This is a genomic window from Micromonospora violae, assembly GCF_004217135.1.
GTDB classification, from domain to species: domain Bacteria; phylum Actinomycetota; class Actinomycetes; order Mycobacteriales; family Micromonosporaceae; genus Micromonospora; species Micromonospora violae.
The window spans coordinates 4,184,705-4,240,349 of record NZ_SHKK01000001.1 but is presented as its reverse complement, the minus strand read 5'-3'; the positions used below and the strand labels follow the sequence as shown (position 1 = coordinate 4,240,349).

Annotated in this window: 58 protein-coding genes and 1 riboswitch (2 of these 59 cut by a window edge); of the genes, 34 read left to right on the top strand and 24 right to left on the bottom strand. The window is 71.9% G+C overall.

Annotated elements, in window-relative coordinates; all coding sequences use genetic code 11:
* Window positions 1–561: the 5' portion of a phytanoyl-CoA dioxygenase family protein gene (locus EV382_RS18710; protein WP_165435827.1), read on the bottom strand. The gene continues 342 nt to the left of window position 1, outside the view; 561 of the gene's 903 nt are visible here — the first part of the coding sequence; its start codon is at window positions 559–561; its stop codon lies off the left edge, out of view.
* A gap of 221 nt (window positions 562–782) precedes the next feature.
* Complete coding sequence (locus EV382_RS18705; RefSeq protein WP_130403679.1) at window positions 783–1,643, bottom strand: hypothetical protein; 861 nt, start codon at window positions 1,641–1,643, stop codon at window positions 783–785.
* 320 nt (window positions 1,644–1,963) lie between these two features.
* On the opposite strand from EV382_RS18705, the gene EV382_RS18700 reads away from it, so the two are divergent.
* The gene (locus tag EV382_RS18700) at window positions 1,964–2,728 is read left to right on the top strand and encodes an SDR family NAD(P)-dependent oxidoreductase (protein ID WP_130403677.1); all 765 of its coding nucleotides are present in this window, start codon (window positions 1,964–1,966) and stop codon (window positions 2,726–2,728) included.
* Between the two features lie 37 nt (window positions 2,729–2,765).
* On the opposite strand, the gene EV382_RS18695 is transcribed toward EV382_RS18700, so the two are convergent.
* Window positions 2,766–3,554, bottom strand: coding sequence for an enoyl-CoA hydratase-related protein (locus EV382_RS18695; protein ID WP_130403675.1), 789 nt, complete (start codon window positions 3,552–3,554; stop codon window positions 2,766–2,768).
* Between the two features lie 19 nt (window positions 3,555–3,573).
* Between EV382_RS18695 and hemW the strand changes: the two genes are divergently transcribed.
* A complete protein-coding gene (hemW, locus tag EV382_RS18690) occupies window positions 3,574–4,797 on the top strand; it encodes a radical SAM family heme chaperone HemW (RefSeq protein WP_208758637.1) in 1,224 nt (407 codons plus the stop codon).
* Between the two features lie 66 nt (window positions 4,798–4,863).
* On the opposite strand, the gene EV382_RS18685 is transcribed toward hemW, so the two are convergent.
* Complete coding sequence (locus EV382_RS18685) at window positions 4,864–5,490, bottom strand: DUF4870 domain-containing protein (protein ID WP_208758444.1); 627 nt, start codon at window positions 5,488–5,490, stop codon at window positions 4,864–4,866.
* 226 nt (window positions 5,491–5,716) lie between these two features.
* Here EV382_RS18685 and hrcA point away from each other — a divergent pair, with 226 nt between their 5' ends.
* From hrcA to EV382_RS18670, 3 genes are all read left to right on the top strand, one after another.
* Window positions 5,717–6,739, top strand: coding sequence for a heat-inducible transcriptional repressor HrcA (gene hrcA / locus EV382_RS18680; RefSeq protein WP_130403671.1), 1,023 nt, complete (start codon window positions 5,717–5,719; stop codon window positions 6,737–6,739).
* 71 nt (window positions 6,740–6,810) lie between these two features.
* Window positions 6,811–7,956, top strand: coding sequence for a molecular chaperone DnaJ (gene dnaJ, locus EV382_RS18675; RefSeq protein WP_208758636.1), 1,146 nt, complete (start codon window positions 6,811–6,813; stop codon window positions 7,954–7,956).
* A gap of 1 nt (window position 7,957) precedes the next feature.
* On the top strand, window positions 7,958–8,692 hold the full coding sequence (locus EV382_RS18670) for a 16S rRNA (uracil(1498)-N(3))-methyltransferase (RefSeq protein WP_130403667.1): 735 nt from the start codon (window positions 7,958–7,960) through the stop codon (window positions 8,690–8,692).
* Window positions 8,693–8,990: 298 nt separating this feature from the next.
* Here the strand turns inward: EV382_RS18670 and EV382_RS18665 are convergent, their stop codons facing one another.
* The gene (locus EV382_RS18665) at window positions 8,991–9,752 is read right to left on the bottom strand and encodes an SDR family NAD(P)-dependent oxidoreductase (protein WP_130403665.1); all 762 of its coding nucleotides are present in this window, start codon (window positions 9,750–9,752) and stop codon (window positions 8,991–8,993) included.
* Between the two features lie 86 nt (window positions 9,753–9,838).
* On the opposite strand from EV382_RS18665, the gene EV382_RS18660 reads away from it, so the two are divergent.
* The 8 genes from EV382_RS18660 (at window position 9,839) to EV382_RS18625 (ending at window position 17,141) form a co-directional block, all read left to right on the top strand.
* Window positions 9,839–10,198, top strand: a complete 360-nt coding sequence (locus EV382_RS18660) for a histidine triad nucleotide-binding protein (RefSeq protein WP_130403663.1) — start codon at window positions 9,839–9,841, stop codon at window positions 10,196–10,198.
* Between the two features lie 14 nt (window positions 10,199–10,212).
* Window positions 10,213–11,580, top strand: coding sequence for a serine hydrolase domain-containing protein (locus EV382_RS18655; RefSeq protein WP_244236751.1), 1,368 nt, complete (start codon window positions 10,213–10,215; stop codon window positions 11,578–11,580).
* A 131-nt stretch (window positions 11,581–11,711) separates the two neighbouring features.
* Window positions 11,712–12,770 carry a PhoH family protein gene (locus EV382_RS18650; protein WP_130403659.1) on the top strand — a complete coding sequence of 353 codons (1,059 nt, stop codon included), beginning with the start codon at window positions 11,712–11,714 and terminating at the stop codon, window positions 12,768–12,770.
* Window positions 12,771–12,785: 15 nt separating this feature from the next.
* A complete protein-coding gene (ybeY, locus tag EV382_RS18645) occupies window positions 12,786–13,259 on the top strand; it encodes an rRNA maturation RNase YbeY (protein WP_130403657.1) in 474 nt (157 codons plus the stop codon).
* On the top strand, window positions 13,235–14,659 hold the full coding sequence (locus EV382_RS18640; RefSeq protein ID WP_130403655.1) for a hemolysin family protein: 1,425 nt from the start codon (window positions 13,235–13,237) through the stop codon (window positions 14,657–14,659). Before ybeY ends, EV382_RS18640 begins: the two co-directional genes overlap by 25 nt.
* Window positions 14,652–15,038 carry a cytidine deaminase gene (locus EV382_RS18635; RefSeq protein WP_130403652.1) on the top strand — a complete coding sequence of 129 codons (387 nt, stop codon included), beginning with the start codon at window positions 14,652–14,654 and terminating at the stop codon, window positions 15,036–15,038. Before EV382_RS18640 ends, EV382_RS18635 begins: the two co-directional genes overlap by 8 nt.
* Window positions 15,039–15,043: 5 nt before the next feature.
* Window positions 15,044–15,940, top strand: coding sequence for a GTPase Era (gene era, locus EV382_RS18630; RefSeq protein WP_130408972.1), 897 nt, complete (start codon window positions 15,044–15,046; stop codon window positions 15,938–15,940).
* Window positions 15,941–16,067: 127 nt separating this feature from the next.
* Entirely contained in the window at window positions 16,068–17,141 is a 1,074-nt protein-coding gene (locus tag EV382_RS18625) for an acyltransferase family protein (RefSeq protein WP_130403650.1), read from the top strand.
* Here the strand turns inward: EV382_RS18625 and EV382_RS18620 are convergent.
* A complete protein-coding gene (locus EV382_RS18620) occupies window positions 17,128–17,937 on the bottom strand; it encodes a DUF4097 family beta strand repeat-containing protein (RefSeq protein WP_130403648.1) in 810 nt (269 codons plus the stop codon). The two genes, EV382_RS18625 and EV382_RS18620, sit on opposite strands and share 14 nt — an antisense overlap.
* 102 nt (window positions 17,938–18,039) lie before the next feature.
* On the opposite strand from EV382_RS18620, the gene recO reads away from it, so the two are divergent.
* From recO to EV382_RS18590, 5 genes are all read left to right on the top strand, one after another.
* Complete coding sequence (recO, locus tag EV382_RS18615; protein WP_130403646.1) at window positions 18,040–18,906, top strand: DNA repair protein RecO; 867 nt, start codon at window positions 18,040–18,042, stop codon at window positions 18,904–18,906.
* A gap of 4 nt (window positions 18,907–18,910) precedes the next feature.
* Window positions 18,911–19,723: an isoprenyl transferase gene (locus EV382_RS18610; protein ID WP_130403644.1), complete on the top strand. Its 813-nt coding sequence runs from the start codon at window positions 18,911–18,913 to the stop codon at window positions 19,721–19,723.
* A gap of 71 nt (window positions 19,724–19,794) precedes the next feature.
* Window positions 19,795–19,980 carry a hypothetical protein gene (locus tag EV382_RS18605; RefSeq protein ID WP_124820420.1) on the top strand — a complete coding sequence of 62 codons (186 nt, stop codon included), beginning with the start codon at window positions 19,795–19,797 and terminating at the stop codon, window positions 19,978–19,980.
* A 574-nt stretch (window positions 19,981–20,554) separates the two neighbouring features.
* Window positions 20,555–20,782, top strand: a complete 228-nt coding sequence (locus EV382_RS18595; protein ID WP_130403642.1) for a thioredoxin reductase — start codon at window positions 20,555–20,557, stop codon at window positions 20,780–20,782.
* Window positions 20,779–21,540: a pirin family protein gene (locus EV382_RS18590; RefSeq protein ID WP_130403640.1), complete on the top strand. Its 762-nt coding sequence runs from the start codon at window positions 20,779–20,781 to the stop codon at window positions 21,538–21,540. Before EV382_RS18595 ends, EV382_RS18590 begins: the two co-directional genes overlap by 4 nt.
* A gap of 280 nt (window positions 21,541–21,820) precedes the next feature.
* Here the strand turns inward: EV382_RS18590 and gndA are convergent, their stop codons facing one another.
* Window positions 21,821–23,263 carry an NADP-dependent phosphogluconate dehydrogenase gene (gene gndA / locus EV382_RS18585; protein ID WP_130403638.1) on the bottom strand — a complete coding sequence of 481 codons (1,443 nt, stop codon included), beginning with the start codon at window positions 23,261–23,263 and terminating at the stop codon, window positions 21,821–21,823.
* A gap of 188 nt (window positions 23,264–23,451) precedes the next feature.
* Entirely contained in the window at window positions 23,452–23,748 is a 297-nt protein-coding gene (locus EV382_RS18580; protein WP_130403636.1) for a thiamine-binding protein, read from the bottom strand.
* A gap of 290 nt (window positions 23,749–24,038) precedes the next feature.
* Between EV382_RS18580 and EV382_RS18575 the strand changes: the two genes are divergently transcribed.
* Window positions 24,039–24,419 carry a hypothetical protein gene (locus tag EV382_RS18575; RefSeq protein ID WP_130403634.1) on the top strand — a complete coding sequence of 127 codons (381 nt, stop codon included), beginning with the start codon at window positions 24,039–24,041 and terminating at the stop codon, window positions 24,417–24,419.
* 159 nt (window positions 24,420–24,578) lie between these two features.
* Here EV382_RS18575 and EV382_RS18570 read toward each other — a convergent pair whose 3' ends face one another.
* The 3 genes from EV382_RS18570 to EV382_RS18560 form a co-directional block, all read right to left on the bottom strand.
* A complete protein-coding gene (locus tag EV382_RS18570) occupies window positions 24,579–25,379 on the bottom strand; it encodes an energy-coupling factor transporter transmembrane component T family protein (protein ID WP_130403632.1) in 801 nt (266 codons plus the stop codon).
* Complete coding sequence (locus EV382_RS18565) at window positions 25,379–26,806, bottom strand: ABC transporter ATP-binding protein (protein WP_130403630.1); 1,428 nt, start codon at window positions 26,804–26,806, stop codon at window positions 25,379–25,381. Before EV382_RS18565 ends, EV382_RS18570 begins: the two co-directional genes overlap by 1 nt.
* A 122-nt stretch (window positions 26,807–26,928) precedes the next feature.
* A complete protein-coding gene (locus tag EV382_RS18560) occupies window positions 26,929–27,516 on the bottom strand; it encodes an ECF transporter S component (RefSeq protein WP_130403628.1) in 588 nt (195 codons plus the stop codon).
* Between the two features lie 73 nt (window positions 27,517–27,589).
* Window positions 27,590–27,694, bottom strand: a riboswitch (TPP riboswitch).
* Window positions 27,695–27,800: 106 nt separating this feature from the next.
* Between EV382_RS18560 and EV382_RS18555 the strand changes: the two genes are divergently transcribed.
* From EV382_RS18555 to EV382_RS18535, 5 genes are all read left to right on the top strand, one after another.
* Window positions 27,801–28,649, top strand: coding sequence for an alpha/beta fold hydrolase (locus EV382_RS18555; RefSeq protein ID WP_130403626.1), 849 nt, complete (start codon window positions 27,801–27,803; stop codon window positions 28,647–28,649).
* A gap of 29 nt (window positions 28,650–28,678) precedes the next feature.
* Window positions 28,679–29,485: an AAC(3) family N-acetyltransferase gene (locus EV382_RS18550; protein ID WP_130403624.1), complete on the top strand. Its 807-nt coding sequence runs from the start codon at window positions 28,679–28,681 to the stop codon at window positions 29,483–29,485.
* Window positions 29,482–30,231: a sugar isomerase domain-containing protein gene (locus EV382_RS18545; RefSeq protein ID WP_130403622.1), complete on the top strand. Its 750-nt coding sequence runs from the start codon at window positions 29,482–29,484 to the stop codon at window positions 30,229–30,231. Before EV382_RS18550 ends, EV382_RS18545 begins: the two co-directional genes overlap by 4 nt.
* A gap of 119 nt (window positions 30,232–30,350) precedes the next feature.
* Window positions 30,351–30,854 (top strand): DUF6328 family protein, encoded by a 504-nt coding sequence (locus EV382_RS18540; RefSeq protein WP_130403620.1) that lies wholly within the window; start codon window positions 30,351–30,353, stop codon window positions 30,852–30,854.
* An 86-nt stretch (window positions 30,855–30,940) separates the two neighbouring features.
* A complete protein-coding gene (locus tag EV382_RS18535; RefSeq protein WP_130403618.1) occupies window positions 30,941–32,914 on the top strand; it encodes an acyl-CoA dehydrogenase family protein in 1,974 nt (657 codons plus the stop codon).
* A 30-nt stretch (window positions 32,915–32,944) separates the two neighbouring features.
* On the opposite strand, the gene EV382_RS32830 is transcribed toward EV382_RS18535, so the two are convergent.
* From EV382_RS32830 to EV382_RS18500, 8 genes are all read right to left on the bottom strand, one after another.
* Window positions 32,945–33,112: a hypothetical protein gene (locus EV382_RS32830; RefSeq protein WP_165435826.1), complete on the bottom strand. Its 168-nt coding sequence runs from the start codon at window positions 33,110–33,112 to the stop codon at window positions 32,945–32,947.
* 9 nt (window positions 33,113–33,121) lie between these two features.
* Complete coding sequence (locus EV382_RS18530) at window positions 33,122–33,730, bottom strand: hypothetical protein (RefSeq protein ID WP_130403616.1); 609 nt, start codon at window positions 33,728–33,730, stop codon at window positions 33,122–33,124.
* A gap of 62 nt (window positions 33,731–33,792) precedes the next feature.
* A complete protein-coding gene (locus EV382_RS18525) occupies window positions 33,793–34,191 on the bottom strand; it encodes a Fur family transcriptional regulator (RefSeq protein ID WP_130403614.1) in 399 nt (132 codons plus the stop codon).
* Window positions 34,188–34,487: an ArsR/SmtB family transcription factor gene (locus tag EV382_RS18520; RefSeq protein ID WP_030338189.1), complete on the bottom strand. Its 300-nt coding sequence runs from the start codon at window positions 34,485–34,487 to the stop codon at window positions 34,188–34,190. Before EV382_RS18520 ends, EV382_RS18525 begins: the two co-directional genes overlap by 4 nt.
* Window positions 34,488–34,530: 43 nt before the next feature.
* On the bottom strand, window positions 34,531–35,397 hold the full coding sequence (locus tag EV382_RS18515) for a metal ABC transporter permease (protein ID WP_130403612.1): 867 nt from the start codon (window positions 35,395–35,397) through the stop codon (window positions 34,531–34,533).
* 3 nt (window positions 35,398–35,400) lie between these two features.
* Window positions 35,401–36,162: a metal ABC transporter ATP-binding protein gene (locus EV382_RS18510; RefSeq protein WP_130403610.1), complete on the bottom strand. Its 762-nt coding sequence runs from the start codon at window positions 36,160–36,162 to the stop codon at window positions 35,401–35,403.
* Window positions 36,159–37,103: a metal ABC transporter substrate-binding protein gene (locus EV382_RS18505; protein WP_130403608.1), complete on the bottom strand. Its 945-nt coding sequence runs from the start codon at window positions 37,101–37,103 to the stop codon at window positions 36,159–36,161. The genes EV382_RS18510 and EV382_RS18505 overlap by 4 nt, the downstream gene beginning before the upstream one ends.
* Window positions 37,104–37,157: 54 nt before the next feature.
* Complete coding sequence (locus tag EV382_RS18500) at window positions 37,158–37,415, bottom strand: hypothetical protein (RefSeq protein WP_130403606.1); 258 nt, start codon at window positions 37,413–37,415, stop codon at window positions 37,158–37,160.
* 29 nt (window positions 37,416–37,444) lie between these two features.
* On the opposite strand from EV382_RS18500, the gene EV382_RS18495 reads away from it, so the two are divergent.
* From EV382_RS18495 to dusB, 4 genes are all read left to right on the top strand, one after another.
* Entirely contained in the window at window positions 37,445–37,786 is a 342-nt protein-coding gene (locus tag EV382_RS18495; RefSeq protein WP_130403604.1) for an antibiotic biosynthesis monooxygenase family protein, read from the top strand.
* 24 nt (window positions 37,787–37,810) lie between these two features.
* On the top strand, window positions 37,811–38,290 hold the full coding sequence (locus tag EV382_RS18490; protein ID WP_130403602.1) for a hypothetical protein: 480 nt from the start codon (window positions 37,811–37,813) through the stop codon (window positions 38,288–38,290).
* A gap of 113 nt (window positions 38,291–38,403) precedes the next feature.
* Window positions 38,404–39,783 carry a glycine--tRNA ligase gene (locus EV382_RS18485; RefSeq protein WP_130403600.1) on the top strand — a complete coding sequence of 460 codons (1,380 nt, stop codon included), beginning with the start codon at window positions 38,404–38,406 and terminating at the stop codon, window positions 39,781–39,783.
* A 64-nt stretch (window positions 39,784–39,847) separates the two neighbouring features.
* A complete protein-coding gene (gene dusB / locus EV382_RS18480) occupies window positions 39,848–41,020 on the top strand; it encodes a tRNA dihydrouridine synthase DusB (RefSeq protein WP_130403598.1) in 1,173 nt (390 codons plus the stop codon).
* Between the two features lie 611 nt (window positions 41,021–41,631).
* Here dusB and EV382_RS18475 read toward each other — a convergent pair.
* On the bottom strand, window positions 41,632–42,291 hold the full coding sequence (locus tag EV382_RS18475; protein WP_130403595.1) for a C39 family peptidase: 660 nt from the start codon (window positions 42,289–42,291) through the stop codon (window positions 41,632–41,634).
* A 727-nt stretch (window positions 42,292–43,018) separates the two neighbouring features.
* Window positions 43,019–44,686, bottom strand: a complete 1,668-nt coding sequence (locus EV382_RS18470; protein WP_244236750.1) for a beta-N-acetylhexosaminidase — start codon at window positions 44,684–44,686, stop codon at window positions 43,019–43,021.
* A gap of 316 nt (window positions 44,687–45,002) precedes the next feature.
* On the opposite strand from EV382_RS18470, the gene ppdK reads away from it, so the two are divergent.
* Window positions 45,003–47,711, top strand: a complete 2,709-nt coding sequence (gene ppdK / locus EV382_RS18465) for a pyruvate, phosphate dikinase (protein WP_130403591.1) — start codon at window positions 45,003–45,005, stop codon at window positions 47,709–47,711.
* A 41-nt stretch (window positions 47,712–47,752) separates the two neighbouring features.
* On the opposite strand, the gene EV382_RS18460 is transcribed toward ppdK, so the two are convergent.
* Entirely contained in the window at window positions 47,753–48,253 is a 501-nt protein-coding gene (locus tag EV382_RS18460; protein WP_130403589.1) for a roadblock/LC7 domain-containing protein, read from the bottom strand.
* A 253-nt stretch (window positions 48,254–48,506) separates the two neighbouring features.
* Here EV382_RS18460 and EV382_RS18455 point away from each other — a divergent pair, with 253 nt between their 5' ends.
* Genes EV382_RS18455 through EV382_RS18445 form a run of 3 tightly spaced genes read left to right on the top strand, consistent with a single transcriptional unit; the run spans window position 48,507 to window position 50,973 of the window.
* Window positions 48,507–48,860, top strand: a complete 354-nt coding sequence (locus EV382_RS18455) for a VOC family protein (RefSeq protein WP_130403587.1) — start codon at window positions 48,507–48,509, stop codon at window positions 48,858–48,860.
* Window positions 48,844–50,109, top strand: coding sequence for a deoxyguanosinetriphosphate triphosphohydrolase (locus tag EV382_RS18450; RefSeq protein ID WP_130403585.1), 1,266 nt, complete (start codon window positions 48,844–48,846; stop codon window positions 50,107–50,109). The genes EV382_RS18455 and EV382_RS18450 overlap by 17 nt, the downstream gene beginning before the upstream one ends.
* Before the next feature lie 15 nt (window positions 50,110–50,124).
* Window positions 50,125–50,973, top strand: a complete 849-nt coding sequence (locus EV382_RS18445) for a siderophore-interacting protein (RefSeq protein ID WP_130403583.1) — start codon at window positions 50,125–50,127, stop codon at window positions 50,971–50,973.
* Between the two features lie 7 nt (window positions 50,974–50,980).
* On the opposite strand, the gene EV382_RS18440 is transcribed toward EV382_RS18445, so the two are convergent.
* Window positions 50,981–52,186, bottom strand: a complete 1,206-nt coding sequence (locus EV382_RS18440; protein WP_130403581.1) for a low temperature requirement protein A — start codon at window positions 52,184–52,186, stop codon at window positions 50,981–50,983.
* Between the two features lie 135 nt (window positions 52,187–52,321).
* Between EV382_RS18440 and dnaG the strand changes: the two genes are divergently transcribed.
* Entirely contained in the window at window positions 52,322–54,202 is a 1,881-nt protein-coding gene (gene dnaG, locus EV382_RS18435; protein ID WP_130403579.1) for a DNA primase, read from the top strand.
* On the top strand, window positions 54,203–54,739 hold the full coding sequence (locus EV382_RS18430) for a hypothetical protein (RefSeq protein WP_130403577.1): 537 nt from the start codon (window positions 54,203–54,205) through the stop codon (window positions 54,737–54,739).
* A 9-nt stretch (window positions 54,740–54,748) separates the two neighbouring features.
* Here the strand turns inward: EV382_RS18430 and EV382_RS18425 are convergent, their stop codons facing one another.
* On the bottom strand, window positions 54,749–55,645 hold the 3' portion of the coding sequence (locus tag EV382_RS18425; protein ID WP_130403575.1) for a TAXI family TRAP transporter solute-binding subunit. 123 nt of this gene lie beyond the right edge of the window; only the last 897 of its 1,020 coding nucleotides appear in the window; its start codon lies beyond the right edge, outside the window; the stop codon is at window positions 54,749–54,751.

The following is a 55,645-nucleotide window of genomic DNA, read 5'->3' as shown; positions in this document are numbered from 1 at the left end:
CGGGTCCGGGTTGTGCACGCTGAGGTCCTTGGGGCGGTCCAGCGAGTTCCACAGGTGGCTGCCCGGGATGACCTTGGTGGCGCCGCGGCCGGTCTCGGAGAGGTCGGACAGCACGTACGCGACCTTGAGCGAGAACATCGGCCGGGGCAGGTTCGGGTCCATCGTCTCCGGGTCGGAGTTCTGCCGGTACCCGTCCTGGTGCCAACCCCAGTACGGCTTCTCCGGCTCGAGCGCCGGCGGGGTGACGTCCAGGTGGTTGTGGTGGGTGTAGATGTTCCAGCCGGCCAGCCCCCACATGTACGGGAAGGCGATCGGGTGGGTCAGCAGCTCACCGAAGAGCTCGTCGCGCTCCAGGAAGCCCAGCAGGTGCAGGGTGCCGTCCTTCTTGGTGGTGCCCTTCGCCTGCTCCTCCGCGTAGACGCGGTCGACCGCCGCCTCCAGCGCCGCCCGGTGGTCCTCCGTCAGGACGTTGCGCAGCAGGAGGAAGCCCTGCTCGTGGAACTCCTTGCGGTCAGTGTCGCTGATCGGTTCGTAACCGGTCCGGTCGCCGTAATCGAACACCGCGTCGTACCCCTCCCCATGAGGTGAAACCTTTTCTGGCACAGGCCGCCGATCGTAACGCGGTCGCCCGAGCATCGGGAGGGCGTGTTGTGGGGATTGGGCCGCAGCGGGACCGCGCGCAGCGAGAGAAACGCACAGAGTGAGATCTGCGTGATCAATAGAGCGATTTGCTGCTCGTTGCCCGATTGTGCGGTGACTGCCGGTTAAGAGATCCGGGTCGATCAGCCCTCGTTGAACACCTCGGCCACCACCTGGCCGGCGGGGTTCTGCTGGCCGTTCACCCGGCCCCACGAGCCGTCGCGGGCGGTCCACTCCAGGTCGCCGAAGCGGACCCGCTTCACCCCGTGGTCCTGGGCGTGCGACACCAGCCAGTGCGCGTACCGCCAGCCGTCGCGCTGGTCGCCCGGGGTCACCGCCAGGCCGGTCGGGTCGGTCGGGTCGGTGCCCTTCAGCCCCCAGTCCAGCACCAGGTTGCGGGTCAGCTGCGCGGCCGCCGCCGCTCCGCGCATCGCCGGGGTACGCCCCACCGTGCAGGCGACCGCGCCGCTGGCATCGCCGAGCAGGGCCCGGCTGAGCACCTCGGAGTCGTCAGCCCACTTCTGGTACGCCTCGGGGAACGCCGAGCGCTGCACCCGCTGGGCGGCGTCGGTGACCCGCATCTTCTCCCAGCCGCGCACCTTCTTGAGGGCGGCGTAGAACCGGTTGGCCGCGTAGCGCGGGTCGCGGATCTGCGCCGGGGTGCCCCAGCCCTGGCTCGGCCGCTGCTGGAACAGGCCGACCGAGTCACGGTCGCCGTCGGCGAGGTTGCGCAGACCGGACTCCTGGTACGCGGTGGCGAGCGCGACGACCACGGCCCGTTCGGGCATTCCGCGCTTCGCGCCGATCGCCGCGATGGTCGCCGCGTTGGCCATCTGGTCGGCGTCCAGCGCGACCCGTCCGTCGGCCTGCACTGTGCACTTCCGTGCCACCAGCGGCAACGTGAGGTTGTCGCCGACCTGCCGTACGACGAGCCAGATCGCGATCACGGCGACGAGGATGAGCACCACTCCACCCGCCACGGTTGCCCGAGTTCGCACCCACACCCCCAGATCGACAGTCCGCCAAGCGTACGTCCCCGCGGAGCCTCTCCGGGTCGTCCGAGCGGTTCGGGTCCAGCCGGGCCGACTCCGGCCGGTTCGGGGTCGGCTTCGCTGTCGTGTCCCGGTTGGCGACGTTCCCGCTTCGGCCGCGATCTCACCTGTCGCTTTGTGCTGTCACCCGACCCGGTGCCGCGCTGTCGTGCACGTCACCGGGTAGCCGGGAGCGGGAAGCGATTGACCGGTCCAGGACTTGAAGCGGTTGACATATCAATCCGACCTACCACCCATACCGGGCGCATAGGTCGCTTCAGGAGGAGGGTTCCATGGGAACGCTGGATGGCAAGGTCGTACTGATCACCGGCACCGGTGGCGGCCTGGGCCGCGTCGCGGCGCTCACCTTCGCCCGCGAGGGCGCGAAGGTCGTCGGGGCCGACCTCCAGGTCGCCGGCAACGACGAGACGGTCGCACTCGTCCGCCGCGCCGGCGGCGAGATGACCGGCATCGCCCCGGTCGACCTCACCGACCCCGAGCAGGTACGCAGGCTCGTCGACGACGCTGCCGCCGCCTACGGCGGGCTCGACGTGGTCTACAACAACGCGGCCGCGCTCCGCTTCGGGCCGATGCCCGACTACTCCGTGGCGGACTGGCGCTACACCATCACCGGAGAACTCGACATTCCATACTTCGTGTCGAAGTTCGCCTGGCCGCACCTGGTCCGGCGCGGTGGCGGTGTCATCATCAGCGCCGCCTCCATGGCCGGGATGATCGGCGGCCACGTCCCGCCGATGGTCGGTCACACCGCCGCGAACGCCGGCATCATCGGCATGACGCGACAACTCGCGCTCGAAGGCGCGCCCCACGGGATCCGCGCGGTGGCGGTCAGCCCCGGGCCCACCCTCACCCCGGCCAGCGAACGTGACCTCGGTGACAACCAGGAGGCGCGCGACGCGATCACGGCCAAGACGCTGCTCAAGCGCTTCGCGCGCCCCGAGGAGGTCGTCGAACTGGTCGTCTTCCTCGCGTCCGACCGGGCGTCGTACATCACCGGGGCGAACTACCCGGTCGACGGCGGCGCCACCGCCTGGTGACCCGACCTGGGGCGCCGCCGCGGCGGCGCCCCGACCGTCAGTCGTCGAGGGCGGGCACCCACCGTGCCGCTCGACGCTCGCGGAAGGCCATGACCCCCTCGCGCCCCTCGTCGGACAGGAAGTAGCCGGTCGAGACGGCGGAGAGCCGCGCCAGGTCAGCGCGGAGCTCAGCGGTGCCCGGTCGGCGCAGCAGCTCCTTCGCGCCGGCCAGCGCCCCGGGCGCGCCGCGCACCAGCGAGTCGCAGTAGCCGCGTACCGCGTCGTCCAGCCCGTCCGCCGGGACCGAGGCGGTGACCAGGCCGATCGCGGCGGCCCGGCGACCGTCGAACGTGTCCCCGGTCAGGTACAGCTCGGCGGCGGCGCGGGGATGCAGCCGGGGCAGCACGGTCGCCGAGATCACCGCCGGGATCACCCCGATCCGTACCTCGGTGAACGCGAACGTGGCCTCATCGGCGCAGACCGCGAGGTCGGCGGCGGCGATCAGGCCCAGCCCACCGGCGCGCGCCGGCCCGCCGACCCGGGCCAGCACTGGCTTCGGGCACTCCCAGAGCGCCTCCAGTACGTCGCCCAGCATGCCGGCCGGCACCGTCCCGCTGGCGTACGCCGCAGCGGTCTCCTTCAGGTCCGCGCCCGAGCAGAAGACCGGGCCGGTGTGGTCCAGCACGATCACCCGGACCGCCTCGTCGGCGACCGCGTCCGCCAGCCCGGCCAGCAGTTGGGTCATCAGGCCGGTGGAGAGCGCGTTGCGGTTGTGCGGGCTGTCCAGGGTGAGGGTGGTCACCCCACGGGCCGTGGCGACCCGCACGAGGACGTCGGGAGAGGTCATGCCGGGCACACTAGTGGCCATGCCCGGCGTCCTTCCAGATGGTGAGACCGTCCCCGTCGACGGTTCGTTGCCCGCCACCGCCACCGCGACGGTCGGCGCGCGCGGCTTCGGCGTGTACGTGCACGTGCCGTTCTGCGCCAGCCGGTGCGGCTACTGCGACTTCAACACCTACACCGCCGCCGAACTGGGCGGCGGCGCGAGCCGCGAGGGGTACGCCGACACCGTCCTGGCCGAGCTGACGCTCGCCGCCCGGGTGCTCGGCGACAACCCGCCGCCCCGGGTCGACACCGTCTTCGTCGGCGGCGGCACGCCCACCCTGCTCCCCGCCGACGACCTGGCCCGCATCCTCGACGGCATCGACCGCACCTGGGGGCTGGCCGCCGACGCCGAGGTGACCACCGAGGCCAACCCGGAGTCGGTCACCCCGGAATCGTTGAAGCAGCTGCGGGCCGCCGGCTACACCCGGATCTCGCTGGGCATGCAGTCGGCCTCCCCGGGGGTGCTGGCGATCCTGGACCGCAAACACAGCGCCGGCCGGGCCACCGCCGCCGCCCTGGAGGCGCGCGACGCCGGATTCGAGCACGTCAACCTGGACCTGATCTACGGCACCCCGGGGGAGCGGGCCGAGGACTTCGCCGCCTCGCTGGAGCAGGTCGTCGCCGCCGGGGTGGACCACGTCAGCGCGTACGCCCTGATCGTCGAGGACGGCACCCGGCTCGCCGCCCGGATGCGGCGCGGCGAGCTGGCGTACCCCAGCGACGACGTGGCCGCGGACCGCTACCTGGCCGCGGAGGCCGCGCTCGACGCGGCCGGGCTCTCCTGGTACGAGGTCTCCAACTGGGCCCGCACCGAGCAGGCCCGCTGCCGGCACAACCTGCTCTACTGGACCGGCGCGGACTGGTGGGGGCTCGGGCCGGGGGCGCACAGCCACGTCGGCGGGGTGCGCTGGTGGAACGTGAAACACCCCTCGGCGTACGCCCAGCGGTTGACTGCCGGCGCGTCTCCCGGCCTGGCCCGGGAGGTGCTCACGGTCGACGAGGCGCACATGGAGGACGTGATGCTCCGGCTCCGGCTGGCCAGTGGCCTCCCGCTCGCGGTGCTCGACGCCACCGGGCGGGCCGGGGCCGAGCGGGCGTTGGCCGACGGCCTGCTGGCCGCCGACGAGTACGCCGCCGGCCGGGCGGTGCTCACCCTGCGCGGGCGGCTGCTCGCCGACGCGGTCGTCCGCGATCTGCTGCCCTGACGAGACCCGCCGCCCCCGGTGCGGCCGGTGGTGAACCGGGCCGGCCGGGGGAGCGGCCGGCCCGGGTCACTTGATGAAGTTGGCCGACATCGGGTAGCGGTACGGGGTGCCCTCGTTGGCCTTGATGCCGGCGATGATCCCGAACAGGATCTGGATCACCACGACGGCGATGCTGGGCAGGAAGAGCAGGCACCAGCTCACGAAGAGCAGCACGAACGCGATGATCGACCAGAGGATCTGGAAGTTCAGCGCGGCGAGGGCGTGCGCCCGGACGGTCGGCGACTGCTGGCCGCGGGCCAGGTAGGCGACGAGCGGGGCGACGAAGCCCAGCGGGCCGAAGCTGATCAGTGCGCCGGCGGCGCCGCCGAAGTGCGCGACCAGCGCCCAGGTCTTGTCGTCGTTGTTGGCGTAGCCGCCGCCGGGGCCGCCGTAGGCCCCACCGGGCGGGTAGCCGCCGGGCGGGGGGTAGCCACCGGGCGGGGGATAACCGCCTGCCGGAGGGTAGCCACCTGACGGCGGTTGGTCACCGGTGGGCGGCGGATAGCCACCGGGCGGGGGATAGCCGGCCGGGCCGGGTGCCCCGGACAGTGGTGCGGTGGGCGGCTCGGTCGATGGGGACGGGCCCGGGGAGGTGGGCTCCGGCGGGTAGTTGCCGGGGTCGCCCGAGCCGGGAGGGCGAGGAGGTTCAGTCATGGTTGTCACGGTAGGGGCCCGGGGCAACGCCGCACCAGAGCGACACCGCCGGGCCGTGGGGGGCCGATCAGCCCAGCGGGGTGGCGCGGGCCGCACCGACGGGTGGCCGTTGATCATCGCGTCGGCGGGCCCGCCGACGTAGACTGGCACTCGCTACAGTCGAGTGCCAGGACGGCTCGACCGGCCCAGGGTGCCGGCGGCCGACGTGCGACAGGAGGTGCGGAGGATGGGTCTCGACGACCGGAAACTCGCCGTGCTCCGCGCCATCGTCGAAGACTACGTCTCCACCCAGGAGCCGGTCGGCAGCAAGGCGCTGGTCGAGCGGCACCAGCTCGGGGTCTCCCCGGCCACGGTCCGCAACGACATGGCCGTGTTGGAGGAGGAGGGCTACATCCGGCAGCCGCACACCAGTGCCGGCCGGGTGCCCACCGACCGTGGTTACCGCCTCTTCGTCGACCGGTTGTCCCGGGTCAAGCCGCTCAGCCCGGCCGAGCGTCGGGCCATCGAGCGCTTCCTGGTCGGCGCGGTCGACCTCGACGACGTGGTGCACCGCACAGTGCGGCTGCTCGCCCAGCTGACCCGGCAGGTCGCCGTCGTGCAGTACCCGTCGCTGGCCCGCTCCTCGGTCCGTCACCTGGAGCTGGTGCCGATCTCCACCACCCGGCTGATGCTCGTCATGATCGCCGACACCGGGCGGGTGGAGCAGCGGCTGGTGGAGCTGCCCGGCCCGGTGCCCGCCGACGACGTCACCGACCTGCGTCGGCTGGTCAACGAGAAGCTGGCCGGGGCCCGGCTGTCCGACACACCGCCACTGGTGCAGGCGCTGGTCGAGGAGGCACCGGCCCAGCTGCGGCCGATGATGACGATGCTCTCCACGGTGCTCCTGGAGACGCTCGTCGAGCGGCACGAGGAACGCATCGCGCTGGCCGGCACCGCGAACCTCACCCGGGGTGGCCTGCTCGACTTCCAGGGTTCCCTGCGGCCGATCCTCGAAGCGCTGGAGGAGGAGGTCGTGCTCCTCAAGCTCATCGGCGAGACCGAGCCGAGCACGACCCGGGTGCTGATCGGCGACGAGAACGAGTTCGACAACCTGCGGGCCGCCTCGGTGGTCAGCACCGGCTACGGTCCGGGCGCGACGATCGTCGGTGGTCTGGGGGTGCTGGGGCCCACCCGGATGGACTACCCCGGCAACATCGCCACGGTGCGCGCCGTGGCACGCTACGTGGGCGAGTTGCTGGCCCAGAACTGACCAGTCAGGGCCGACGGCCGGCGGCTGCCGGATCGGCGCAACGCGAGACGAACATGAGGACACGGAACGCAGTGGCCAGGGACTACTACGGCATTCTCGGTGTGAGCCGGGAAGCCTCCGATGACGAGATCAAGCGCGCCTACCGCAAGCTGGCACGCCAGTTCCACCCGGACGTCAATCCGGACCCGGAGGCTCAGGAGAAGTTCAAGGACATCAACGCCGCGTACGAGGTCCTCTCGGACGATCGCAAGCGGCAGATCGTCGACCTGGGTGGCGACCCGCTCGCCCCGGGTGGCGGCGGCGCCGGAGGCCCGGGCGGTCCTGGCGGCGCCGGCCCGTTCGTCGGTTTCCAGGACATCATGGACGCGTTCTTCGGCGGCGCCGGCGGTGGCGCCCGTGGCCCACGGCCGCGTACCCGGCCGGGCGCCGACGCGATCCTGCGGCTCGAACTCGACCTGCACGAGACCGCGTTCGGCGTCGAGGCGCCGATCACCGTCGACACCGCGGTGCTCTGCACCACCTGCTCCGGGGCCGGCACGGCCGCCGGCACGCACCTGGCGACCTGCGAGGCGTGCGCCGGTCGGGGCGAGGTGCAGTCGGTGCAGCGCACCTTCCTCGGCCAGGTGGTCTCCGCCCGGCCGTGCACCGTGTGCCAGGGCTACGGCACCACCATCCCGCACCCCTGCCCCACCTGCGCCGGTGACGGTCGGGTGCGTACCCGCCGCTCGCTGACCGTCAAGATCCCGGCCGGGGTCGAGGACGGCATGCGGATCCGGCTGGCCCAGCAGGGCGAGGTGGGCCCCGGTGGCGGCACCGCCGGTGACCTCTACGTGGAGATCCACGAGCGCCCGCACGACGTGTACTCCCGCAAGGGCGACGACCTGCACTGCCGGGTCACCGTGCCGATGACGGCCGCGGCGCTGGGCACCCGGTTGACCATCAAGACGCTGGACAGCGAGGAGACCGTCGACGTCAAGGCCGGCACCCAGCCGGCCAGCACACTGCGCCTGCGCGCCCGGGGGGTGCCGCACCTACGCGGCACCGGCCGAGGCGACCTCTACGTGCACCTGGACGTGCGGACGCCGACCAAGCTCGACCCGGACCAGGAGAAGATGCTGCGCGACTTCGCCAAGACTCGTGGTGAAGAGGTCGCCGAGCTGTCCAAGCAGGGCGGCTTCTTCTCCCGGATGCGCGACGCGTTCAACGGGCACGCCTGAGGTGTCCGCACCGCTGTTCCTGGTCGAGGCGCTGCCCACCGGCGACGCGTTGACCCTGGACGGCCCGGAGGGGCACCACGCCGCCACCGTGCAGCGGCTGCGCGTCGGCGAGGAGCTGCTGCTCGCCGACGGGCGAGGCGGCACGGCCGCCGCCGTGGTCACGGCCGTCGGCCGGGGCAGCCTGGAGGCCGCCATCACCTCCCGGGGGTACGCGGACGCTCCGGTACCCCGCCTGGTGACCGTGCAGGGCATCGCCAAGGGCGACCGGGGCGAACTGGCCGTGCAGGCGATGACCGAGGTCGGGGTCGACGAGATCGTGCCCTGGGCGGCTTCGCGCTCGGTGACCCAGTGGCGCGGCGACCGGGGCGTACGCGCCCGGGAGAAGTGGGTGGCCACCGCCCGGGAGGCGGCCAAGCAGGCCCGCCGGCCGTGGCTGCCGGTGGTGGCCGGTGCGCCGGACGAGTCCACCGCCACGGTGGCCCGCCGGATCGCCGGTGCCGCCGCCGGGTTCGTGCTGCACGAGGAGGCCGAGGACCGGCTCACCACCGCCGAACTGCCCACCACCGGGGAGATCGTCCTGGTGGTCGGCCCGGAGGGCGGGATCGCCCCGGCCGAGCTGACCGCCTTCGCCGAGGCCGGCGGGCGACCCGTACGCCTCGGGCCGGCCGTGCTGCGCACCTCGACCGCCGGGGTGGCGGCGCTGAGCGTGCTCGCCACCCGCCTCGGCCGCTGGTAGCCGGCCACCGCCGACCCGACGCCACCCTGGGCCGCTGCTCGCTTCGGCCGCCAGCCTGGCCGGCCGCTCGTTTCGGCCGCCAGCCTGGGCCCGCGTGCGCTTCGGCCGCTGTGGCGCGGCTCGCGGGCCGGTGGTTCGGGCGGATCGGAGCCGCCCACGCCTGTGAGCGTGATGCCTGTCAGTCATCAAGATGACTGACAGGCATCACGCTCAACGTGGTATCCGCCGTCCGCCCGCAGGAGGCGCAGCGCACCGCCCGGACCGTCGGTGAACGCCGCACCGGGCCTGGGTCGCGAGGTCAGCTGCGCAGGTACGAGGCGCCGTTGAGGTCGACGATCGTGCCGGAGGCCCACTCGGCCTGCGGCGAGGCCAACCAGTGCACGGCGGCGGCGATCTCCTCCGGTTTACCCACCCGGTCGAACGGGCTCTGCGCCCGGATCGCCGCGCCCTCCTCGCCGCGCAGGTACTCGGTGACCATGTCGGTCGCCACGAAGCCCGGCGCGACGGTGGCGACCGCGATGCCGTACGGCGCGAGCGCCACGGCGAGGGACTGGCCCAGCGCGTTCAGCCCGGCCTTGCTGGCGCCGTACGCCGGTTGGTGCGGCTCGCCGCGGAACGCGCCGCGGGACGAGATGTTGACGATCCGTCCGCCGCGTTCGCGCATGTGCTGGGCGGCGCACCAGATGACGTTGCCGGCACCGGTCAGGTTGGTCTCCAGCACCTGCCGCCAGCGCTGCTGCCACTCCTCGTACGAGGCACCGAAGATCGGATGCGGGTCGTCGCGGTCGCCGTACGTCCCGGCGTTGTTGACCAGCACGTCCAACCCGCCGAGCAGTTCGGCGGCCCGGTCGACCATGACCCGGACCGCGTCCGGATCGGTGAGGTCGGCGCGGACCACCATGTGCCCGGTGCCGGGTAGCTGCGCGCGCAGGTGCTCAGCCGCGTCGGCCGAGTCGCGGTGGTGGATGGCCACCCGGTCGCCGCTGGCCGCGAACGCCTCCGCCACCGCGCGGCCGATCCCACGCGAGGCCCCGGTCACGAGTACCGCCCGATCCGTCATGCCGGCCATCCTGCCTCAGCCGTCCTCCGTGCGAACAGGCCGGCCGCGCACGCCGCGCCGCCACGCACCCTCCTTACACTGCCCGGATGGGATCCGACTGCCTGTTCTGCCGCATCGTCGCCGGGGAGATCCCGGCCACCGTGGTCCGGGAGACCGAGACCACGCTCGCCTTCCGCGACATCGACCCGAAGGCGCCGGTGCACGTCCTGGTCATTCCGAAGGAGCACTACGCCGACGTCGCCACGCTCGCCCAGGGTGACCCGGCGCTGGCCGCCGACGTGCTGGCCACGTCCGCCGCCGTGGCCGAGGACGAGGGCCTGCTCGGCGACGGTTTCCGGCTGATGTTCAACACCGGTGCGTACGGCGGGCAGGAGGTGTTCCACGTGCACGCCCACCTGCTCGGTGGCGCGCCGCTCGGCCCGATGCTCGCCCGGGACCTGACGTGACGGCAGGCGACGCTGTGGATGAGCGCCTGGGCCGGTTGGTCCGCCGGGTGCAGGCTGAAGCCCGGGTGCCGGCGGTGTCGGTGGCGCTGCACCGGGCCGACCGGCCGCTCTGGAGCTGCACCGTCGGCGAGACCGGCACCGACAGCCCGTTGGGGCCGGGCACCCAGTTCCGGATCGGCTCGGTGACCAAGACGTTCACCGCGGTGCTGGTCCTGCAGTGTCGCGACGACGGGCTGCTGGACCTGGACGACCCGGTGGGCCGGCACCTGGACCTGCCGGCGCACGGCGAGCTGACCGTACGCCGATTGCTGTCACACACCGGTGGCCTGCAACGCGAGCCGTTCGGCGACGTCTGGGACACCCTGCGCGCACCGGACACCGACCAACTGGTCGCCGAGCTGGACCGGGCCGAGCGGGTACTGCCGACCGGCCGGCGGTTCCACTACTCCAACCTCGGGCTGGCCGTCCTCGGTCACCTCGTCGCCCGGCTGCGGGGCGGGAGCTGGGCGCAGGCGCTCACCGAGCGGATCCTGACGCCGCTGGGGCTGACCGACACCACCGTGACCCCACGGCCGACGGCGGCCACCGGCTTCCTGGTCGACGCGTACTCCGACGAGGCGCACCCGGAACCGCCGACCGACTTCGGCGCGGTGGGGCCGGCCGCCCAGCTCTGGAGCACCGCGACCGACATGGCCCGGTGGGCGGCGTTCCTGGCCGACCCGGCGGCGCTGGACCCGGCCGGCGCGGTCCTCGCCCCGGCCACTCTGGACGAGATGCGCTGGCCGCTGACCACCACCGACGAGACGCTCTGGGGCGCGGGCTTCGGGCTCGGGCTGATCCTGATCCCGCAGGGGGAGCGGGTGCTGCACGTGGGGCACGACGGGGCGATGCCCGGCTTCCTCGCCGGGGTGTACGGCCGCCGGGGAGGTGACGGCACGGCCGGCGCGATGGGCGCGGCGGTGCTCGGCTCGTCCGGCACCGCGTCCGACCTGCTCGACCTGCCGCACCGGCTGCTCGCCGCGGCGGTCGAGCACGACCCGGCCGAGATCGAGCCCTGGCGACCCGGCGCACCCGCGCCGGCGGCCCTGCGGGGTGTGCTCGGCCGCTGGTGGGGCGAGGGCAGCGAGTACGTCTTCTCCTGGCACGACGGCGCCCTGCGGGCGCGCGGGGCCGGTGACCCGGCCGGACGTCCACCGGCGATCTTCACCCCGTTGCCGGACCAGCCGGACGTGTTCCGGGTGGTCTCCGGTCGGGAGGCCGGCGAGCTGCTGCGGCTGACCCGGGACGAGGCCGGCGTGGTGGTCCGGATGCACTGGGCGACGTACCGGTTCACCCGTCACCAGGAGACCTTCGACCGGTACGACTTCCGGGCCGGGAGTTGATCGCGGCCAGCGGAAATGGGCGCGATACGGCCCGCGTTGAACGGATACGATGGGGGTAACGTCCGCACGCCAGGCCAGCAGGCCGGCGCCGAGATCGAGAGCAGGTGGCGCAGGGCCCTTCGGCCCGACCTATGACCGGCACCCCACCTCCCGGCCCGCCCCGGGTGCAGACCAGGATCACCGTGCCCGACCCGAAGATCATGGTCAATCTGCTCGGCGCAGGCGACGAGATCCTCCGACTCGTCGAACGCTCGGTCAACAGTGATGTGCACGTCCGTGGCAACGAGATCACCATCACCGGTGACCCTGCGGACAACGCCCTGGCCGAGCGGGTCTTCAGCGAGCTCCTCGAACTCATCGAGAAAGGCGAGACCCTGACCACTGACGCCGTCCGGCGTACCGTCGGCATGCTCGAGCAGGGCAGCGCCGAGCGGCCCGCTGAGGTCCTGACACTCAACATCCTCTCTCGGCGTGGGCGCACCATCCGTCCCAAGACACTCGGGCAGAAGAAGTACGTCGACGCGATCGACACCCACACCATCGTCTTCGGCATCGGCCCGGCCGGCACCGGAAAGACCTACCTGGCGATGGCGAAGGCCGTCCAGGCGTTGCAGGCCAAGCAGGTCAACCGGATCATTCTCACCCGGCCGGCGGTCGAGGCGGGTGAGCGACTGGGCTTCCTGCCCGGCACGCTCAACGAGAAGATCGACCCGTACCTGCGCCCGCTCTACGACGCGCTGCACGAGATGCTCGACCCGGAGACCATCCCGAAGCTGATGGCCCAGGGGACGATCGAGGTCGCCCCGCTGGCGTACATGCGGGGCCGTACGCTCTCCGACGCGTTCATCATCCTGGACGAGGCGCAGAACACGACGCCCGAGCAGATGAAGATGTTCCTCACCCGGCTCGGCTTCAACTCCAAGATCGTCGTGACCGGTGACATCACCCAGGTGGACCTTCCCGGCGGGACGAGCAGCGGCCTGCGGGTAGTCCGGGAGATCCTGGAAAACGTCGAGGACGTGCACTTCTCCCAGTTGTCCAGCTCCGACGTGGTCCGCCACCGGCTGGTCGGGGAGATCGTCGACGCGTACGCCCGCTGGGACGCCGAGCGGGAGAATCAGCAGGCGCAGGGCGTTCACGCCGTGCCCGGGCGACCCGCCCAGGGCGGCCGGGCCGGCCGCCGCCGCTAAAGCAGAGGAAAGCAGTTGTCCATCGAGATCGCCAACGAGTCCGGTATCGACGTCGACACCGACGCCGTGCTCGCCGTCGCCCGCCACGCCCTCGACGAGATGGGGGTCAACCCCCTCGCCGAGCTGTCCGTGCTGCTGGTCGACATCGACTACATGACCGAGCTGAACCACCGCTGGATGGGTGGCGACGGCCCGACCGACGTGCTCGCCTTCCCCATGGACGAGGGCAGCGTCGACCACGGCCCGGGTGAGTCGGCTCCGGCCGGCGGCGAGCCCGCCCTGCTCGGCGACATCGTGCTCTGCCCGGAGGTGGCGGCGAAGCAGGCGGCCACCGCCGGGCACACGCCCGCCGACGAGCTGCACCTGCTCACCGTGCACGGCGTGCTGCACCTGCTCGGCTACGACCACGCCGAGCCGGAGGAGGAGCGGGAGATGTTCGCCCTTCAGGCTCGACTGTTGGCGAGCTGGCGGTCGACCCGCACCCAGTGATGTCCACTTCTCCGTTACTGGCGGCCGGCCCTACCGCCGGCCTTCCCGACTTCCAGCTGATCGTCTTCGCGGCCGGCCTGGTGGTGTTGGCCGGCCTGATCGCCATGACCGAGGCGGCCCTCGCCGCGGTCTCACCGGCCCGGGCCGCCGAGCTCGCCCGCGACGGTGTGCGCGGCGCCCGTACCCTCCAGGTCGTCGCCGGCGACGTCGTCCGGCACCTCAACCTGCTCCTGCTGTTGCGGCTGCTCGCCGAGCTGACCGCCACCACGCTGGTGGCGCTCGTCGCGGTGGACAGCTTCGGCGCCGGTTGGCGGGCCGCGCTGGTGACCGCCGGCGCGATGACCGTCGTCAGCTTCGTGGTGGTAGGCGTCGCCCCGCGCACCATCGGCCGGCAGCACGCCTACGCCGTGGGTCGTGCGGTGGCGCCGCTGGTCCGCTGGCTGGGCCGGGCGCTCAACCCGCTCGCGTCGTTGCTGATCCTGATCGGCAACGCGGTCACCCCGGGGCGCGGCTTCCGGGAAGGGCCGTTCGCCAGCCAGGTGGAGCTGCGGGAGCTGGTCGACCTGGCCGAGCAGCGCGGCGTGGTCGAGCACGGCGAGCGCCAGATGATCCACTCCGTCTTCGCGCTCGGCGACACCATCGCCCGTGAGGTGATGGTGCCCCGTACGGAGATGGTGTGGATCGAGGAGGGCAAGACGCTGGCGCAGGCGCTGGCGCTCTTCCTGCGGTCCGGTTTCTCCCGCATCCCGGTGATCGGCGAGAGCGTCGACGACGTGCTGGGTGTGCTCTACCTCAAGGACCTGATCCGGCGCTCCCGTGGCGGGGACCCGAGGGCCGAGCAGTTGCCGGTGGCCGAGCTGATGCGCCCGGCGACCTTCGTCCCGGAATCCAAGCCGGTCGACGACCTGCTGTCCGAGATGCAGGCGGCCCGCAACCACCTGGTCATCGTCGTCGACGAGTACGGCGGCACCGGCGGTCTGGTCACCATCGAGGACATCCTGGAGGAAATCGTCGGTGAGATCACCGACGAGTACGATGTCGAGCGCCCGCCGGTCGAATGGCTGGCGGACTCCTCGGTGCGGGTGACCGCTCGCCTGCCGGTGGAGAACCTCGGCGAGATGTTCGACACCGACCTGCCCACCGACGAGGTGGAGACGGTCGGCGGCCTGCTCGCGCAGTCGCTGGGGCGGGTGCCGATCCCGGGCGCCGAGGCCGAGGTCGCCGGTCTGCGCCTGGTCGCCGAGGGCACCACCGGCCGACGCAACCGGATCGACACGGTCCTGGTCAGCCGGGTGGAACCGGGCCATGAGCAGGACACCGCGGGGCGCGGCGAGCAGGCCGGCCCCGGGGACGACACAGACAACTTTCGAGACGACGAGAGGCAACCCGCCGATGCCTGACACACCCGCCGCGCCTGCCGCCCGGCCCACCCCCACCGCGTCGGGCGCGTTGAGCGCCGAGGACGGCAAGCTCGTCGTCCTGGCCCGGGGAGCCCGCGCGCGCGTCGGCGCTGTGGAGGGCGCCGCGGTCCGTGACCAGGACGGCCGGACGTACGCGGCGGCGAATGTCGCGCTGCCGTCGCTGACGCTCACCGCGTTGCAGTTGGCGGTCGCCTCGGCCGTGGCGGCCGGGGCGAGTCGGCTGGAGGCCGCGGTGGTGGTGACCGAGGCGTCGACACTGGACGGTGCCGGGCACGCGGCGGTGCGGGACCTCGCGGCGGACGCCCCCGTCCACGTGGCCGCTCCGGATGGCACGGTCCTCGGCACGGTGACCCAGTGAGCCCGGTGCAGGATCCGCAGGCGCGACCGTACCGGGCCGGGTTCGGCTGCTTCGTCGGCCGTCCCAACGCCGGCAAGTCGACGTTGACCAACGCCATCGTCGGCACCAAGATCGCCATCACCTCGAACAAGCCGCAGACCACCCGGCACGTCATCCGGGCGGTGCTGCACCGACCGGAGTCGCAGCTGGTCCTCGTCGACACGCCGGGTCTGCACCGCCCCCGGACGCTGCTAGGCGAACGCCTCAACGACCTGGTCCGGTCCACCTGGACCGAGGTCGACGTGATCGGCCTCTGCATCCCCGCGAACGAGCCGGTCGGGCGCGGTGACAAGTTCATCACCGGTGAGCTGGCCGGGCTGAAGGCGACCGTGCTGGCGGTGGTCACCAAGACCGACCTGGTGGACAAGCGCCAACTGGCTGAGCAACTGCTCGCGGTCAGCAAGATGGGGGAGTTCGCCGAGATCGTGCCGGTGAGCGCGGTGGCCGGGCATCAGGTGGACACGCTCGTCGACGTGATGACCAGTTACCTGCCGCCGTCGCCGCAGCTCTACCCGGACGACATGCTCACCGATGATCCCGAGCAGGTGCTGGTCGCCGAGCTGATCCGCGAGGCCGCCCTGGAGGGGGTCCGCGACGAACTGCCGCACTCCATCGCCGTGGTGGTGGAGGAGATGATCCCCGAGGGTCAGGTCATGAAGATCTACGCCGACCTGTACGTGGAGCGGCCCAGCCAGAAGGCCATCGTGCTCGGGCACAAGGCGAGTCGGCTCAAGGAGGTCGGCACCACCGCCCGTAAGCAGATCGAGGAACTGCTCGGGGGTCGCGTCTACCTCGACCTGCACGTGCGGGTTGCGAAGGATTGGCAGCGCGACCCGAGGCAACTGCGCAAGCTGGGCTTCTGACCCAGCTCATCGGGGTGCCGACCGGCGGTATGTCCACCTTTGGTCGGTTGAGGTCGGGGTCGTTTGGTGGCCGCCCCACACCGGGTAGGTAGGTTGTACCCGGCGTCCCCGACCCAGATGCAGGCTGATGCGCAACAGGTACCTCGATCTTCTCCGTTCCCTGGCCATCGTTCGAGTGGTGGTCTACCACGTCACCGGATGGGCGACCCTCACCCTCGTCTTCCCTGCCATGTCGGTGATGTTCGCGCTGGCGGGCTCACTGATGGCCGCGTCGCTGACCCGCGCCGGACCGGCGGCGGTGGGGCGTCGGCTGCGGCGGCTGCTGCCGTCGCTGTGGGTGGTCGCGGTGGTCTTCGTACCGGCCATGCTGTTCACCGGGCTGCCGGTGAGCCCTCGGGTGCTGCTGTGGCTGTTCCCGGTCGCCGACCCGCCGGCCAACCACTGGGGGGCGCTGGCGTTGAGCGTCATCTGGTATTTGCGCGACTACCTGTGGTTCGTGTTCGCCTCGCCGGTCGCGTGGTGGCTGTTCCGGCGTGCCCCGCTGCCGACCCTGCTCGCCCCGTACCTGCTGCTGGTGACGATCGAGGTGGGGATCTACCCGGCGCCGTCGGTGCTGCGCGAGTTCGGGCTCTACTTCGGAGCCTGGCTGCTCGGCTTCGCCCACCACGCCGGGATGCTGCGTCGGCTCTCCAACCGGCTGCTGTACCCCGTGGCCGCCGCCCTCGCCGTGGCCGGCGGCGCCTGGATCATCGCGCACCCCGGCCCGCGCGGGTACGACCTCAACGACAACCACCTGGGCAACGCCCTCTGGTCGGCCGCGTTCATCCTGATCGTGCTGGGTCGGGCACCGGCCGGGATCGCCTGGCTGAGCCGGAGCCGACTGGCCGACCGGGCGGTGACCGTGCTCAACCGGCGGGCGCTCACCGTCTACCTCTGGCACATGCCGTTCGTGGTGGCGCTCACCCCACTGGTCGACGTGGTGGGCTGGTCCCACCAGGACCCGGTGGGCCTGGCCATCCGGGTGCTGCTGGTCTTCGCCCTGGTCGGGCTGGTCACCCTGGCCGTCGGCTGGGTCGAGGACGTCGCCGCCCGCCGCCGCCCGGAGCTGATCCCCGGAGGCGGGACGACCGGCGGACCAGCGGTGGTGCCGGCGCAGCGGGTGGCCGGGGAAGCGGCCAGCGTCGAGATCAACGCTCGCTGATCGTGAGGTTGCCGCTCTTGGCCGAACCGTCGAGCACCAGGGACGCGGCAGGGTTGTCCACGACGGTGACGGTCTCGTCACCGGAGTCGGCGTTGGACCGGACCCGGTAGCTGCCCCGCGGCACCAGCAGCGTGACGTCGCCGCTGGAGGCGTGGACCCGGGCCGAGGCGGGCTGGTCCAGTTCGACGTTGACATTGCCGGAGCGGGCTTCGGCGTCGACAGTGCCGCCCAGCCGGCGTGCGGTGATATCTCCGGACGAGGCGCGCAGCCGAACCGCCGCGGCAGCCTCGTTCACCTCGATGTTGCCGGAGCGGGTCTCCACCCCGAGCGCGCCCGACGCGCCGGAGATCCGTACGTCACCCGAGGTCACCTGAAGCTCCACGGTGCCGACCCGGGTCAGCTCGACGTTGCCGGAGGTGGTCTCGCCCTGCACCGACACCCCCTCCGGCACCGTCACCTCGTAGGAGACGCTGCACCGCGAGCCGCAGTCGGTGTCCAGCACCAGCTCGCTGCCCTTGATCTCGTACCGGGTGTTGTCCGGTTCACCGCCCTGGTAGCGCACCACCCGCTTGATCCGCACCTCGGACGCCGGGCCGGTGCCGCGGACCACCACGTCGCCCGAGCTCCCGGAGAGCCGGATCGTGGTGATCTGGACCGCCTCGGTGTTGTCGTAGTCGAGGCGGCGGAACGACAGGTTGTCGCACCCAGCGAGCACGATGAGGGTGGTGGCGAGCCCAAGCGCGACGGGAGTGACGACGCGACGACGGCGCGGGGTGGTGGTCAGGTGCAGTGCCATGGCCAGCACGCTACGGCCGAGCACGAGCCGGCCGCATCGGGGTTCAACCGCGCTTGCACCCCGAACCAACCCTGATTTCACACCCCGAGGGAGAATGACCCGATGGCCGGGTACCGCCGACAGCTCTACCGCGACGACGCGGTGGTGCTGCGTGTGCAGAAACTCGGCGAGTCCGACCGGATCATCACGCTGCTCACCCGCCGGCACGGCCGGCTGCGTGCGGTGGCCCGCGGGATCCGCCGCACCACCAGCAAGTTCGGCGCCCGGCTGGAGCCGTTCGGCCACGTCGACCTCCAGCTCGCCGGTGACCCGAAGGGCAATCACGGCAGCTCCCTGCACACCATCAGCCAGGTCGAGGGCATCGACCTGTACGGCAAACGGTTCCTGGGTGACTACCCGCGCTACACGGCGGCCAGCGCGATCGCCGAGACCGCCGAGCGGCTGACCCCGGTGGAACGGGAACCGTCGCTGCGGCTGTTCCAGCTCACCGTCGGCGCGCTGAAGGCGCTGTCCCGGGGCGAGCACGCCACCACCCTGGTGCTCGACGCGTACCTGCTGCGCGGGATGTCCCTGGCCGGCTGGGCGCCCGCGCTGGTCGCCTGCGCGGTCTGCGGCACGACCGGGCGACACCGGGCGTTCTCGGTGCCGGCCGGCGGCACCGTCTGCCCGGATTGTCGGCCACCCGGTGCGGCTCATCCCGCGCCGGCCACCATCGATCTGATGTCCGCGCTCACCACCGGCGACTGGGTGATCGCCGACGCCACCGACACCGCCGTACGTCGGGAATGCAGTGGGCTGGTCGCCGCGCACCTGCAGTGGCACCTGGAGCGCGCGCTACGCTCGCTGCCGCTGGTCGACCGGGGTCCCTCGGCGGCCGGCACCGCCTCGCCGCCGGAAGGCACCGGGGCGGTGGTGCTCCGGCCACACGACGGCGTCGAGGCCGGGGCGGACGGCGCGAACAGGGAGTGACCGAGTGATCCGATCGAAGAAGGCCGGCCGACGCGAGCCGACCCCGCCCACACCACACCCGTCCGGGGCCCGCCCTCCGGCGCTGCCCACCGAGGCGGTGCCGAAGCACGTGGCGGTGGTGATGGACGGCAACGGCCGCTGGGCCAAGGACCGCGGGCTGCCCCGCACCAAGGGGCACGAGGCGGGGGAGCACAGCCTCTTCGACACCATCGAGGGTGCCATCGAGATGGGCATCCCGTACCTGTCGGCGTACGCGTTCTCCACCGAGAACTGGCGGCGCTCGCCCGACGAGGTCCGGTTCCTGATGGGTTTCAACCGGGACGTGATCCGTCGCCGCCGGGACCAACTGGTCGACCTCGGGGTCCGGGTGGTGTGGTCGGGCCGGTCCGGTCGGCTGTGGAAGAGCGTCATCTCCGAGTTGCAGACCGCCGAGGAGATGTCCCGCGACAACACGACGCTGACCCTGCAGTTCTGCGTCAACTACGGCGGGCAGGCCGAGATCGGTGACGCCGCCGCCGCGATCGCGCGGGATGTGGCGGCCGGCCGGTTGGATCCGGCGAAGGTCACCGAGAAGACCGTGGCGAAGTACCTCTACCACCCGGAGATCCCGGAGGTCGACCTGTTCCTGCGCCCCTCCGGGGAGGAGCGGATCTCCAACTTCCTGCTCTGGCAGACCGCGTACGCCGAGCTGGTCTTCCTGGACACGCTCTGGCCCGACTTTGACCGCCGTCACCTCTGGTACGCCTGCGAGTTGTACGCGCAGCGCGACCGACGCTTCGGCGGCGCGCTGCCCAACCCGGTCGCACCGGTTATCTGAGCCCACGCGCTTACCCGCACGTCACTCTGGGTATCAGAGACGTCAGAAGCCACTGACGGAGGTGAACCCACATGATCCAGAAGCGCATTGCCCAGTGGGCGGTGATGGCGGTCGCGGTGCCGTTGGCCGCAGCCGGTGCCCGACGACTCAGCCATACCCTGGAGGCCCGGCGTGGTCCCTCCGGGGCGACCCGGTTGCTGACCAAGGGTGCGGACCTGATGCGTCCGCAGAAGGCCAAGCGCCGCCGCTTCTTCTGACCATCCCCCCCACCCGTCCCCGACGCCGCCCGCACCCCTTGCGGGCGGCGTCGCCGCATCCCCGCCCCCGCCCCCACCCGCGCCCCCACCCCCACCCGCGCCCCCGCGCCCCCGCGCCCCCGCGCCCCCGCGCCCTCGCGCCCTCGCCCCCCGCCCCCGCGCTCGCCGTTCACCCCGCCCGCCATGCCCCGGTCGATCATGGAGTTGTGGTGGGAAGATTCGGTGCTTTTGCGACTTGCATCCCCCACCACAACTCCATGATCGACCCAGTCGGGGTCGGGTGGGTCGGGGTGGGTCAGGAGCGAGGACGGCGGGGCGGGGCAGGGCGACAGGCGAGGCGAACGGGCGGGTGAGAGCGGACGGGTGGGGCGGGGCTAGGGCGTGGCGGACGGGTGGGGCGGGGCGGGGCGGGGTGAGCGAAGGGGTGGGGCGGATGGGCAGGGTGGGCTGCGCGGTTGGGGCAGCTCCTGATCGGGGGCGGTATACGCGCGGGTGGGTGCGGTCGTTTCGGGGTCCTGTGCAAGGGCGGCGGGTAGGGTCCGGAGGTGGTGGGACGACGGCGGTTGGGGGAGATATGCGGGATCTCCGATTCAAGATGATCATGGCGTTGAACGCCGCCGATCTGGGCGATCCGATCTGCGAGCAGGTGGCCGAGATCTGCGCCGAGATCGCCGAGCAGCACTGCGCCGAGTTCGGCCACACACCGCAGCTGCGCACCGGCGAGATCGCCGAACTGGCCATCGGTGAGCCGGCAATGAGTTGGGCACCGTCGACCCCCGACGCCGGGCAGCGTGCCTGGTGACCGCGCCCGCACCCGCTGTCGACATCCGTCGGGCCGATGATCGCTTCGCCACCCGGATCTCCTGGCTGGACTCCAAGCACTCCTTCTCGTTCTCCCGGCACTACGACCCGGCCAACACCCACCACGGTCTGCTGCTGGTCAACAACGACGACGTGGTCCGACCGGGGGCCGGCTTCGAGACCCACCCGCACCAGGACATGGAAATTGTGACCTGGGTGCTGCGCGGTTCGCTGGTGCACCAGGACTCGACCGGGCACTCCGGGGTGATCTACCCGGGGCTGGCCCAGCGGATGAGCGCCGGCACCGGCATTCTGCACTCGGAGAAGAACGACGCCTGGCGGCTCAACAACCAGGAGCCGCACAGCGACCCGGTGCACTTCGTGCAGATGTGGGTGCTCCCCGACGAGGAGGGCATCGACCCCGGCTACGAGCAGTTGGAGATCGAGGACGAGCTGCTCCGCGGGGGTCTGGTGCCGGTCGCCTCCGGGATGGAGCGCTACGACGGGGCGTCCGCGATCCGAATCCGCAACCGGTACGCGACGCTGCACGCCGCCCGGCTCGCCCCCGGCGACGAGGTCACCATCCCCGACGCGCCCTACGTGCACCTCTACGTGCCCAACGGCACGGTGACCCTGGAGGGCAGCGGCCCGCTCGGCAGTGGCGACGCGGCCCGGCTCACCATGACCGGTGGCCGGCGGGTCACCGCCGACGAACCGGCCGAGATCCTCGTCTGGGAGATGCACGCCACGGTCGCCTGACCCGCCCCCACCCGCCCCACCCCACCCCGCCCCACCCCACCCCGCCCCAACCCGCCCCGCCCCACCCCGCCCCGCCCCACCCCGCCCCGTCGATCATGGGGTTGTGGTGGGTGACAAATCGCCCTCCCGGCCCCAAGCCGGGCACCACAACTCCTTGATCGACGGAGCCGGGCTGTCTCCGCTCTGGGATCTTGCGCCAAATGGCCGTGGTGGCCTCCCTGCGTGGGAGGCCACCACGGCCAGAATCGAGCCCGGTGCGGGCGCGGGGGCGCCGGGCCGGCTACGCCGGGGACTCGGTGCGGTCGGCGGCCCAGGTGGTGTGGAACGAGCCGTCGCGGTCCACCCGCTGGTAGGTGTGCGCGCCGAAGTTGTCCCGCAGACCCTGGATCAGCGCGGCGGGCAGCCGCTCCGCGCGCAGCGCGTCGAAGTACGCCAGCGACGACGAGAAGGCGGGCGTCGGTACACCCGCCCGGGTCGCGTCGGCCACCACCCGTCGCCAACTCGGTACGCCAGCGCTGACCGCCTCGGCGAAGTACGGCGCCACCAGCAGCGTCGGCAGGTCGGGCTGCTCGTCGTACGCCTCGCGGATCCGGTTGAGGAAGCGGGCCCGGATGATGCAGCCGCCCCGCCAGATCGTCGCGGTGCCGCCGAGGTCGATGTCCCAGTTGTATTCCTGGCTGCCCGCGCGGATGTGGTCGAAGCCCTGCGCGTACGCGACGATCTTGGAAGCGAGCAGCGCCCGGCGGACGTCCTCGACGAAGGTCTCCCGGTCGCTGACCTGCCACTTCTCACCCGCGTCGGGGAATGCCCGACGGGCCGCCTCGCGCTGGTCGACGTGCCCGGAGAGCGAGCGCGCGAACGTCGCCTCGGCGATCCCGGTGATCGGAATGCCCAGGTCCAGTGCGCTCTGCACGGTCCACCGACCGGTGCCCTTCTGCTCGGCCCGGTCCTGCACGATGTCCACGAAGGACCGGCCGGTCGCCGCGTCGGTGTGCGCGAGCACGTCGGCGGTGATCTCGATGAGGAACGACTCCAGCTCGCCGTTGTTCCAGTCGCGGAAGATCTCCGCGATCTCGGCCGGCGTCGCGTCCAGGCCGGCCCGAAGCAGGTCGTACGCCTCGGCGATGAGCTGCATGTCGGCGTACTCGATGCCGTTGTGCACCATCTTGACGAAGTGCCCGGCGCCGTCCGGCCCGACGTGCATGCAGCACGGCACGCCGTCCACCTGGGCGGCGATCTTCTCGAACATCGGCCCGAGCTTGGCGTACGACTCGGCGGAACCGCCCGGCATGATGCTCGGCCCGCGCAGTGCGCCCTCCTCGCCGCCGGAGACGCCGGTGCCGCTGAAGTGCAGCCCCTGGGCCCGCAGCGCCTCCTCCCGACGGCGGGTGTCGGCGAAGTGGGCGTTGCCACAGTCGACGATGATGTCGCCCTCGTCGAGCAGCGGCACCAACTCGTCGATCACCGCGTCGGTGGGCGCGCCGGCCTTGACCATGACGATGACCGCGCGGGGGCGCTCCAGCGACGCCACGAAGTCGGCCATCGTCTCGCCCGGCACGAACGTGCCCTCGTCGCCGTGCTCGGCGACCAGGCTGCGGGTGCGCTCCGGCGAGCGGTTGTGGATCGCCACCGTGAAGCCGTTGCGGGCCAGGTTGCGGGCCACATTGCGACCCATCACCGCCAGCCCGGTCACACCGATTTGTGCCCTCGCCTGATCAGCCATTCGTGCCGCCACCTCTCGTCACACCACTATCAGCGGTTGAAAACTTACCGTGATGTGGGCCGATACGGACCAGTGATCGGCGTCCCGCTACTGCCCGTAACCTGGCAGTTGTCGATGGCGGCTCGGGCTTTCGGCGGTGGTGGACGGGCCCGCGCAGGGAAACGTGTCGTCATCGCGCCCGGTGGGAGTCAGCCTTCGGCGAGACGGGCTTCGATTCGGGCGATCTTCCCGGTGAGCGCGTCGGTGACCCCGGGCCGAATGTCGGCCTTGAGCACCACACTCACCCGGGGCGCCTGCGCGGCGACCACGTCGACCGCCCGCTTCACCACCGCCATCACCTCGTCCCATTCGCCCTCGACGGTGGTGAACATGGCATCGGTCCGGTTGGGCAGGCCGGACGCCCGGACCACCCGTACCGCCTCGGCGACCAGATCGCCCACGGAATCGTCACCGCCGAGCGGGGTGATCGAGAACGCGATCAGCATGTGCCGATCGTGCCAGCAAAACCGGATGCGCGTCGGTCGGGCGGTGGCCTAGGGTACGGACATGCGTAACTGACGCCCCCTTTCCGAGCCGGCCCGCCGTCCCGCGTCGCGGTCCGTGCGCTCCCGGGCGTCCCGCATCCCCTCCCCGCCGTTCGGCGGCGATGGCCCTGCCTGGCCCCGGTGAGCAGTCCCTTCCCACTCGACCGTCGCGCGACGGCGGTCACCAGCCGATCCGACCGACCGCCGCAGCGCGGGACCGGCCGTTCCGGTCGGCATTGAAGGAGGCCCGGATGCCTACCAGGCGCAATCCGAAGAAGTTCCGTACCCCGTCGGCGACGCCCCTCGGCGTCGACCCGGCGGCCGGCCACGGACCGTTCCGACCCACCCTCCCCGCCCTCGACCGCACGGCCGAGCCGGTCCTGCCGGCGGTGCTGGCTGAGCCGGTCCTGCCGGCGGTGGTCCCGGACGAGGTGGCGCTGCCGGTGGACGTTCCGCCGACGGTCGACGTGCCGGCGGTGGCCGACGCGCCGGCGGTGGGGGAGCTGCCGAAGTCGGCCGTGCGCCGATCGGCACCGACGGCCGGTCCGCCCCAGGGCGGCGGCAACCGTTCCGGCGGCGGCCGCAGCCAGCACGCCGGACAGGCCCGCCGCTACGCCTTCCGCCGCAGCTGATCGGGCCCGCTGGCTGATCGAGCCGCCCGCTGGCTGATCGGGCCGCGGGCTGATCGGGCCGCCCGCCGGGTGACGACAACGACAGCAGGGACGCGGTGGCGACGGAGGTCACCGCGTCCCTGACGTCGTGCGGATTCCGCCGACGCGCGGCGGGCAGACTCAGCTGATCAGAGGGCGGAAGGTGCCCAGGGCGACGCTTGTGCCCAGTGCGGCGGCGGCGAGCACGACGGCCCCGAGGATGAGGAGCGTGTCGGCGCGGGTGAAGCGCTGCCTGCGGGCGACGGTACGGGGGGTGCCGGCATCGAAGCCACGCGCGTCCATCGCCACCGCCAACCGGGTGCCTCGACGGATCGCCCCCACCAGCAGCGCGAACGCGGTGGAGGCGAAGAGCCGGAGCTTCGCCAGCGGGTTGCGTCCCGCGTCGACGCCCCGCGCACGCCGAGCCATGCTGATCATCTGCCACTCCTGACCGAGCAGCGGCACCAGCCGGAACGCGGCCAGCGCCCCGATGGCGAACCGGGCCGGCGCCTTCGCGTTCTGGATCAACGCGTCGGCTAGGTCGGTGGGGTCGGTGGTCGCGAAGACGATCACGCCGGGCAGCGCCACCGCGAAAACCCGCAGCACCAGGCCGAGCGCGGTGAGCAGCACGCCGGTGCTCACCAGCACCGGCCCCGCGTCCAGAAGGACCCGGCCGGACCGGTCGGCGGCGAACAGCACCAGGGTGACCAGGATGCCGGCGGCGCTGAGCAGCAGTGGCCAGGCCCGCCGGGCCAGTACCCGGTAGCGGATGCCGAACAGCGGCAGGACGGCCAGTTCGATGGCGATGGCGATCGCCGGGGCCACCGGGTCCAGAGTCGCCAGCAGGGTGAACGAGAAGGCGAGTGCGGCGGCCACCTTCGCCACCGGGTTGCGGCGGGCCAACGGCGCGTCCGGCGCGGCGACCGGTTCGATGCTGATCATCAGTTGTGGTCCGAGGCGGGTCGCAGGGTGACGGTACGGTCGGCGAGCGCGGCGACGAAGTCCGCGTCGTGGGTGACCGTGACCACGCCGTGCCCGGCGTCGCGCAGGTCGGCGAAGAGGTCGACCAGCTCCCGCCAGGTCCGTCGGTCCTGGCCGAAGGTGGGTTCGTCGCAGATCAGCAGGCGTGGCGCGGTGGCCAGGGCGGTCGCCACGCTCAGCCGCCGCGCCTCGCCACCGGAGAGGGTGTACGGGTTGGCAGCGGCGAGCCGGGTCAGCCGCAGCCGGTCCAGCAGCCCGGCCACGGTCTCCGTGACGGTCGCCTCGGGTTGCCCGGTGCGGCGCGGGCCGAGCGCCAGCTCGTCGAAGACCGTGCTGGTGACGAACTGGTGCTCCGGATCCTGGAAGACCGACCCGATCCGCCGGGCCAACACGGGGGCCCGCCACCGGTGCGGGGGAGTGCGGTGGTGCGCGTCGGCCAGCTCGGGGGACGCGGTGACCCGCCCGCTGCCCGGCCGCAGCAGACCGCCGAGCAGCAACGCCAGGGTGGACTTCCCGGCACCGTTCGGTCCGCGTACGGCGAGTGCCTCACCGGCGCGTACCGTCAGGTCGATGTGGCCCAGCCGGGGCGGCAGGCCGAGCCGGTCGGCGGTGAGCAGCAGCTCCCCGGGGCTGGTGGTGGCCGTCCGGCGCGCGATGGGGTGACCGGGCACCCAGACCCCCTCGGCGGCCAGGGCGGCGCCGTGGGCGGCGAAGACCGCCTCGGGGGTGCCGTCCGCGCGGACGCCGCCACCCGGTTCCAGGACGACCACCCGGTCGACCAGCGGTAGTGCCTCGGCGACCCGGTGTTCGACCAGGATCAGCGTGGTGTCGGCGTCCAGCGCGCTGGCCACCGCGTGCCGGACCAGGTCCGCCCCGGCCGGGTCGAGGTTGGCGGTCGGCTCGTCGAGCAGCAGCAGTGCGGGGCGCAGGGCCAGCGCGCCGGCCAGGGCGAGGCGTTGCTGTTCGCCGCCGGAGAGCGCCGCGGTGTGGCGGTCCCGGGGGTACGGGAAGCCGACCCGGTGCAGCGCCTCGTCCACCCGGGGCCAGATCTCGTCGGCCGGCACGCCCCGGTTCTCCAGCCCGAACGCGACGTCGTCGCCGCAGCGCGCCATGACCAGTTGGGTCTCCGGGTCCTGGAAGACCACGCCGACCCGTTCCCGCCCTTTGCGGGGGTCGAGCCCGTCGATCTCGACGGTGCCCTCCTGCTCGCCGGAGTCCTCGGGAAGTAGCCCCGCCAGCGCGCTGAGCAGGGTGCTCTTACCCGCCCCGGACGGTCCGAGCAGCAGAACCCGCTCCCCGGCCTCGATCTGCAGGTCCACCCCGCGCACCGCCCAGGCCCGTCGCCCGGCGTGCCGCCACCCGAACCCCCGCAGCAGTACCCCGCCCACGACCCCACCCCCTCCCAGCCCCGCCCTGCCCCTCTTGCCCCCCGTTGATCAAGAGGTTTGCGTCACCGGAAGCCGATTTGCTGACGCAAACCTCTTGATCAACGCCAATGAGTGGGGGTGGGTTAGATCAGGGCTCGGTTTCGGCCGGCGGGGAAGCGGTCCAGGACGCCGGTGTTGGCCAGGGCCTTGGTGAGCAGCCAGCCGCCGAAACCGGCGATCACGGTGGCGCTGACGATGGTGAGCAGCGCGTACGGAATGCGGTAGTCGGTCAGCGCGTAGTCGACGTTCCAGACGAAGAAGTCGAACAGCGCGGCGCTGAGGCCGGTCAGCGCACCGGCGAACACCGCGGTCGGCAGCCGGAACGACCGGTACCGGAAGGCGGCGAAGGCCAGCTCGGCGCCGATGCCCTGCACGATGCCCTGCGGGATCACCGTGCCGGCCCACTGGCTGCCCAGCAGCGCGGACAGGACCGCGGCCACGGTCTCGCAGTAGAGCGCGGCGCCAGGCTTACGGATGACCAGCCCACCGATCACCGCCGGCATCAGCCAGACGCCGTACAGCAGCGTCTGCGCCGGCGGGAAGAACGCGAAGGCACCCTCGGTGGCGCTCCAGACCAGGCCCCAGGCCCAGAAGATGACGCCGAAGGCGACAGCGATCACCGAGGCGACCACGATGTCGATGGTGCGCCAACGATTGGTGGTGTTGTCCATGGTTGCTCCCAGTTCTAGGAAGAGAACCAGGAGAAGACGCACGCCGCGCCCGGTGGCACCGGACTGCGGCGCGGCTGGAGGTCGACCGAACTCCCTGCGCTGGCATTACCCAGATCAGGTTCGAGGGTCTGCGGGCGTGCCCGCACTCTCAGCGCTGTGCGCTCCCCTGTCGGATATGAAGTTGTCTCGCTGACGCTAACACCGACCCTGGTCGCCAGCCCAGCTGGGCACCGCCTGACCTGCGGGAGCGGCCGTCCGGCCCGAGCCTGGGTACGCTTCCGATCATGCGGGTTGACGCGCGAGGCTTCACGTTCGACGTGACCGTCGACGGTCCACCGGACGGCGTACCCGTCCTGCTGCTGCACGGTTTCCCGCAACACAGCGGTGAGTGGGACGACGTGACGCCGAGGCTGCACCCGGGTGGGCTGCGCACGTACGCGCTGGACCAGCGCGGCTACTCGCCCGGCGCCCGACCCTCGGCGGTGGCCGACTACCGGATCCCCGAACTCGTCACCGACGTGGTGGCGGTGCTCGACGCGCTCGGGCTGGACGCCGTCCACCTGGTCGGCCACGACTGGGGCGCGGTCGTGGCCTGGGCGGTCGCCGCCCGGCAGCCCGAGCGGGTCCACACGTTGACCGCGGTGTCCGTACCGCATCCGGCAGCCATGGCACACGCCCTCGCCAGCGATGGGCAACAGAAGGCCCGCTCGTCGTACATGGCGCTGTTCCGCAAGCCGGACAAGGCGGAGAAGGTGCTGCTGGCGTGGCACGCGACGGCGCTTCGCAAGCTGCTCGGCGGGGTGGGCGACTCCTCCCGGGTGAACCGGTACGCCGACCCGATGCGCGAGCCGGGGGCGCTCACGGCCGCGCTGAACTGGTACCGGGCGATGTCCCGCGCCGACCTGGCCAACGTCGGCCCGGTCGCGGTGCCCACCACGTACGTCTGGAGTGACCGGGACGTCGCGATCGGCCGGACCGCCGCTGAGGCGTGCGCGGCGAACGTCACCGGTGACTACCGCTTCGTGCAGCTCGCCGGGGTGAGTCACTGGATCCCGGACACCGCCCCGGCCCCGCTCGCCGAGGCGATCCTGGCCCGCACCGGCGGAACGGCCCAAGCCGGCGGAACGGCCTGAGCGGTGCGGGCCAACGAGGGAGAGTCGTGGTGACGACGGGCGCCAACGGGCCGGGCAGCCGTCGCTCGATCGCCGCGCAGCTGCGCGTGCTGGGCGTACGCCCCGGCTCGACGCTGCTGGTGCACGCCGCGCTGCGTCCGTTGGGCTTCGTCAGCGGCGGTCCGCACGCGGTGGTGCTCGCCCTGCGCGACGCGCTCGGCCCGGACGGCACGATCGTCGTGCCCACCCACACACCCGACAACAGCGACCCCGCGCGGTGGAGCAACCCGCCGGTGCCGGCGGGTTGGTGGCCGCTGATCCGCGCGGAGATGCCAGGCTTCGACCCGGCGGTCACACCCAGCCGGTTCATGGGGGCGGTCGCCGAGACGGTCCGCGGCTGGCCCGGGGCGCTGCGCAGCTCCCATCCGCAGGTGTCGTTCGCCGCGCTCGGCCCCGCCGCCGAGCAGGTGGTCGCCGGGCACACCCGGGCGGACATGCTCGGCGAGGGCTCCCCGCTGGCCCGCCTCCACGACCTGGACGCCGACGTGTTGCTGCTCGGTGTGGACCACTCGGTGAGCACCTCGCTGCACCTGGCCGAGTACCGCTGCCCCGGCTCGCCCCGGGAACGGGTCGGTGCCGCTGTGCGTACCGCCGACGGTGGTCGGGAGTGGGTGTGGTGGCAGGACGTACGGCTCGACGCGGACGACTTCGCGGCGTTGGGCAGGGACCTGGAGGCCACCGGGGCGGTCCGCACCGCACCGGTCGGCACCGGGACCGGCAGGTTGATGCGCCAGCGGGCGGCGGTCGACTTCGCGGTTCGCTGGCTGGCCCGCAACCGAACGACGGAGGACGTATGACGGTGAGCGCCGAGGATTACCTGGCCGTGGTGACCGAGACGATCGGCCGGGTGGCCACCACTCAGCGGGAGGCGGTCGGGCGGGCCGCCGACCTGATCGCCGAGGCCGTCCGAGCCGACGGCGTGGTGCACGCGTTCGGCACCGGGCACTCGGAGGCCCTCGCGATGGAGATCGCCGGACGGGCGGGCGGACTGGTGCCGACCAACCGGATCGCGCTCCGCGACCTGGTGCTGCTCGGCGGCGAACCGGCCGAACGGCTCGGCCCGCTGCTGGAACGGGACCCGGCCGTCGCGCACCGCCTCTACGAGCTGGCCCCGGTGCGCCCCACCGACGTCTTCGTGCTCGCCTCGAACTCCGGGGTCAACGGCGCGATGGTGGAGTTCGCCACGCTGGTGAAGGAGCGCGGTCACGGGCTGGTGGCGATCACCTCGGCGCAGCACTCCGGCCGGATGACCTCCCGGCACCCGTCCGGGCGCAAGCTGAGCGACCTCGCCGACGTGGTGCTCGACAACGGCGCGCCGTACGGCGATGCGACGCTGCCCCTGCCCGGCGGTGGCGCGGTCGGCGCGGTCTCCTCGATCACCGCGGCGCTGCTGGCTCAGCAGGTGACCGTTGAGGTGGTGGCGCGGTTGCTGGCGGCGGGGGAGCGGCCCCCGGTCTACCTGTCGGCGAACATCCCGGACGGGGACGCGCACAACAACGAGCTGGAGGCGCGGTACGCGGGCCGCATCCGACGCGGAGCCTGACGCCGCCAGCACGATAACGGCGGATGTCGTGAACCTGTTTCGCGCCCGGCCGGGTGGGGCATTGGCGTTGCTGCCGGCGGCCGGGACCGCCGGCAGTAGCGTCTCACCGGAGGTAGCACGTGTCCAAGGAGACCGAGAAGCAGCGCTGGCAGCGCAACTTCGCTGACCTGCTGCAAGAGTTGCGGGTTGCCCAGACCGGCGTGCAGATCCTCTTCGCCTTCCTGCTCACCCTGCCGTTCAGCAACGGGTTCACCGAGACCACCGAGTTCCAGCGGGACGTCTACATCGTGGCGTTGCTCGCGGCGGCCGCCGCCACCGCGCTGATCATCTCGCCGGTGGCGTTCCACCGGGCGCTGTTCCGGCAGGGTCGCAAGCCGGAGCTGGTCCGCTTCGCGCACCGGATGGCCACCGGCGGCCTCGCCTTCATGCTGATCGCGATGGTCAGCGCGGTACTGCTGATCACCGACTTCGTGCTGGACCGGCCCATCGCGTTCGTGCTCAGCGCGCTGGCCGGCATCTGGTTCCTCGCCTTCTGGGTGGTCCTGCCGTTCGCCCGGCGTAACTGGGGTGAGGACGACATCGACGACGATGACGACGACCCGGACACGACCATCGGACGCTGACCGCGTTGATCTTCACGCAGCGCTACCCCTGGGTAACAACCGGGGGTAGCGTGGCGGTAGCCGCATCGAGCTTCGAGGGGGCAGCCGTGACCACGACGCAGAACGGCCGACCGGCACCGGACGGCCCCGACTCCGACACCACCGCGGCCGCCGGGCAGGTCTCCGAGAAGGAGGCCCGGCAGGTCGCCGAGGCCGCCCGCGAGTCCACCTGGGACCGGCCCAGCTTCGGCAAGGAGTTGTTCCTCGGCCGGCTCCGGCTCGACCTGATCGATCCGTGGCCCCGATCCGATCCGGACGACGTGGCTCGCGCGGAGGAGTTCCTTGGTCGGTTCCGCGCCTTCCTGACCTCCGAGGTGGACGGTGCCGCCATCGAACGGGACGCATCCATACCCGACTCGGTGTTCCACGGCCTGGCCGACCTCGGCGCGTTCGGCATGAAGATCGACCGGAAGTACGGCGGTCTCGGGCTGAGCAACCTGCACTACTGCCGGGCGCTCATGCTGGCCGGTTCGGTCAGCCCGGCCATCGGCGCGCTGCTCTCGGCCCACCAGTCGATCGGCGTGCCGCAGCCACTGAAGATGTTCGGCACCGCCGAGCAGAAGCAACGCTTCCTGCCCCGGCTCGCCGCCGGTGAGGTGTCCGCGTTCCTGCTCACCGAGCCGGATGTCGGCTCCGACCCGGCCCGCCTGGGCACCGTCGCCGAGCCGACCGAGGACGGCACGGGTTACCGGCTCAACGGGGTGAAGCTCTGGGCCACCAACGGCATCGTGGCCACCCTGCTGGTGGTGATGGCCCGGGTGCCGGCCAGCGAGGGGCGTCGCGGCGGGATCACCGCGTTCGTGGTGGACGGCGACAGCGCCGGCATCACCGTCGAACGGCGCAACGAGTTCATCGGCCTGCGCGGCCTGGAGAACAGCCTGACCCGGTTCCACGACGTGTTCGTCCCCGCCGAGAACGTCATCGGCGGCGAGGGCAAGGGGCTGAAGATCGCCCTGACCACGCTGAACACCGGCCGGCTCTCGCTACCGGCGATGTGCGTGGGCGCCGGCAAGTGGGCGTTGAACGTGGCCCGCGGGTGGGCCGCCGACCGGGTCCAGTGGGGACGACCGGTGGGCGAGCACGAGGCGGTCGCGCAGAAGCTCTCCTTCATCGCCGCCACCACGTACGGCATGGAGACCATGCTCGACCTCTGCTGCCTGCTCGCCGACGACGACCGCAACGACATCCGGATCGAAGCCGCGCTGGTCAAGCTGTACGCCAGCGAGATGGCCTGGAAGATCGCCGACGAGCTGATCCAGATCCGGGGCGGGCGCGGCTACGAGACGGCCGACTCGCTGGCCGCCCGGGGCGAACGCGCCGCCGCCGTCGAACAGATGATGCGCGACCTGCGCATCAACCGGATCTTCGAGGGCTCGACCGAGATCATGCACCTGCTGATCGCGCGGGAGGCGGTCGACGCCCACCTGTCGGTGGCCGGCGACATCATCGACCCGGACGCGGGGTTGGGCCGCAAGGCCCGAGCCGGCGCGCGAGCGGGCGCCTTCTACGCGAAGTGGCTGCCCACGCTCGCCGTGGGCCGGGGGCAGCGCCCCACGGCGTACGCCGAGTTCGGCCGGCTCGCCGCGCACCTGCGCCAGGTGGAGCGGTCGTCGCGCAAGCTGGCCCGGTCGACGTTCTACGCGATGTCGCGCTGGCAGGGAAAGATGGAGCGCAAGCAGGCGTTCCTCGGCCGGGTGGTGGACATCGGCGCGGAGTTGTTCGCGATGTCCGCGGTCTGCGTCCGGGCCGCCGCCGAACGGGACAGCCGCCCGGAGAACGTCGAGCTGGCCGATCTGTTCTGCCGGCAGGCACGGGTACGGGTGGATGCCCTGTTCGCCGCACTGTGGGACAACACCGACTCGGTCGACACCGCCGCCGCGAGGCGCATCCTCGCCGGCCGGTACGCGGGCCTGGAGGAGGGCGTGCTCACCCCGTCCGACGAGCTGCCCTGGGTGGCCCGCTGGTCGCCCGGCCCGTCCACCGCCGAGGACGTCCGCCGTCGCATCCCCCCGAAGCCGTGAACCGGGCCGGCGTGGGCCGCCGGCGCTCGGTCAGCGGGAGATTCCCCAGGCCAGCACGCCCGCCAGGATCAGACCATTGAGCCCGGCCAGGGCCAGGTACGCCGCGGGTGGGATCTTCTTGCCCCGACGGACGAAGGAGACCAGGACGGCGGCGTAGCCGAGCAGCAGGACGGCGATGACGACGAGGAAGTAGAACACCCGACGACTTTAGCGGCCCCGGCCGCGTAGCCCCAGTTGGCGCAGCTCCAACGCGGCCAGCGCGTCGACTGTCGCGTCGTCGCCGCGCCGCCACGCCTCGGCCACGTCCGGCGCGATCCGGGTCAGTTGGCCCAGTGGCTGGGTGGCCAGCGCGCGCAGGGCGAGCAGGTCCCGGCCGGCCGGCCCGGCGGCCAACTTCGCCGCTGAGCCGGCCCGGCGCATCCAGCGGACCCGTAGCGGGAGCCAACCGAAGAGCACCAGGCCGAGCGGGAAGATCAGCACCGCGACGGCCAGCGCGAGCGCGAGTTGGTCGACCAGGTGCTGCTGGTCGCGGCCGGCGTCGGCGAGCGATCGGGCGGCGTCGGCGGCGCGCTGGAACGGTGCGGTGAGTTCGTCGCCGACCAGCGGCACCCGGCGGACCTTCCCGCCGGCGTCGGCCAGGTTGTCGGCGAGGCCACTGCCGGCGCCCTCCAACTTCTGCCCCGGTACGGCGAGCTTCTGCACCAGGTCGTGCAGCCACAGCGCGCCCCGGATCGCCACGTACACCCAGGCGACGACGAGGAGGTCGGTGAGCAACTGACGGGCGGCGGTCGGAAACCGATCGGCATAGATTTTCACGGCGGACAGCGTGCCACGAACCGGCCAAGACCGGCACCCGCCGGATCACCGCACGAGACCGGTCAGCGGGGGCAGGTCGGGCAGGTGCCGAAGATCTCCAGGGTGTGGCTGACATCGGCGTAACCATGTTGCGCGGCGACCCGGTCGGCCCAGCTCTCCACGGCCGGGCCGGCCACCTCGACCGTTCGCCCACACGCCCGGCAGACCAGGTGATGGTGGTGCCCCTCGCTGCACCGGCGGTAGAGGTGCTCGCCGCCCGGCGGGCGCATCACGTCGATCTCACCGGCGTCGGCCAACCCCTGGAGGGTGCGGTAGACGGTGGTCAGGCCGACCCGCTCGCCGCGCTGCCGCAGCATCGCGTGCAGGTCCTGGGCGCTGTGGAAGCCCTCCATCTCGCCCAGCAGCGCGCTCACCGCCGAACGCTGCCGGGTGTTGCGCACCGCGGCGCTGCTCTCGCTCATGATCCCTCCCCGGCGTGGCTCACCGCGTCCGCCACGATGTGCGCCACGTGCTCGTCGACCAGGCTGTAGGCGATCTCCCGGCCCCGGCGGGAGCCGCGCACCACGCCCGCTCCGCGCAACACCCGCAGGTGCTGGGAGACCAGGGGTTGCGCCGCGCCGAGCTTCTCCACCAGTTCGTGTACGCACCGTTCGCCGCCGGCCAGCTCACTGACGATGGCCAGCCGGATGGGGGCGGACAGGGCGCGGAGCAACTCGCTGGCCCCATCGAACCCGTCGTAACCCGTCGCGCTGGTCATCCTGCAACGGTAACCAATACCACCGATGTCCCGCTGATCAGGCTCAACCCAGCACGACCTCGTGCGGTTCCGGTGCCGGCGCGGCGGTCGGCGTCGCCCGGCGGCGGACAACCCGCCAGACCGCACCGGCCACGGCCACCACCAGGAACGACGCGATCGCCACCAGCACCACCGAGGCGCCCGGCGCGGTGTCCGCGGTGGCCGCCACCCAGACACCCGAACCGGCGGCGAAGAGCCCGAGCGCCATCGCGGCGGCCATCGTGCTGCGGAAGCCCCGGGTGACCTGCTGGGCGGTGGCCACCGGCACCACCATCAACGCGCTGATCAGCAGCACCCCGACGGCCCGCATGGCGATGGTCACGGTGACCGCGGTGGCGACCGCGATCAGCAGGTTCAGCGTGCGGACCGGGAGACCGGAGACCCGGGCGTACTCCTCGTCGTGACTGACCGCGAAGAGCGCCGGCCGCAACGCGATCATGGTGACCAGGATCGCCGCGCCGAGCACCGCGATGGTGACCAGGTCGGCGGACGAGATGGTGGTCAACGACCCGAACAGGTAGGCGTTGAGGTTCGCGCTGGTCGCGTCGGAGAGGCCGACCAGGAGTACGCCGCCGGCGATGCCGCCGTAGAAGAGCAGGGCCAGGGCCAGGTCACCGGAGGTACGCCCACGGGCCCGGACGAGCTCGATGGCGACCGCGCCGATGGTGGCGGCGATCACCGCGACCAGCACCGGTGAGCGGTTGAGCAGCAGCCCCGCCCCGACGCCGGTCAGCGCCACGTGCCCCACCCCGTCGCCGATCAACGCCAGTCGGCGCTGCACCAGGTAGATGCCGAGCGCCGGCGCGGCCAGGCCGATCACCAGCGCGCCGATCAGGGCGCGCTGCATGTAGGGGTACTGGAAGAGTTCCATGGGTCAGTTGCTCCACAGCCCGGCGGGCTCGTCGTAGCAGTGCGGGTGCACGTGGTCGTGGTCGGGCTCCGCGTGATGGCCGGCCGGGTCCGGCACCGCGCCGTCGTGGGCGATGCGCCCCTGGTGGACGACGACAGCCCGGCTGATCACCGGCCGCAGCGGGCCCAGTTCGTGGGCGACGAGCAGCACCGTTCCGCCGTCGGCGACGAAGTCGCGCAGCGCGCCGGCGAACGCCTCCTGGCTGGCCGCGTCCACCCCGGCGGTGGGCTCGTCGAGAACCAGCAACTCCGGCTGGCCGGCCAGGGCGCGGGCGATGAGGGTGCGCTGCTGCTGGCCGCCGGAGAGCGTGGACACCGGGTCACCGGCCCGGTCGGCGAGCCCGACCGACAGCAGCGCGGCGTCGACGGCCGCCCGGTCGGCGCGACCCGGCGGACGCAGCACCCCCCGACGGGCCAGCCGGCCGGAGGCCACCACCTCGCGGACGGTGGCCGGTACGCCGCCGCCGGCGCCCAGGCGCTGCGGGACGTACCCGATGCGCGCCCACTGCCGGAAACGGCGCAACGGCCGGTCGAAGAGGGTGACCGAGCCGGCGCTGATCGGCACCAGCCCGAGCACGGAGCGGATCAGGGTGGACTTGCCGGAGCCGTTGGCGCCGAGAATCGCGACGACCTCGCCGGCGGTCACGGTGAGCGAGATGTCCCGGAGTACGGGGCGGCCGTCGTAGCCGACCACCCCGTGCTCGACGGTGATGACAGGTGAGGTCACGAGCAGCTCAAGGCCGTCTGCAGGGTCCGCAGGTTGGTGCGCATCACCGAAAGGTAGTCCGCGTCGCTGCCGGCGGCGAGCCCTTCGATCGGGTCGAGCACGGCGGTCTGCGCGCCGACCTGACCGGCGATGGTCTCGGCCACCTTCGGGCTGACCAGGGTCTCGAAGAAGATGGTGGTGGCCTGGTGCTCCTTCGCCTCCTCGATCACGTGCGCGAGGCGCTGCGGGGAGGGCTCGACGTCCGGGCTCAGCCCGGTGATGCCGACCTGGTCGAGCTTGTACCGGTCGGCGAGGTAGCCGAACGCGGCGTGGCTGGTCACGATCTCCCGCCGCTCGCAGGTGGCCAGACCGTGCGTGAACTCACCGTCCAGCGTCGTCAGGTCGACGCGCAGGGCCGCGGCCCGGGTGGTGTAGTCGGCGGCGTGCCCCGGGTCGGCCTTGCCGAGTCGCTGGGCGAGCTGGTCGCCGATGCCAGCCAACCGGGTCGGGTCGAGCCAGACGTGCGGGTCCTTGCCGCCGCTCTCCTCGGTGTGCCCCTCCTCATCCCCGTGGTCGTGCCCGCCCGCGGACGCGGCCAACAGCGGCTGCACGCTGGTCACGTCGAACGCCCGGTCGCCACCGTTCTGGGCCACGGCGTCGTCCACCGCCGGCTGGAACCCCTTGAGGTAGACGATCAGCTCCGCGTCGCTGACCGCACCGATCTGGCTCGGGCTGAGCTCCAGGTCGTGCGGCTCGGCGCCGGGCTTGGCCAGGTTGGTCACCCGGACCGCGTCGCCGCCGATCCGCTCGGCCAGGAACTGGAGGGGGTAGAAGGCAGCCACCACGTCGACTCGCTGAGGGTCGGCGCCGGCGGCACCACCGGTGGAGCAGCCGGCCCCGACGCCCAGGGTGAGGAGGGCGGTCGCGGCGGCCAGGACTCGGTACGTGGCGCGGTTGGTCATGTCGTCAACTGTCCGTGGCAACGATAATGATTGTCAAAAACGCATGATTGCATGTCAGAGGAGCTTCGCGAGGCCCACCGCCACCAGCAGGGTCACCATCACCAGTCGGATCAGCCGGGTCTGCGGCGCCTGAACCGCCCAGGTCGTCGCCAACAGGGCGATCAGCACCCCGGCGAGCGCGAGCGTCAGCAGCCCGCCGACCACCCCGGGCGTGAAGAACGCCACCAGCACCACCACCAGGGTGAGCAGGAACACCGACGTAGGGTTCGCCCCGGCCAACCGGGCGAGCAGAGGGCGCTGCGTACGCTGCATCCCACAGACTCTACGAGGAGGAACCCCCGGTGCTGGTGACCAACCGGTTCGTGGTCGACGTCGATACCGCCGACGGCTTCACCGAACGGGCGCACGCCGCCCTCACCGCGCTGGCCGCCCGGCCCGGCTACCTGCGCGGCCAACTGGTCCGGGCGCTCGACGACCCCCGGCACTGGGCACTGGTCACCGAATGGGAGTCGGTCGGCACGTACCGGCGGGCGCTCGGCGCCTTCGAGGTCAAGATCAGCGCCGTGCCGCTGCTCGCCGAGTCCGTCGACGAGCCCTCCGCCTACGAGGCACTGGCCACCGCCGCCCCCGGCGGGGCCGTGGTCGTCGCCGAGAGTGATCGGGCTGCGGGTCCTTACCGCTGAGCCGGCGGACACTACGCTGCTCCTATGACCGCACCCACCCCGCCACCCGGTCCCGGGGTGGCTCCGCCGTTCGCCGCGCCCCCCACCGAGGGCCGCCGGACCCGGCTCTGGATCGGCCTCGGCGTCGGCGCGCTCGCCGTGCTGCTCTGTTGCGGCGGGGGTGGCACCGCCGTCGTCGGCTTCGCCGTCAGTGGAGTCCAGGCGATCCGCGAGCAGGCGCGCACCGTGACCAGCGACTACTACCAGGCGCTGGTCGAGCGGAACTACGGGCGGGCGTACGACCAACTCTGCGACGACGCGCAGCGGCGGGAGTCCCGGCCGGAGTTCGAGCGGCGCGCTGCCGCCGAACCGCAGGTGACCGCGTTCCGGGTGGGCGAGGTGGACACCACCTACCTGACCGTTCCGGTCGACGTGACGCTCGCCGGCGGCGACCGGGAGCGCCAACAGGTCAGCCTCGGTCAGGACGGGCAGACCGGCGGCGTGGAGGTCTGCGAGGTCAACTGACCGGCCCCCGGTATTCTGCTGGGCTCGGGGCGGCGGTGGTCGTACCGTTGTCCCGAACCGACCGTTCCATCCACACTCGCCCCCGCCGACCGCCAGCCGGCGTAGGAGGAAACATGCCAGCCGACCGTATCGACGCCGTCGTCAGCCTCGCCAAGCGCCGAGGCTTCGTCTTCCCCTCCAGTGAGATCTACGGAGGCACCCGATCGGCGTGGGACTACGGCCCGCTCGGCGTGGAGCTCAAGGAGAACGTCCGCCGGCAGTGGTGGAAGGCCATGGTCCAGCAGCGCGACGACGTCGTCGGCCTGGACTCCGCCGTGATCCTGGCCCGCAAGGTGTGGGAGGCGTCCGGCCACATCGCCGAGTTCGTCGACCCGCTCACCGAGTGCCAGTTCTGCCACAAGCGGTTCCGCGCGGACCACCTAGAGGAGGCGTACGCCGAGAAGCACGGCAAGCCGCTGACCTCACTGGCCGAGCTGAACTGCCCCAACTGCGGCAACAAGGGCACCTTCACCGAGCCGAAGATGTTCAACGGCCTGATGAAGACCTACCTGGGCCCGGTGGAGAGCGACGAAGGGCTGCACTACCTGCGCCCGGAGACCGCGCAGGGCATCTTCGTCAACTACAAGAACGTCGAGACGGTCGCCCGCAAGAAGCCGCCGTTCGGCATCGCGCAGACCGGTAAGTCGTTCCGCAACGAGATCACCCCGGGCAACTTCATCTTCCGGACCCGCGAGTTCGAGCAGATGGAGATGGAGTTCTTCGTCGAGCCGGGCACCGACGAGCAGTGGCACGAGTACTGGCTCCAGCAGCGCTGGGACTGGTACCTCGACCTCGGCCTCTCGGCGGACAATCTGCGCCTGTACGAGCACCCCAAGGAGAAGCTGTCGCACTACTCGAAGCGGACGGTGGACATTGAGTACCGCTTCCAGTTCGGCGGCACCGAGTTCGCCGAGCTGGAGGGTGTCGCCAACCGCACCGATTTCGACCTCTCCACGCACAGCAAGCACTCCGGCGTCGACCTGTCGTACTTCGACCAGAGCAAGAGCGAGCGCTGGATGCCGTACGTCATCGAGCCGGCCGCCGGTCTGACCCGCGCGGTGCTCGCCTTCCTGCTGGAGGCGTACGACGAGGACGAGGCGCCGAACACCAAGGGTGGCGTGGACAAGCGCACCGTGATGCGGTTCGACCCGCGGCTCGCCCCGGTCAAGGTGGCGGTGCTGCCGCTGTCCCGTAACGAGGCGCTGTCGCCCAAGGCCAAGGACCTCGCCGCGCTGCTGCGCAAGCGCTGGGTGGTGGAGTTCGACGACTCGCAGGCGATCGGCCGCCGCTACCGCCGGCAGGACGAGATCGGCACCCCGTTCTGCGTCACCGTCGATTTCGACACCCTGGACGACAACGCCGTGACGGTGCGCAACCGGGACACCATGGCCCAGGAGCGCGTCTCCCTGGACCAGGTCGAGCGCTACCTGATTGAGCGTCTCCCCGGCTGCTGAGACCCTGCGCACGGGGCCTCGGCCGACGCGATGAGCGCCGGTCGGGGCCCCGTACACTTGTGCGGTGACTGCCTCGACCGTGCCGACGCTGCGCCCGCTGACCCTCGGCCAGCACCAGGTGTGGCCGCCGGTCGTGCTCGCGCCGATGGCCGGGATCACCAACGTCGGGTTCCGCCGGCTCTGCCGCGAGCAGGGCGGCGGCATCTACGTCTGCGAGATGATCACCACTCGGGCGCTGGTCGAGCGCAACCCGAAGACGCTGCGGATGATCACGTTCGGCGATGACGAGAAGCCCCGCAGCCTCCAGCTCTACGGCACCGACCCGGAGATCACCGCCGCCGCCGTGCGGATCGTCGTCGAACGTGACCTGGCCGATCACATCGACCTCAACTTCGGCTGCCCGGTCCCCAAGGTCACCCGGCGGGGTGGGGGCGCGGCGCTGCCGTGGCGGCGCCGGCTCTTCGCGCGACTGGTGCGGGCCGCGGTGGCTGCCGCGGCACCGTCCGGGGTGCCGGTCACGGTGAAGATGCGCAAGGGCATCGACGACGACCACCTGACGTACGTCGAAGCCGGGCTCGCCGCCCAGGAAGCCGGCGTGGCCGCAGTGGCCCTGCACGGGCGGACGGCCTCGCAGCGCTACTCGGGCACCGCCGACTGGGACGCGATCGCCACCCTGAAGCAGGCCCTCGACGTGCCGGTGCTCGGCAACGGCGACATCTGGGAGGCCGACGACGCCCTGCGCATGGTGGCCCACACCGGCGTCGACGGTGTGGTCATCGGGCGCGGCTGCCTGGGCCGACCGTGGCTCTTCGCCGACCTGGAGGCCGCCTTCAACGGTCGGCCCGAGCGGCGGCTGCCCACCCTCGGCGAGGTGGCGGTGACCATGCGCCGGCACGCCGAGCTGCTGGTCGACCAGTTCAGCGCCGGGGCCCGCAACCCGGCCCGAGGTGAACGCGACGGCTGCACCGACTTCCGCAAGCACGTCGCCTGGTACCTCAAGGGCTTCCCGGTCGGCGGCGAGCTGCGCCGCTCGCTCGCGATGATCGAAAGCCTGGCCCAGCTCGACGACCTGCTCGGCAAGCTCGACCCAGCCGAGCCGTTCCCGGTGACCGCCCTCGGGCAGCCGCGCGGGCGTACCAACTCGCCGGGCAAGGTCGCGTTGCCGGAGGGCTGGCTGGCCAACCGGGACGACGACACGGTCCCCGAGGGCGCCGAAATGGACGACTCCGGCGGCTGATCCCCTGGCCGGTCGGAGTTCTGCGGTGGCTGAGCCCCTGGTGGCGTGGTGGCTGAGCCCCGCGGTGGGGTAGAGCCCTGTGATGGCTTGAGCCCGTGGTGGTTGAGCCCTTGGCAGGCCGACGGGGGACGCCTCGCGACGCACCCTTGCGACCATCCCGCAGAACGCGGGCTCGACCCTCGGCGTCTTCGTTCGGCCCCTTTGAAGCTGATGTCGTGAACGAATCACCCGCGCGGCTCGTCGCTCGTCGGCCATGGCTTGATTCGTCTACGACATCAGCTCCAAAGGACCCGTGACCAGGCCGGTGATGGTGGATCCGTGGCTCGGTCAGCGAGGTGATCCTGTGGCTTGGTCAGTGGGGTGGTCCCGTGACTGGGGCGGTGAGGGTGGGTCTGTGACGGGGTCAGTGGGGTGGTCCCTTGACGTGGTCCCGTGACGTGGGCAGCGGGGTGGTCTGCCGGGGACGGTTTGGTGTGGTGGCTGGCTGGCAGGTGGCCTGGTCAGCTCGACTTGGTTCGTGACTGTGGGCCGCGTGGGCAGTGACCCGGTCATGCCGAAGGGCCGGGCCCCGTGGTGGGGTCCGGCCCTTCGTGTCGTGCGCTGTGGCGGGGTCAGCTGGTGGCGTAGCCCCGGGTGGCGATCCAGTCGGCCAGGTGGGCGACGGTGACCTCGTAGGAGGCGGTGTTGGCGTCGGCGGAGTCGGCGATCTTCACGATGTTGCCGTTGTCGCGGTAGCCGACGACGCTGATGTAGTGCCCGCCCTCGAAGGAGTGCACGCCGCCGTCGGTGTCGGTGGTGGTGCCGGCGATGTTGGCGACCACGGCCCGGCCGTCGTCCACGGTCTTGACGATGTCGGCGCGCAGCTGGTCGGTCTGCTTGGCGTCGGCGTCCGGGCTGGAGATCTCGACGCTGTGGTAGGCGTCGGCCTTACCGGTCTCCTTGTTCAGCACCGGGGTGATGTCGTTGATGGAGTTGGTGCCGGCCTCGGTGGTGCCCATCTCCTTGGCCATGGCGTCCACGCTGATCTCCTTGCCCTGCACGGACAGGGCGTTACGGGTCGCGGCGGGGCCGCAGTAGTAGAAGTTCGGCTGCGCCTCGTAGCGCACGCCCAGCTGACGCTCACCGTGACCCTTGCGGTCGGTCTGCGTCTGGGTGGTCGGCTTGGCGTCCGACGCGGCGTAGGCGGCGGTGACGGGGCCGGCGATGGCGCCTCCGGTGAACGCGAGGCCGGCGGCGGTCAGGGCGGTCTTACGAATCAGATCGGTACGCATGATGGCGTGCTCCTCTGCATCGGGGGAACCGCACGGCACTCGACGGGGGTGCGTGGCCGTGCGGGGGAAGCTCAGGTGCCCGGCGACCCGCAGGGGGCCGGCGTCGGGACGGGGTGTAACGGTTCGCGGTGGCGGCTCATTCCGCCTACCCGTCGGCCCGTGGTGGCTTCCCGGGCCGCGCGGGGGGTTGGCCGTTGTGGTGCTCGGCCGTGTCAGGGGTGTAACCGGGGCGGCCGGTCGGGTGTTCCCGGGCCGGCGGCCTGGCCGGTGGTTCCCGGCGGTGGCCGCGCCCCACGACCCGATGGTCGCGGTGGCGTGCCAGGTATAACGACCCGGCCCAGCCGGCGATTCCGCCGTCGAGGTGGCCCCGACCACCCGACACACCCGCCCAAACAAGACAACCCGCCCGCCTGGCAGGCCCGGCACCACGGCCACGGCGGCGTGATCGGCTCAGGTTCCTGAAAACCGCGGTGTCCCGGTGCCCGGGATGCCCCGACTTCATGAAAGCCGAGTGGATCACGCCGGTCTGCGCCGTTTGGGCACCGGGACCGGGCGACGCGGGGCGCAGTGCCGGGTGGAGTGGCCTGGCCCGGATCGGAGCGCCGGCCCGGATCGGAGCGCCGGCCCGGATCGGAGCGCCGGGGCGGACCGATCCGAGCCGGAGCGCCGGGGCGGACCGATCCGAGCCGGAGCGCCGGGGCGGACCGATCCGAGTCGGAGTCGGAGGTCAGGGGGTCGCGGTGTCGGTTTGTGGGGCGTTGCGCTGTGCCGGGATGGCCGGTGCGGTCGACCAGGGGACCTCGGGTGCGCGGTGGAAGGTGATCCCTGCTGTCGTCCAGCGCGGGCCCTGGCCGGCCAGGCGGTCGCGGAAGCCGGCCCAGTCATGGGTCGAGCGGGGTGACCAGCCGAGTTCGGCGATGGCCGGGAGGCGGGGCAGGAGCAGCAGTTCGATGTCGGCCAGCGAGGTGACCGATTCGGTCCAGAGCGGGGCTTCCACACCGAGAACCGCCTCGGTGGGTACGCCAGCCACGTGCGTGCCCGGATCCCAGTCGTACGCCTTGTGCACGTCGATGAGGCCCGCCCAGTCGTGCCCGATCGGGGTGTCCGGGGCGTACTTCATGTCCAGGTAGGCGTGGTTTCCGGGGGAGACGATCAGCTGGGCGCCTCGGCGTACGGCGTCGGCGGTGGTGGGGTCTTCGCCGTTCGTGCCCCACCATTGCAGGACCCGTCCGTCGAGGTGGGCGGCCGGCGCGAGCTGGTGCCAGCCGACGACGGTCTTGCCGAGGTCGGCCACGATGCGCTGGACCCGCTCGACGAACCCGGTGTAGACCTCGCCCTTCACCTTGAACGCCTCGTCGCCGCCGATGTGCAGCCAGGGGCCGGGGGTGAGTGCGGCCACCTCACCCAACACGTCGGCGATGAAGTCGTACGTGCGCTCGTCGGCCGGGTCGACGTAGCTGAAGCCGACCTCGGTGCCCGTGTACGGCGGCGGTGCGACCTTGTCTGGTGCCAGCTCGGGGTAGGCGACCAGCGCCGAGTTGGTGTGCCCCGGGAGGTCGATCTCCGGGACGACGGTGATGTGGCGGGCGGCCGCGTAGGAGACGATCCGGGTGTAGTCGGCCTTCGTGTAGTGCCCGCCGGGGCCGCCGCCGACCTCGGTCGTCGCGCCGACGGTGGTCAGCTTCGGCCAGGAGTCGACGGCGATCCGCCAACCCTGGTCGTCGGTGAGGTGCAGGTGCAGGTGGTTGAGCTTGTAGCGGGCCAGGTGGTCGACCACCCGTAGCACGTCCTCGACGGCGAAGAAGTGCCGCGCGACGTCGAGCATCGCGCCCCGGTAGGGGAACCGGGGTGCGTCGGTGATCGTCCCGCCGGGCAGTGCCCAGCGTTCGGTGACCGGGTGCGGGCTCTCGATCGCCGCTGGGAAGAGTTGACGCAGCGTCTGTGCGCCGTAGAAGAGGCCGGCGGCGGTGGTGGCGGTGACGCGTACCCCGGCGGTGGTGATGTCGAGTCGGTAACCCTCCGCGCCGAGGTCGACGGTCTCGTCCAGGACCAGCGCGATGCCGCCGGCGGGCTCCGGCGCGGTGGCGTCGGTGACCGGCAGGGGGTATCCGGTGGCCGGGCGCAGGAGTTGGGCGAGCTGCTCGGCGACCGCCAGCGCGGCGGGCTCGGCGCTGGCCACGATGACCGCTTCGGCGGGGAGCGTCCAGCCTTCGGTCGGGTCCGGCTGGACCTGCTGCGGGGCGGGCACGACGTCGGCCAGCCGGTGTGGGGCGGACGGGGCGAGCAACGCGCTCGCGGTCTGTTCGGCCGTGCGGGCCAGGGTTGCCGCGTCCGGTTCCGCCGCCGACAGCGGGGCGGGAACGGCGGTCGGACCGGGGGAGGGGGTGGTCGGCACGGCGGCGACTCCGGGGGGTGTATTCGCGTCGGTTATGGCAAAAGTGAGGTTCACCGGCTGGCGTGCCGTCAAGCGTACGACGCTCAGCCGGGATGCGTGATGGTGCGCGTGGAAGCGTTCCCAAAAACCGGTACGAACACGGATAGTCGTGATGGCTGTGCCAATTGTCACCGAACGGTCCCAGGTCACTCGATGTTCGCTTAACCTTCGCCCACCGATCGGCGGCGACCCCGGGATTACCGGCGGTCCGTCCCGGGGAAGAAGAAACTGAACCTTCGTTAAGTGTCTATCCGGCGCGTGTGTTGTGGAGGCTCTGGTGGCAGCGCAAGAGACCGTCGATCACAAGTACGTCTACGACTTCTCCGAAGGCAACAAGGACCTCAAGGACCTGCTCGGCGGCAAGGGGGCAAACCTCGCGGAGATGACCAACCTGGGCCTGCCCGTCCCACCCGGCTTCACCATCACCACCGAGGCGTGCCAGGCGTACCTCGCGACGGGACGGGAGCCGGACGGGCTCGCCGGTCAGATCGAGGAGCACCTGGAATCGCTGGAACGTGCGATGGGCAAACGCCTCGGCGACCCGCAGGACCCACTGCTGGTCTCCGTCCGCTCCGGTGCCAAGTTCTCCATGCCCGGCATGATGGAGACCGTCCTCAACGTCGGCCTCAACGACCAGAGCGTGGTCGGGCTCTCCGCCCAGGCCGGACAGAACGACCGGTTCGCCTGGGACTCCTACCGACGGCTCATCCAGATGTTCGGCAAGACCGTCTGCGAGGTGCCGGGCGAGGAGTTCGAGCACGCGCTCGACGACGTCAAACACGCCAAGGGCACACACAACGACCTGGATCTGGACGCCGACGACCTGCGTGGGCTGGTCGACGCGTACAAGAAGATCTTCTTGAAGCACACCGGTCGGGAGTTCCCGCAGCAGCCACGCGAACAGCTTGACCTGGCCATCCGGGCGGTCTTCGAGTCGTGGAACGCCGAGCGCGCGGTGCTCTACCGCCGCCAGGAGCGGATCCCGGCCGACCTCGGCACCGCGGTCAACGTGGTGACCATGGTCTTCGGCAACCTCGGGCCCGACTCCGGCACCGGGGTCGCGTTCACCCGCGACCCGGGCAGCGGCGCGCAGGGCATCTACGGTGACTACCTGGCCAACGCCCAGGGCGAGGACGTGGTCGCCGGCATCCGCAACACCGTGCCCTTGCAGGAGTTGGAGCAGCTCGACAAGTCCTCCTACGACGAACTGCTCGGCATCATGGCCCGGCTGGAGGAGCACTACAAGGACCTCTGCGACATCGAGTTCACCATCGAGCGCGGCAAGCTGTGGATGTTGCAGACCCGGGTCGGCAAGCGCACCGCCGCCGCCGCGTTCGTCATCGCCGGGCAGCTCGTCGACGAGGGGCTGATCGACCTGGACGAGGCGCTGCACCGGGTCAACGGCGCGCAGTTGGCCCAGCTGATGTTCCCCCGCTTCCAGCTCGACCACGAGTTCCAGCCGGTCGCGAAGGGCATCGGCGCATCGCCGGGTGCGGCGTCCGGCAAAGTCGTCTTCACCTCCGCCCGGGCCGTCGAGCTGGCCGCCGAGGGCGAGTCGGTGATCCTGGTCCGTCGGGAGACCAACCCCGACGACCTGAACGGCATGATCGCCGCGAAGGGCATCCTCACCTCGCGCGGCGGCAAGACCAGCCACGCCGCGGTGGTGGCCCGGGGGATGGGCAAGACCTGCGTCTCCGGCGCCGACGAGATCGACGTGAACGTGCCGGAGAAGCGGTTCACCGTCGCCGGGCAGACCGTCAACGAGGGCGACGTGGTGTCGATCGACGGCACCACCGGCAAGGTCTACCTCGGCGAGGTGCCGGTGATGCCTTCCGAGGTCGTGCAGTACTTCGAGGGCAGCCTCGACCCCGAGCACGTCGACAATGCGCTGGTCCGGGCCGTACACCGGATCATGACGCACGCTGACGGCAAGCGGCGGCTCGCGGTCCGCACGAACGCCGACACCGGCGCGGACGCCGCCCGGGCCCGGCGCTTCGGCGCCGAGGGCATCGGGCTGTGCCGCACCGAGCACATGTTCCTCGGCGACCGGCGGGAGTTGGTCGAGCGGCTGATCCTGGCGCGCGCCGCGGACGAGCGGGAGGCGGCGCTGGAGGCGCTGCTGCCGTTGCAGCGGGCCGACTTCGTGGAGATCTTCCGGGAGATGGACGGGCTGCCGGTCACTGTCCGGCTCATCGACCCGCCGCTGCACGAGTTCCTGCCGCCGTTGGAGCAGCTCGCCGTCAACGTGGCGGTCGCCCAGGAACGCGGCGAGGACGTGGCCAAGGAGGAGGCGCTGCTCGCCGCCGTCCGGCGGATGCACGAGGAGAACCCGATGCTCGGGCTGCGCGGTGTCCGCCTCGGCCTGGTCATCCCCGGCTTGTTCGCGATGCAGGTGCGCGCGATCGCCGAGGCGGCTGTCGCGGTTGTCCGCGAGGGCGGCACGGCCTGCCCGGAGATCATGGTGCCGCTGGTCGGGGCGGTGCAGGAGTTGGAGACGGTCCGTGCCGAGGCCGAGAAGATCATTGCCGAGGTGGTCGGGGACAGCGGCGTGGAGGTGCTGATCGGCACCATGATCGAGGTGCCCCGGGCGGCGTTGACCGCCGGGCAGATCGCCGAGGCCGCCGAGTTCTTCTCCTTCGGCACCAACGACCTGACCCAGATGGGCTGGGGCTTCTCCCGCGACGACGTCGAGGGCGCGTTCTTCTGGCGGTACCTGGAGTTGGGCATCTTCGGCATCTCGCCGTTCGAGTCGATCGACCGCGACGGCGTCGGCCGGCTCGTGCGGATCGCCGCCGAGGAGGGCCGGGCCGCCCGGCCCGGGTTGAAGCTCGGCATCTGCGGTGAGCACGGCGGCGACCCGGATTCGGTGCACTTCTTCCACGAGGTCGGCCTGGACTACGTGTCCTGCTCGCCGTTCCGGGTGCCGGTGGCGCGGCTGGAGGCCGGTCGGGCGGTCGTGGAGAGCGGCGGGTCGGACAGCCGCTGACGCACGTCGGCGGCGGTCGGTCGTTCGGCCGCCGCCGGCCTTCAGATCGGCGGACGACGCCAGGTGGGTCGGGACGAGCGGCGCAGCTGCGCCGGCAGGGTCGCCATCGGGGTACGCGTGGCGAGCGGGGCGTGTGCGTCCGGCACGGAGGCCGCGCCGATGCCGCCGCCACGGACGTCCAGGTACGACCCCGCACGCCGGGCCACCGCGCGGGCATCCTCGTGCAGCGCCTCCAAGTCACCCACTGCCGACACGGTGACGAGGGTCAACAGGGCGCTGCGCCCGGCCGGGTAGGTCACCACGCAGCCGGTGGTGGTGCACACGACCGACTCCCGGAACTCACCCTGCCGGACGGTGTCGGCGACCCGGTGACCGAGCCCGAAGCTCGCGGCGGCGAGCGCGGCGAGGTGGGTGGCGTCGGTGCTGGGCAGGTCACTGGAGATGAGCAGCCCGTCGGTGCCGGCCAGCACCGTCCCGGCGATGTCGGGTCGGCGCTGACGCAGCCCGCGTAGCTCCGTTCCCATCACCGTGTCTGCGTCCACGAGCGTTACCCCTCACCGGTCGGCTCTGCGTGTCAGTCGGCTGGTCACGTTCCGCACTGGGAACGCTACCGGCGGCCACTTCGGGCCGCGAGCCCGTAACCCTCGGCGATCGGTTGGCAACTGGGGGCCGATCGGTGGTTGTGTGCCCCTCGTCGATGCGTCGTGGGCCGGTCGGGCAGTGCTGGCGGGCGTAATCTTGGCTCGCTCGCACACGGCGGATTGGGCGCCGCGTCGAACGGGAAGAGGTGACTGCATGACCAGCGTCTGGGAGAGCCTGACTGTCGACGCCCGCGATCCAGCCCGACTGGCCCGTTGGTGGGCCGAGGCGCTCGGCTATCAGGTCGTCACCGAGACCCCGAGCGGCGTGGAGATCCGCCAGTCTCCGGGCCAGGTGCCCGCCCTGTTCTTCGGCCCGGTGGCCGAGGGCAAGGAGCGCAAGAACCGGCTGCACCTCGACCTGCGCCCCGCCGACCAGGAAGCCGAGGTCGAGCGCCTGGTCGACATGGGCGCACGGCACGTCGACATCGGTCAGGGTGACGTCGAGTGGACGGTGCTGGCCGACCCGGAGGGCAACGAGTTCTGCGTGTTACATGCTCGGCAGGAGTGACGCGGCGGACGCGCGGTTGGTCGAGGAGCCGCCCAAGGACACCGGGCACCGCCGGTCGCCGTACGAGCGCGACCGGGCCCGGGTGCTGCACTCGGCGGCGTTTCGTCGGCTGGCGACCAAGACTCAGGTGCACACCGCCGGCACTGACGACTTCCTGCGTACGCGGCTGACGCATTCGCTGGAGGTGGCTCAGATCGCCCGGGAGATGGGTGCCCGGCTGGGCTGCGACCCGGATGTGGTGGACGTGGCGGGGCTCGCGCACGACCTCGGGCACCCGCCGTTCGGGCACAACGGTGAGGCCGCGCTTGACCTGCTCGCCACGCCGTGCGGCGGTTTCGAGGGCAACGCGCAGACCCTGCGGGTGTTGACCCGTCTGGAGGCGAAGGTGCTCGCCCCGGACGGTTCGTCGGCGGGGCTGAACCTGACCCGGGCGTCGTTGGACGCGATCGGCAAATATCCGTGGCCGCGTCGGCCGGGGGAGCGCAAGTTCGGGGTGTACGCCGACGACCTGGCCGTCTTCGACTGGATCCGGGCCGGCGCGCCCGGTGACCGGCGTTGCCTGGAGGCCCAGGTGATGGACTGGGCCGACGATGTCGCGTACTCGGTGCACGACGTGGAGGACGGGATTCACGGCGGGTACGTCACGTTGCACCCGCTGCTGACCGACGCCGACGAGCGGGCCGCGCTCTGCGCCGACGTGGCCGGCGCCTACTCCGGGGAGTCGGCGGAGGACCTGGCCGAGGTGCTTGTCGATCTGCTGGCCGGTCCGCTGCTCGCCCCGTTGGTCGGGTATGACGGCAGTCACCGGGCGCAGGTCGCGTTGAAGGCCACCACCAGCGGGGTGACCGGGTTGTTCGTGTCGGCGGCGGTGGCTGCCACGGAGGAGCGCTTCGGTCCGGGCCCGCACCGCCGCTACGGCGCTGACCTGGTGGTGCCTCGACTGGTCCGGGCGCAGTGCGCCCTGCTCAAGGGCATCGCGCTGCGGTACGTGATGCGTCGCACCGGTTTCCGGGGCCGTTACGAGCGGCAGCGGACGATGCTGGCCGAAGTGGTTGCCGCGCTGGTCCGGCGTGCGCCGGACGGGCTCGACCCGATCTTCGCCCCGCTGTGGCGGGCCGCCCCGGACGACGCGGCCAAACTGCGGGTGGTGATCGATCAGGTGGCTTCGCTCACCGACTCGGCGGCGGTGACCTGGCACACCCGGCTGGTCGGCGGGGGTGCACCGCCGGTCGCGCACGCGTCAGCTTAGGTTAGCCTAACTGATATGACGGAACGTCCCAGGAACGTCACCTCGGCCCAGGTGCTGCGCACCGAGCGGCCCACCCCGCACCTGATCCGGCTCGTCCTCGGTGGGGACGAACTGGTCGGCCTGCCGGTGGGCGAGTTCACCGACCACTACATCAAGGTGGTGTTCCCGCAGCCGGGTGTCGCGTACCCGCAGCCGTTGGACCTCGCCGCGATCCGCCGGGACCTGCCCCGGCAGCAGTGGCCTCGGCTGCGCGCGTACACGGTGCGGCGCTGGGATCCGCTGGCCGGGGAGCTGACCGTCGACGTCGTGTACCACGGTGACGAGGGGTTGGCCGGCCCGTGGGCTGCCGCGCTGGGCCCCGGCGATCCGGTGCACTTCGTCGGCCCGGGTGGCGCGTACGCCCCGAGCCCGGACGCGGACTGGCACCTGCTGGTCGGTGACGAGAGCGCGCTGCCGGCGATCGCCGCCGCGTGCGAGCGCCTGCCCGTGGGCGCCCCGGCCCACGTCTTCGTGGAGATCGCCGACCCGGCTGAGCAGCAGCCGCTGCTCAGCCCCGGGAAGGTCGAGCTGACCTGGTTGCATCGCGGCGAACGCCCGGTGGGCGAGGCGCTGGTCGAAGCGGTGCGGGCGTTGGAGTTCCCGGCGGGCCAGGTGCACGCGTTCGTGCACGGCGAGGCCGCCTGCGTCCGGGAGTTGCGCCGGTTGCTGCGCGGTGAGCGGGGGGTACCCCTCGACCGGCTCTCCATCTCCGGCTACTGGCGGCGCGGCATGGACGACGAGGGCTGGCGCTCCACCAAGGCCGACTGGAACCAGCAGGTGGCGGCCGAGGAGGTCGCCGTCCCGGAGCCGGCCGCGGCGGCCTGAGCGGCGGTCATCCCTCGGGCGTACGCATCTCCTCGCCGGCCCGGGCGAGGCGTCGGCTGAGCAGTACGGCGTAGACGACGACCGCCAGGGAGAGCAGCGACAGCATCAACCTCGGCTCGTGCACCGTCGTGGTGATCAGGCAGACCGCGGTCACCCCGTAGGCGGCTATCGCCAGCCGGGCGGTGGTCGGTCGGGTCCACAGCCAGTAGAGGGCGAGCCCGCAGACCGTCCACACCACCATCGACGCGCCCAGCAACAGCCGCAGCTCCAGCGGCAGCCGGTCCGCGTTGTCGTCGACCAGCCGGACCACCTGCCCGAGCGCCCAGCCGAGCAGCAACAGCGCACCGCCGAGCGGAATGTGCAGGTAGCTGTACGCCTGTCCGCCGCGCAGCCGGCTCTGCGTCAGCCGGGTGGTGACGAAGGTGGTGTAGACCCACCAGACCGCTGCCGGGATCAGGAAGGCCAACCCGGCGGTGAGGATCATGTGCGGTGGGGGGTGGTCCGGCACCGCGAAGAGCAGGCTGGCCAGCGCGCTGCCCAGCACGATGATGGTGAACTGCCCGATCCGTTCCGGCAGGTGCCGGTTGTCCACCGGAAAGCGGTTGAGCCAGCGCACCCCGACCCAGGGCGTGGCCAGCTCGATCACCATCGCGACGATCCACAGGACCGGGCGCATCCTGGTGGGCACGGCCAGCGACACCAGCCAGAGCGCCCAACCCGACCCGAACCCGATCAGGTAGACCGTCGTCACCAGCCGGGCCATCGGGCCGGTCGGACGGGCCCGCAGGTACAGCAGGAGCAGCACACCCCGCACGATCAGGTACCCGACCGGCAGGAGCACGCTCTCCGGAACCTCGTCGACCCCGAGCGTCATCGCGCCCGCGCCGACCAACGCGACAAGCACCAGCAGCCGGTGCAGCGCGTCGTCCGGGTCGAACCGGGTGTCGTAGTAGACCTGCCCCATCCAGGCCCACTGGACCACCACGAAGAGCCCGATCACCGCCAGCACGGCCGGCGGCGACGGGTCCGGCCGCTCGCCCAGCCGGTTCACCACGGCCGCCAGCGCGTACACGAAGATGAGGTCGAGGAAGAGTTCCAGCCAGGTGGCGTGGCGGTGGCCGGCCTCGTCCGCCGCCGGGGTCTGTGCGGGTAGCCCGACCCGGCCGGCCAACCAGGTCGGCAGGCGGAGGGTTGGGGTCCGTACCCGGCGCATCTGGTCATGGTCCCCGCGCGTGCCCGGCCCGCGGGCCGGAACCGCCCAGCCGGCAGCGGTGGTCGCCACACCGGCGTCCCCCGGCCGGCGTGTCGTCGGTCCGGCAGGGCAGGATGTACGGCGAGGGGGTGGCGCATGGCTGGGCGGATCCGAGACGAGGACATCGCACTGGTCCGGGAACGCACCTCGATCGGGGATGTGATCTCCGAGACGGTCACCCTGAAGTCCGCCGGTGGCGGCAACCTCAAGGGTCTGTGCCCGTTCCACGACGAGAAGAGCCCGTCGTTCAACGTCTCTCCGGCCCGTAATGTCTGGTACTGCTTCGGCTGCGGGGCCGGCGGTGACGCGATCAAGTTCCTGATGGACGCCGACCACCTGAGCTTCGTGGAGTCCGTCGAGCGGCTGGCCGGTCGGGCCGGCATCCAGCTGCGCTACATCGAGGACGACCGGGGCACTCCGCGCCCCCGCCCGCAGCAGGGTCAGCGGCAGCGCCTGGTCGCCGCGCACGCCGCCGCCGTCGAGTTCTACCGCGCGCAACTGAGCACCGCCGGTGCCCGACCGGCCCGGGAGTTCCTCGCCCGACGGGGCTTCGACCGGGCCGCCGCCGAGCGTTACGGCTGTGGGTTCGCGCCGGAGGGTTGGGACCTGCTCACCAAGCACCTGCGCCAGCAGGGCTTCACCCACCAGGAGTTGGTCACGGCCGGGCTGTCCCGGGAGGCCCGCTCCGGTTCGTTGATCGACCGGTTCCGCCGCCGGCTGCTCTGGCCGATCCGCGACCTCGCGGGCGACGTGATCGGCTTCGGTGCCCGCAAACTCTTCGACGATGACGACGGCCCGAAGTACCTGAACACCCCCGAGACGCCGATCTACAAGAAGTCGCACGTGCTCTACGGCATCGACCAGGCCAAACGGGAGATCGCCAAGCAGGGCCGGGCGGTGATCGTCGAGGGTTACACCGACGTGATGGCCTGCCACCTCGCCGGGGTGACCACGGCGGTGGCGACCTGCGGCACCGCCTTCGCCGCGGACCACATCTCGGTGCTGCGTCGGCTCCTGTTCGACAGTGACGAGGTGGCCGGCGAGATCATCTTCACCTTCGACGGTGACGCCGCCGGGCAGAAGGCCGCGCTGCGCGCCTTCGAAGATGATCAGCGTTTCGTCGGCCGCACGTTCATCGCGGTCAGCCCGGACAGCATGGACCCGTGTGATCTGCGGCTGGCCAAGGGCGACCTGGCGGTGCGCGACCTGGTCGCGCGCCGCGAGCCGCTTGTCGACTTCGCGCTGCGCCACGTGATCGGCCGCTTCGACCTGGACACCGTCGACGGCCGGGTCGAGGCGATGCGGCAGGCCGCGCCGCTGGTCGCGCGCCTCAAAGACCGGGAAAAGCGTCCAGAGTACGTCCGCAAGCTCGCCATGGACCTCGGGATGGAGATCGAGCCGGTGCAGCGGGCGGTGCTCGCCGCCGCCAACACCGGGCCGCCCGGCACCCGCGAGGCCACCCCCGCCACCCGGCCCACCTCGGCCCGCCCGGAGCCCGCCGTGGACAGCCCGCAGTCGATGGTCGAGCGGGAGGCGCTGAAGCTCGCCCTCCAGCAACCGGTCCTGGCCGGGCCGATGTTCGACGCGGTCGAGGCGACGGAGTACCGCCACCCCGTGCACGTGGCGGTGCGGACGGCCATCGCGGCGGCCGGCGGTGCCGCGTCGGCGACCGGCGGCGCGGTCTGGATCGAATCGGTCCGCGACGCCTGCGACGACCTGGCGTCCGCGGCGCTGGTCGGTGAGTTGGCCGTCGAACCACTGCGGATCGACGGCGAACCGGACCCGCGCTACGTGTCGATCACCATGGCCCGGGTGCAGTTCGGGTCGGTGACCGCCCGCGTCCGGGACCTCAAGTCCCGCATCCAGCGCATCAACCCGGTCAACAACAAGGACGAGTACTTCGCCGCCTTCGGTGAGCTGCTCTCGTTGGAGCAGCACGCCCGGGCGCTGCGCGAGCAGGCTGCGGGAGGCCTCTAGATGGGACTGTTCAGCCGTAAGCCGAAGCTGCCGCCGGCCGACCGGCCGCCGCTGAGCGCCGACGAGCGGGTGCTGGCCTGGGCCGCCGCCGGCAACGGCGAGGGCGACGGTGTGGTGGTCGCCAGCAACCTCGGGTTGTGGCTGCCCGGTCGAGGGCACCGGCTCGGCTGGCACACCATCCTCAAGGCGGTCTGGTCCGGCCGCGAGCTGACCGTCACCCCCGCCGAGCCCGTCGTCGAACGCGACGGCTACACGGTGGTCGCCGACGGTCCGGCCGAGACGTACCTGCTGCTCGACCCGGGAGACCTGCCGCACCAGGTGCGGGCCCGGGTGACCCGCTCGGTCGCGTACACCGAGCACCAGCCGGTGCCCGGCGGCGCGGCGCGGGTCGCGGCCCGGCGGGTGGCCGGGGTCGACGGTCTGACCTGGACGGTCCGACTGGACCCCGGCACTCCGGCGGACGACGAGGCACTGCTCGCCGAGACCGACCGGCTGGTCGGGGTGGCCCGCGCCGCCACCGCGCCGGCCGACGGCTGACCGATCCGGTCAGTTCGCGCCGAGGTCGGTCAGCGCCTTCTCGGCGCCACGGTGCAGCGGCACCGGCAGGGTCCGGCGGGCTTTCTCCAGCGAGATCCCCTTGGCCGCCGGGTTGGCCTGGGCCAGGGCGTCGCGCTTGTCGAAGACCGTCCGGGTGATCGCGCAGGCGACATTGGCGTCCAGGTCCTTGCGGACCAACAGCACATTGGGCACGACGATGGTCGGGGTGTCGGACGCCGTCCGGTACACGTCCCGCCCGATCGTGCCTTCCTGGTAGCCGGGGCTCAGCGCGGCCATCTTCGGCAGCAGTGGCGCGAGGTCGACGAACGTCACCGAGTCGCCGGCGGTGGTGAACAGGTCGGTGAGGCCCCCGGTGGGCAGACCACCGGACCAGAAGAAGCCGTCCACGCTGCCGTCCTTGATCCCCTCGACCGTCTTGGTCAGGTCCAGTCGCTGCGCCCGGATGTCCTTGGCCGGGTCGAGACCGGCGGCCTCCAACAGCCGGTTGGCGATCACCTCCGTGCCGGACTTCGGTGAGCCGGTGGAGATCCGCTTGCCCCGCATGTCGGCCACCGAGGTGATCTTGGAGTCGTTGCGGACCACCACCTGGGTGTAGTTGTCGTAGATGCGGGCGAGCGCCTGCACCGGCTGCGGGGCGGTGAAGCTGCCCTTGCCCTCGACCGCGTTGACCGCCGTGTCGAACAGTGAGAACGCCACGTCGTACTGGCCACCGACCAGCTGCTCGACGTTCTGCACCGAGGCGCCGGTCTCGGCGGCGGTGCCGCTGAGCTTGCCGCCGGTCGCCCCGGACAACTGCCCGGCCAGGGCGTTGCCGACCACGTAGTAGACACCTGTCGCGTTGCCGGTGGCGATGCCGACGCGGGTCTCCTTCGTCACCTCGCAGGT

Excerpts from the sequence above, each read along its gene's own strand:
- EV382_RS18700 (WP_130403677.1), top strand. The coding sequence starts at position 1,964 with ATGGGAACGCTGGATGGCAAGGTCGTACTGATCACCGGCACCGGTGGC.
- EV382_RS18695 (WP_130403675.1), bottom strand. The coding sequence starts at position 3,554 with ATGACCTCTCCCGACGTCCTCGTGCGGGTCGCCACGGCCCGTGGGGTG.
- hemW (WP_208758637.1), top strand. The coding sequence starts at position 3,574 with ATGCCCGGCGTCCTTCCAGATGGTGAGACCGTCCCCGTCGACGGTTCG.
- EV382_RS18685 (WP_208758444.1), bottom strand. The coding sequence starts at position 5,490 with ATGACTGAACCTCCTCGCCCTCCCGGCTCGGGCGACCCCGGCAACTAC.
- hrcA (WP_130403671.1), top strand. The coding sequence starts at position 5,717 with ATGGGTCTCGACGACCGGAAACTCGCCGTGCTCCGCGCCATCGTCGAA.
- EV382_RS18665 (WP_130403665.1), bottom strand. The coding sequence starts at position 9,752 with ATGACGGATCGGGCGGTACTCGTGACCGGGGCCTCGCGTGGGATCGGC.
- EV382_RS18660 (WP_130403663.1), top strand. The coding sequence starts at position 9,839 with ATGGGATCCGACTGCCTGTTCTGCCGCATCGTCGCCGGGGAGATCCCG.
- EV382_RS18650 (WP_130403659.1), top strand. The coding sequence starts at position 11,712 with ATGACCGGCACCCCACCTCCCGGCCCGCCCCGGGTGCAGACCAGGATC.
- EV382_RS18635 (WP_130403652.1), top strand. The coding sequence starts at position 14,652 with ATGCCTGACACACCCGCCGCGCCTGCCGCCCGGCCCACCCCCACCGCG.
- EV382_RS18625 (WP_130403650.1), top strand. The coding sequence starts at position 16,068 with ATGCGCAACAGGTACCTCGATCTTCTCCGTTCCCTGGCCATCGTTCGA.
- EV382_RS18620 (WP_130403648.1), bottom strand. The coding sequence starts at position 17,937 with ATGGCACTGCACCTGACCACCACCCCGCGCCGTCGTCGCGTCGTCACT.
- recO (WP_130403646.1), top strand. The coding sequence starts at position 18,040 with ATGGCCGGGTACCGCCGACAGCTCTACCGCGACGACGCGGTGGTGCTG.
- EV382_RS18605 (WP_124820420.1), top strand. The coding sequence starts at position 19,795 with ATGATCCAGAAGCGCATTGCCCAGTGGGCGGTGATGGCGGTCGCGGTG.
- EV382_RS18595 (WP_130403642.1), top strand. The coding sequence starts at position 20,555 with ATGCGGGATCTCCGATTCAAGATGATCATGGCGTTGAACGCCGCCGAT.
- gndA (WP_130403638.1), bottom strand. The coding sequence starts at position 23,263 with ATGGCTGATCAGGCGAGGGCACAAATCGGTGTGACCGGGCTGGCGGTG.
- EV382_RS18580 (WP_130403636.1), bottom strand. The coding sequence starts at position 23,748 with ATGCTGATCGCGTTCTCGATCACCCCGCTCGGCGGTGACGATTCCGTG.
- EV382_RS18575 (WP_130403634.1), top strand. The coding sequence starts at position 24,039 with ATGCCTACCAGGCGCAATCCGAAGAAGTTCCGTACCCCGTCGGCGACG.
- EV382_RS18570 (WP_130403632.1), bottom strand. The coding sequence starts at position 25,379 with ATGATCAGCATCGAACCGGTCGCCGCGCCGGACGCGCCGTTGGCCCGC.
- EV382_RS18560 (WP_130403628.1), bottom strand. The coding sequence starts at position 27,516 with ATGGACAACACCACCAATCGTTGGCGCACCATCGACATCGTGGTCGCC.
- EV382_RS18555 (WP_130403626.1), top strand. The coding sequence starts at position 27,801 with ATGCGGGTTGACGCGCGAGGCTTCACGTTCGACGTGACCGTCGACGGT.
- EV382_RS18545 (WP_130403622.1), top strand. The coding sequence starts at position 29,482 with ATGACGGTGAGCGCCGAGGATTACCTGGCCGTGGTGACCGAGACGATC.
- EV382_RS18525 (WP_130403614.1), bottom strand. The coding sequence starts at position 34,191 with ATGAGCGAGAGCAGCGCCGCGGTGCGCAACACCCGGCAGCGTTCGGCG.
- EV382_RS18520 (WP_030338189.1), bottom strand. The coding sequence starts at position 34,487 with ATGACCAGCGCGACGGGTTACGACGGGTTCGATGGGGCCAGCGAGTTG.
- EV382_RS18515 (WP_130403612.1), bottom strand. The coding sequence starts at position 35,397 with ATGGAACTCTTCCAGTACCCCTACATGCAGCGCGCCCTGATCGGCGCG.
- EV382_RS18505 (WP_130403608.1), bottom strand. The coding sequence starts at position 37,103 with ATGACCAACCGCGCCACGTACCGAGTCCTGGCCGCCGCGACCGCCCTC.
- EV382_RS18500 (WP_130403606.1), bottom strand. The coding sequence starts at position 37,415 with ATGCAGCGTACGCAGCGCCCTCTGCTCGCCCGGTTGGCCGGGGCGAAC.
- EV382_RS18490 (WP_130403602.1), top strand. The coding sequence starts at position 37,811 with ATGACCGCACCCACCCCGCCACCCGGTCCCGGGGTGGCTCCGCCGTTC.
- EV382_RS18485 (WP_130403600.1), top strand. The coding sequence starts at position 38,404 with ATGCCAGCCGACCGTATCGACGCCGTCGTCAGCCTCGCCAAGCGCCGA.
- EV382_RS18475 (WP_130403595.1), bottom strand. The coding sequence starts at position 42,291 with ATGCGTACCGATCTGATTCGTAAGACCGCCCTGACCGCCGCCGGCCTC.
- EV382_RS18455 (WP_130403587.1), top strand. The coding sequence starts at position 48,507 with ATGACCAGCGTCTGGGAGAGCCTGACTGTCGACGCCCGCGATCCAGCC.
- EV382_RS18450 (WP_130403585.1), top strand. The coding sequence starts at position 48,844 with ATGCTCGGCAGGAGTGACGCGGCGGACGCGCGGTTGGTCGAGGAGCCG.
- EV382_RS18445 (WP_130403583.1), top strand. The coding sequence starts at position 50,125 with ATGACGGAACGTCCCAGGAACGTCACCTCGGCCCAGGTGCTGCGCACC.
- EV382_RS18440 (WP_130403581.1), bottom strand. The coding sequence starts at position 52,186 with ATGCGCCGGGTACGGACCCCAACCCTCCGCCTGCCGACCTGGTTGGCC.
- dnaG (WP_130403579.1), top strand. The coding sequence starts at position 52,322 with ATGGCTGGGCGGATCCGAGACGAGGACATCGCACTGGTCCGGGAACGC.
- EV382_RS18430 (WP_130403577.1), top strand. The coding sequence starts at position 54,203 with ATGGGACTGTTCAGCCGTAAGCCGAAGCTGCCGCCGGCCGACCGGCCG.